The following is a 56,835-nucleotide window of genomic DNA, read 5'->3' on the forward strand; positions in this document are numbered from 1 at the left end:
GCGCTCGTCGTCGGCGTCGAGGTCGACGGGCGAGCCGTCTCCTGCCAGGCCGGCGGCCGAGGCCGCCGCGAGGTACTCCTCCGGGCTGGGCACCCCTTCGCCCTCGTCCAGGTCGTCCGCGCTCTCGTCGCGCTCGACCGAGTCGACCACCCGGGGCACGTACTCGCCGTCGGCCTCGTCGCGGATGATCACGCCCCGCTCGATCTCGACGACGCGCTGGCGCATGCTGTCGACGATGACGTTGTCGTGGGTCGCCATGAGGATCGTCGTGCCGGAGTCGTGGATGCGCTTGAGCAGGCGGACGATGTCGAGGGAGGTGGCCGGGTCGAGGTTGCCCGTCGGCTCGTCGCAGAGCAGCACCGGGGGTCGGTTGACGACGGCCCGGGCGATCGCGACGCGCTGCTGCTCACCGCCGGAGAGCTCGTGGGGGAAGCGCTTGCCCATGCCGTCCAGGCCGACCAGCTCGAGGGTCTCCGGCACCAGCGCGCGGATGGCGCGGCGGGGCCGGCCGATCACCTGGAGGGCGAAGGCGACGTTCTGCTCCACCGTCTTGTTCGGCAGCAGCCGGAAGTCCTGGAAGACCGAGCCGATCTGGCGGCGCAGCTGAGGGACCCGCCGCTGCGGGAGCCGGCGCAGGTCGTGTCCACCGACGAGGATCCGCCCGGAGGTCACCTGCTCCTCGCGGATCGCCAGGCGCAGCAGGGTCGACTTGCCGGACCCGGACGCCCCGACGACGAAGACGAACTCACCGCGCTGGACGTTGAGGTCGACCTCGTGCAGCGCCGGGTGCTGCTGGCGCGCGTAGAGCTTGGTGACGTTCTCGAATCGGATCATCGTGGTGGTAGGCCCTCACGGGTCGGCGTCGGTCTCGGCTGGTCGTGGTCGGCCACACGGCATCCGGTGGTACCGCCAGGTAAGGATAGGTCGCCCGGCTGAGATCTTCGTGACCGCCCCGTGACCTGGCGTGGTGGGGTCGCCGGCTCAGGCGTCGGCGGCCGCCTTGGCCTCCTCGATGCGCCACCGCACGCCGGCCTCGATGAAGGCGTCGATGTCGCCGTCGAAGACCGCGGAGGGGTTGCCGGTCTCGTGGTTGGTCCGCAGGTCCTTGACCATCTGGTACGGGTTGAGCACGTAGGAGCGCATCTGGTCGCCCCAGCTGGCCTTGATGTCGCCGGCGAGCTCCTTGCGCTCGGCGGCCTCCTCGGCCTTCTTGAGCAGGAGCAGGCGGGACTGCATGACGCGCAGGGCGGCCGCGCGGTTCTGGATCTGGGACTTCTCGTTCTGCATCGAGACGACGGTGCCGGTGGGGATGTGGGTCATCCGCACGGCGGAGTCGGTGGTGTTGACGCTCTGCCCGCCGGGGCCGGACGAGCGGAAGACGTCGATCTTCAGGTCGTTCTCGGGGATGTCGATGTGGTCGGTGGACTCGATGACGGGGATGACCTCGACGGCGGCGAAGGAGGTCTGGCGGCGCCCTTGGTTGTCGAAGGGGGAGATCCGCACCAGGCGGTGGGTGCCCCCTTCGACCGAGAGGTTGCCGTAGGCGTAGGGCTCGTTGACCTCGAAGGTCACCGACTTCAGCCCCGCCTCCTCCGCGTAGGAGGTGTCCATGACCTTGGTGGAGTAGCCGTGCCGCTCGGCCCAGCGCAGGTACATCCGCATGAGCATCTCGGCGAAGTCGGCGGCGTCGACGCCGCCGGCTCCGGCGCGGATGGTGACCACGGCCTCGCGGGCGTCGTACTCCCCCGAGAGCATGGTGCGCACCTCGAGCTCGCCGACGGACTTCTTCAGCCGGGTCAGCTCGGCCTCGGCCTCAGCGATGGTCTCCTCGTCGCCCTCCTCGAGGCCCATCTCGGCGAGCACCTCGACGTCGTCGATGCGCGAGTCCATGCTGGTGACCCGCTCGACGTCGGCGCGGGCCCGCTGCATGGCGGAGGTGACCTTCTGCGCGTTGTCCGGGTCGTCCCAGATGGTGGGGTCCGAGGACTGCTCCTCCAGGTCGGCGATCCGGGCGCGCAGCGCGTCGAGGTCGGTGACCTGGCGCACCGAGTCCATCGTCGTGCGCAGCTCTTGGATCTCTTGGGTGAAGTCGACAGCCACGAGGGACAAGCCTACGGCAGGGGGCGAAGGGGGCTGGGGTCGCCGGCGACGCGACCCGCGGGTCGTCGGGCGGAATCCGGACCGAACCCGGGTACCCCCGGGCGGCTCACATCGCGGTGGTCGGGCCGCCCCCCGCGAGGACCTCCCAGTCAGGCGCCGCGAACGCGGGCCACACGTTGACCCCGGCCACCTCGCCGAGAAGGTCGATCATGGTGTCTTCAGCGAGCGTCTCGACTCGATTCTCCTGGGGCAGTGACGCTCCCTCGTCCACCACGCGCTCACCCATCGAGTCGACGAGGTGGCGGCGCGTCCTGTCGACCTCGCACACAGCGAAGGAGTAGGTGTCACTCGTGCTGCCGAAGAGAGCAGCCACGACTCGCCGGTGAAGCGCGCTCGACAGCGTCTCGTCCTCGGCCGCGACGAGCGTCCCCGGCTCGACGAGGACCAGCCATCCGTCGATCTGCCGAGCGACCACCATCTGCGGGTCGGGCGACACCGACGCCTGCTCCGCGCTCGACAGAACTCCCGTCGCTCGTAGTCCCACCGCGGCGAGATCCTCCACCGTCGCGCCCTGAACGAGGGTCATCCCCATGTTCATCCCCATGCCACCAGTATGCCGTCCGCGTCGCCTGCCCCTCGGGAAGTGGGCGAAGGGGGCGACGCCGCTCCCCTCGTGACCAGCCTGGGTGGCGAAGGGGGTCCGTGGGGAATTGCGGACGGGTCCAGTCGTCCTCACGAGTCTCCGCCGAGGGAGGTGAGGATGTCTCCTGAACCGAAGGCCCACGGGTCGATCGGCACCCACTTGTCTGGGTCGGTAGGTGCCTCGAGGTGCGACTGATCCACCGCGCAGGCGGTCGACGCGTCCTCGCTGACTGCAACGATGCGCACGCCACGCGATGCGCAGTACCGCGACAGGACTGATGCAGCGACGGCCGTCTGCTCGAGGGTCCCGTCGCATGACGCCATCTCGGGGAGGTGGAAGCGGAGCCCGAAGAAGGACTCCCCCTTCGGGCTCATCGAGATCCAGGTACCTGTGAGAGGACTCTCGATGACATCCACCGCTCCCTCCGGATACGCAGCCCGCAGGCCAGCGGCGCATCCCTGGACCACGCCATCCGGCAGACCGATCGCATCTCGGTTGAGGAAGAGGATCCCGCCCACGCTGTCTCCGTCCTTGTGCTCGAGTGAGGGCCGTCAGGTCATCGACGCCACAGACCCCCCGTCCTGCGATGCAGGACGGCGGCGGCAGGCCGGGGTCGAAGCAGTGCGCGAAGATCTCCACCGCCTCATCGCGCGTGAAGACCTCACCCAGGCTGACGTGTTGCGCCGTCCGCCCCACTCATGTGGATGACCTCGCTCGTGAGCCGATCCTCACTCCTGGGCGAGAGGTTGTGCTAACGGCCCACCACCGCTTCACCCTCCTCTGTGAAGCGCCAGCTTCCTTCAAGCCGGACCAGCACTTCCCGTGCCCCTGCCTGGCAAGATCGGGTGATGGACCTCACCCGTAGCAGCACCGTGGACGGCATCATCCGGCGCAGCGCCCGGACCTTTGGGGACAGGGTGGCATTGGTGTTCGACGATCGGGAATGGACTTATCGCGAGCTGGACCACGCGGTCACTCGAGGTGCAGCACACCTCCTTGACCGTGGGCTTGTGAAGGGTGACCGAGTCGCGGCCCTCGGGCGCAACAGCGACGCCTACCTCATCGCCTTCCTCTCCTGCGCGCGTGCGGGCCTGGTGCACGTGCCCCTCAACTACAACCTGATCGGCGACGAGCTCGCCTACCTCCTCGAGCAGTCCGGCAGCTCGATCGTCCTGGTCGACCCAGACCTGTCCGGCCGCATTGGCGAGCTCGGACCCAGCTTCGACGATCGACTGGACTCACTACCCCTTCGGGACGTACCCGGCGGTCTACTCGACATCGCCGCTCAGGGAGAAGCCCCTCAGATCGATGTCGATGTCGATGTCGAGGACGGAGACGTCGTCCAGCTGCTCTACACATCCGGCACGACGGCTCGGCCCAAGGGCGCGATGATGACCCACCGGTCTCTCCTCGCCCAGTACGTCAGCTGCCTCGTCGGCCTCGACCTGCGCGCGGACGACAACCCGCTCCACGTCATGCCGCTCTACCACTCGGCGCAGATGCACGTCTTCCTGCTGCCGTGGTTGGCCATCGGTGCACGCAGCACCGTGCTCGAGGTGCCAGACCCCGGGGAGATCCTGCGGAGGATCGAGCAGGATGGCCACCGCGCCTTCTTCGCCGCGCCAACGCTGTGGGTAGCGCTGACCAACCATGCAGACTTCGTCGAGCGCGATCTGAGCGCTCTGACCAAGGCGTACTACGGTGCCTCGATCATGCCCGGCCCGGTTGTGACTCGCCTCATGGAGAAGATGCCGAGCCTGGGTCTCTACAACTGCTTCGGGCAGTCCGAGATGGGGCCGCTGTGCACGGTCCTCCGCCCGGAGGAGCACGCCGAGCGGCCGCACTCTGCCGGACGAGCCGTGCTGATGACAGAGATGCGGGTCGTTGATGACGACGGGAGCGATGTCTCACCGGGAGAGATGGGCGAAGTGATCTATCGCTCACCGCAGCTATGCCTTGGTTACTGGAACAAGCCGGACGAGACGGCGGCCGCCTTCGTCGAGGGTTGGTTTCACTCGGGGGACCTCGTGCAGATCGACGACGACGGCTACATCACCGTCGTCGACCGGATCAAGGACGTCATCAACACAGGCGGGGTGCTCGTCGCGAGCCGCGAGGTGGAGGACGCGCTCTTTACCCACCCGGCGGTGGCCGAGGCGGCTGTCGTCGGCACCGCCGACGAACGCTGGGTCGAGGCGGTCACCGCCGTCGTCGTGCTCAAGGACGGTGAGGACGAGATCGGCACCGACGAGTTGATCCAGCATGCCCGTGCTCGGCTTGCATCCTTCAAGGTTCCCAAGGCCGTCCATATCGTCGAGGAACTACCCAAGAACACCTCCGGCAAGATCCTCAAACGCGAGCTGCGCGATCGTCTCAGCTGACCCATCTTCGGAGCGCAGACCCCCTTCGCCCCACCCTCAGACCGGCTGGTCCGAGGTCCCCGGCTCCGGCGCGGAGGCGATGAACTGGTTGAGCCAGCGGGCCTTGGGGTCGCGGTCGATGAAGACCGACTTGACGAAGAGGGTGAAGGGGATCGCCAGCAGCGCCCCGAGCGCACCGAAGACGTAGCTCCAGAAGATGAGGGAGAGGAACGCGGTGGTGGCGTTGATGCCGACGGCGTCACCGGTGAACTTCGGCTGCAGCACGCTCTGGATGACGAAGTTGACCACGCTGTAGATCACGATCACCCAGATCATCGTGCTCACTCCCCCGTCGAGCAGCGCCAGCAGCGCCGGTGGGATGAGCCCGAGGAAGAAGCCGATGTTGGGGATGTAGTTCGTGACGAAGGCGAGCAGGCCGAAGGTCAGCGCCAGCGGCACGTCGAGGATCATCAGCGCGACGACGTCGATGACGGCCACGATGATGCCGAAGAGGGTCGAGACGACCCAGTACCGGCGCACCCGCAGCCCGAAGTCGGTGAGCGCGTCGGCGACGTCGGGCTTGTCGGAGTGCACCATGCGCAGCCGCTTGGGGAATCCGCCGGCGTCCATGGTGAGGAAGAGCATCACGGTGAGCAGGAAGGCCATCGCCGTGGTGAGCCCGGTCAGGGTGTTCGCGAGCTGCGTCGCCACCCCGGTGAGGTCGCGCAGCTCGAAGTTGTTCACCGCGTCGGTGATCTGCTTCTCGCTGACCCCGAGCCCGATGAGAGTGTCCATGCCGTTGTCGACGAGGGAGTTGAAGGTGTCGGCGTACTTGGGCAGCTCGGTCGCGACCTTGCCGGCGGCCAGGCCGATGGAGCCGCCGACGAGGGCGAGCATGCCGTAGAGGAGCAGCAGCATGACGATCGCTCCGAGTGCTCTGGGTAGCACCTTGGCCATCGCCTGGTAGATCGGGAAGACGGCGATGATGAGGGTGATCGCCAGGAAGGTCGGGGCGATGATCGACCCGACCGACTTCAGCCCGCCGATGGCAACGACTGCCCCGGCGACGCCGAGGAGGACCACCAGGGTCGGCGGCAGCACCGCCCGCACCTCGGGCTGCCTCGGGCTGGGGTGCTCGTGGGTCCGCTCGGGTTGGCGAACCTCGCCGGCGGGGATGGTGTCCTCCCCGGCCAGGGCCCCTTCGACCTTCCCGTCGGTGCGCTGGGTCACCTCGGCGTCGTCCGGCGAAGGGGTGAGGTCGTCACCGTCGCGCTGGGGCTGGGTGTTCTCTGGTGTGCTCGACACGATCTGCCTCGTTTGGGGTGTGGGGTGTGCTTTACAGGCCGGCTTCGTCGACGCCGTGCCGGGCCTGCTCCGGGGTGAAACCTTCGTACTCGAGCTGGTCGATCAGCCCCTGCCGGGAGAAGGGCGAGTACTCGAGGTACTCCTTGGCGGAGCTGGCCGCCTGCTCCATCCAGTCGACGTCGACGGCGTCGACGGCGTAGGTGGCGTCCTGGGTCGAGTAACCCTCGAACTTCAGCTGGTCGATGAGCCCCTGGCGGGAGAAGGACGAGAACTCAAGATAGCTCTCGGCAGAGCGCAGCGCGTTCTGCTGAGAGACGCTGCCCTCACCGCTCTCCTCGTCCTCGCTGCTCTCTTGCGCCGGCTCCTCGCTCGTCTCGCTCGTCTCGCTCGTCTCGCTCGTCTCGCTCGCAGAGCTCGATGACGACGTCGGGGTGGAGGTGCTCGAGGTCGGCTCGGTCGTGGTCTCGCTGGTGCTCTCGCTCGGAGACGTCGTCGAGGCCGACGTGCTGGAGGACGTGGTCTCCGAGCGCCCCTCGCCGCTCTCGTCGCTGCTCGCCACGAGAGCGATGAGCCCGCCGATGAGGCAGAGCGAGAGGAGCAGGCCGACGATGCCGGCGATGATCCACACCGCCTTCGGGATGCCGGACCCCTTCTTCTCCGCCGGCGCGCCATCCTGCTGGGGCATCGGGGTGGTCGGTGCCTCCTGGGTGTGCTCGGTCCAGGCGGTGCCGTCCCACCATCGGGTGATGCCCTCGTAGTCCGGGTACCACCCGGGAGGGGTGTTGCCGTAGCCGTCGCCGCTGCTCGTCATGGGCCGAGCCTATGCGGCTGACTCTGCCAGCTCCGGCGCCGCGCTGAGTGCAGTTCGCCGACGGTCACGGCGTGCCCCCGGGCTGGTCGATGTCGGCTCGCGCCCTGGACTCCACCGAGATGGTCACCGAGCCCCCGAGCTCACGCAGCAGCCCCCCGACGAGGGGCAGGTCGGCCTCACCGGTGAGGGCGACCACCGCCGTCGAGCCGTCGAGAGCACCAGTTCCCGGCGCCACCTGCCACGAGAGCAGCCCTGCGGGACGAGCCCTGGTGGCGAGGGTCTCCTGCGCTGCCGCCGCGACCGCCGCCTCGGTGACGGGAACCGAGCGGCCGATCGCCCCGTCGTAGAGCTCGTCACCCCCTTCGTCGACGGCATCGAGTGCCGCGGCGTCCGCGGCATCGAGCAGGTGCATGCGCGAGATCTGCACCGAGGTCACCGCGACGGCACCCGCCACGAGGGTCATGATGATCACGGCCATGCCGAGCACGAGGAGGGTGAGCTGTCCGTCGTCCGACCGAGCCCGCGCACCGAGAGCCGTGCGGAGACGTCGGGGAGGGCGAAGGCGGCTGCGCGTCATGAGCGGACCTCGTAGCGCGGTACGGTCGAGACCTGGGTGGCCGACACCGGCACCTCCAGCGGGATCACGTCGCGGGCGAAGGCGGGGACGAGGGGCAGTGGGACCGTGACCGTAGCCGTCGACGAGATCGAGGCCTCGGGCGTGAAGCAAGGGGTTGCCGAGCAGCTGATCGACAGCTCTCCCTGCCCACCGAAGCCCTGGTCCTCGAAGGCGATGTCCGCAGCCGCCCGCGCCCGGCCCGGTGCCTCGCCCGCCTGCTGGGCGGTCACGTAGGCACGGCCCGCCTCGCGCGCGGCCTGGGTCACCGCGAAGCTGCCGGCCTGCAGCCGCGCCAGCATCATCACGAGGTAGATCAGCGGCACGAGCAGCAGCACCGCCAGCGCCACGAACTCCACGACCGCGGACCCGTCGTCGGCGCCGGCTCGGCGACGCACGACCACGATCCAGGGAGCGGGTCGCCTCACTGCTCCTCCATGAAGGCTCGGCCGGTCACGTCGAGCTGGCCGTCCGGCCCGAGCGGTCCGACGATCGGGAGCGGCGAGCTGACCCGGACCACGACGACGTGCACGCCCGCTTCCGTCGACTCCACCGATGCTGTGACGTCGTCGGCGTAGGCGCTCGAGATCGACCGGTCGATGAGCGCCCTGGCGCGGTCTGCGCCCTGCTCGGGGCTGGAGCCGACGCGCGCACCGTAGCGCGCTCCCTCTGAGGCGCACGAAACGAGCGTGTTGCGGATGTGCAGGGCCGTGCCGAGCTGCAGGACGGCGACGAAGATCAGCGCGAGCAGCCCGGAGGTCAGTGCGAAGTCCGAGGTCGCCGCCCCAGCGTCGCTGCGCAGGGAGCGACCGGAGCCGATCACGGGCTCTTGCGGCTGACCGAGCTGAGCGCGTCCTGGAACATGGCCTTGAGCTGGTCCTCGGCGATGGTCCACAGACCGATGACAAGGGCTGCGGTCATGATCGTGATGAGCACCCACCCGGGGACGTCGCCGCGCTCGTCGGCGGCCCGGTCGAGCGTGCGGATCAGGCGGGACCTCAGCGCGAGGTGCGCCTTGATCAGGGTGTGGGTCATGCTTCCTCCTTCTTACGGGCCGCCGATGGCGACCCTCGGTGGTTCAGAGTCGGAACTGGAAGAACTCGACGCCGGGGAAGACGGCGAAGACGACGGTGATCGGCAGGACGAAGAAGACGACCGGGACCATCATCGCGATCTCCTTCTTGCCCCCTTCCTCCATCACCTGGCGACGGCCCTCCTCGCGGACGTCCTGGGCCTGCGCTCGGAGCACGTCGGCGAGGGGTGTCCCCCGCTCGACCGCGATGACGATCCCGTCGACGAAACGGGCCAGGCTCTGCAGTCCGGTCCGGTCGGCCAGCCCCTGCAGTGCCTGCGGGAGGTTGGCACCGGCGCGAGCATCGGCCAGGCACTGACGCAGCTCGCGCGTCAGCTCGCCCTCCGAGGTGCGCACCACCCGCTCGAGCGCCCCGACCGCCCCCTCTCCGGCGGCGACGGCGAGCGCAAGAAGCTCGGCGATGGTCGGGAACTCGGCAAGCATCTGCTGCTCGCGTGAGTCGGCGGCGCGGCTGAGCATCGTGTCGCGGGCAAGCACTCCGAAGCAGAATCCCAGGCCGACGAGCAGCACGAGCGAGATCACCGACGACCCCCGGGTCGCCATCGCCACGCTGCCGACCAGACCGCCGAGGACGGCGCCGGCGAAGCCGGCCAGTACCTGCTCGGCGCGGAACTGGTCGACCTCGGGGTCGCGCCCCGCACGGAGCAACCTGCGTCGCACCGAGGGGTTGCCACCGAGGACCCCCTCGACCTGGGTGGCCAAGCCGCCGACGACCGGACGGAGCACTGCTGGCAGCGCTTCGGTGACGCTCAGGGTTCGGGCCGCGAGCAGCCTCGACGGCTTCGGGGCATCGCGCAGGTACGGCGCCAGACGATCGTCCAGCGTCGCCCTCCGGTGCCTCGGCAGGCCCTGGTAGATCAGGACCAGACCGAGTGCGAGCACCGCGCCGAGGACAGCACCGCCTCGGTGCAGCCCGATGTCGTGGACGAGCTCGTTCATCGCAGGACCCGGGTCTCGTCTGGCAGGCGACCGATCCGCATCATGAGCCGGTAGGCGGCGATGGAGAGAGCTGCACCAACGACCAGGACGACGAGCCCCGCCCGGCTGTCGTAGGCGGCGATCGACTGGGGTCGGGTGCACAGCATCGCCAGCACGAGCCAGGGGGCGCCCACGGCCAGCCGCGCGGCGTTGACCGTCCACGACTGGCGGGTCTCGAGCTCGGCACGGGTCCGGGCGTCCTCGCGAAGGAACGAGCTGAGGGTGCGCAGCAGCACGCCGAGGTCGGAGCCGCCGACCTCCCGCGCGATGCGCAACGACTCCACCAGCCGATCCCCCACCGGGTCCGACAGCCGGTGCTTGAGCCGATCGAGGGACTCGGCGAAGCGGCCGCTGGTCCGGTAGTCGGAGGCGAACTCGGCGAAGACCGGCCGCAGCTCCTCGGGGCCGCGGTGCGACAGCTGCGCGAGGGCCTCCGGGAGCGCGAGTCCGGCACGGACCGCCGAGGTGATGTTGTCGACGACGTCCGGCCACACGTCGCGCAGCTTGGCCCGGCGCCGACGCGCCCTCATCCGCACCAGCGCCATCGGCAGCCACCCAGCCATCGCGGCGAAGCAGAAGGCGACGGACGCGACGGTGGTCAGCGCGAAGACTCCGAGGAAGACGAAGAGGGAGCACAGTCCGCTGGCGAGGAACAGCACTCGCGGGGTGATCGTGTGGTGGCCGGCCTGGGCGAGATCGTCCTCGACCCGCACCAGGAGGCGAGGGCGTTCACGGACACGCTCGGTCCTGGGCCAGGTGGACCACCAGATGCAGAACAGCCCGCTACCGAGGAGCAGGCCCACGAGGATCCCGGTCATGCGCCTGCACCTGCCAGCAGACCGGCGAGGTCGTACCCGGCTCGCTCGAAGCGCTCTGGGTGCGGCGGGAAGCCGTCGGCGCGGACCAGCTCACCGCCACGCGTCGTGAACAGCTCTGCGATCTCCACGACGTCGTTCTCCACCCGACCCGGCAGGCCGACGATCTCGCGCACCCGTCGCACGCCGTCCCGCTCCAACGCAGCGTGCACGACGAGGTCGATCGACGAGGCGACGGTGGGGACGACGAATCGCGCGCTGACGTTCTCGCCGGCCAGCAGCGGGAGGGTGCACATCTTCGTCACGGCCTCACGCGCGCTGTTGGCGTGCACGGTGGCCATGCCGGGAAGGCCGGAGTTCAGGGCGATCAGCAGGTCCAGGCTCTCCGACTGCCGGACCTCACCGACGATGATCCGAGAGGGACGCATCCGGAGAGCCTCCTTGACGAGGCGGCGCAGCGGGACCTCCCCGCTGCCCTCGAGGCTGGGCTGGCGGCACTGCATGGCAGCGACGTCGCGCAGCGGGATCTTCAGCTCGAAGACCTCCTCGCAGGTGATCACCCGCTCCCGGGCGGGGATGGCCGAGGACAGGCAGTTCAGCAGGGTGGTCTTGCCTGCCTGGGTGCCGCCCGCCACGAGGATGTTCAGCCCGCTCGCCACCCCAGCGCTCAGGAACCGCGCCGCGTGGGAGGTCAGCGTCCCGAGCCGGACAAGGTCGTCGAGGTGGTCGGCCTTGACGACGAACTTGCGGATGTTGACCAGCCAGTGCTCCCGGCTGATGTCGGGGATGGTCACGTGCAGCCGGGAGCCGTCCGGGAGCACGGCGTCGACGAAGGGGGAGGACAGGTCGACCCGTCGTCCCGAGGACTTCAGCATCCGCTCGACGAGGTCGCGCACCCCGTCCTCGGTGAGGATCGTGCTGGTGAGCTGAGCCACGCCGTCCTTGGCGACGAAGACCTGGGTCGGCGCGTTGATCCAGATCTCTTCGATGGCTGGGTCGTCGAAGTACGGCTGCAGCGGGCCGAAACCCGCCACGGCGTCGAGCACGCGCTTGACCGCGTCCTCGAAGTTGCCGAGCAACGGCATCGCGCCGGACATCGCCCGCTCGTCGTAGTCGGTGACCGCCTCACGCACGAGGTCACTGACCGCGGTCGTGTCTCGCACCGGGTCGACCCCGGAGCGGCGGATCAGCTCCCTGACCTCGCTCTCGACCACCTCGATGGCCTCAGTCGCTGGCACGTGCGTCCCCTCCTGTCTCTGCCGTGCATGCGGGTTGACTCCCCCTGGAGCAACGAAAATAGCGAACGTCGGGCACTTCGTCCTGTCGAGAATCCACAGGTCGGATGTCAACGCCCCCTGCTGTGGAAAACTCCGGCGGCGCAGGAGGGCCTCCGGTCTAGCGTCGAGATGTGCTGATCGATCTCACGGTGTCCACGAGCCGGGGCGGAGCGCGAGAGCTGACCCTCGAGTCCTCCGCACCGGTCGGGGGCGACGTCGTGGCCGGCGCGCTGCGCGAGGCGCTGGACCTCAGCCCCGCTGACCGGCTCGTCGTCGACGGCGTTCCCGTCGACGACGCGCTCCAGCTCGGCTCTCCGCCGCTCATCCAGGGCGCCGCCCTCCTGGTCCGGCCGCCTGCACTCACCGGCGCACGAGCCAGCGCTCGCCCCCCTTCGCCCCTCGTCCTTGCCGTCACCTCCGGACCTGACGCCGGCGGCGAGGTGGCGCTGCGGCACGGGACGACGACCATCGGCCGCGCCGCCAGCGCCGACCTCACCCTCGCCGACGGGGCGCTCTCACGAGTTCATGCCGAGGTGTTGCTCGACACCGGAGGCGCCCGGATCCGCGACCGTGGCACGACCAACGGCACGACCGTCGACGGGACGAGCATCGCCGACGACTGGACCCCGCTCCATCACGGGAGCGCGATCGTGATGGGCCATCACCGGCTCGAGGCACGATCGGCGGTCCCCCACCGCCCGTGCACCACCCAACCCACCGGCGAGGGACACCTGGCGGTGACGACGTCGCCGTCGATCGAGCCAACGCCGCCGCAGGTGACGGTGACCTTCCCGGAGCGGCCCGGCCCGCCGGCGCGCAGGCAGCTGCCGTGGGTGATGATCCTCCTGCCCCTCCCGGTGGCACTGCTGATGGCGGTCCTCATCGGCCCTCGGATGATGGTCTTCGCGCTGATGTCACCGGTGCTGGTGCTCGGTAACCACGTCTCGGACCGGATGTCACGCAGGTCGGAGAGCGCTCGGGCGCTCGAGGAGTGGCGTCGGGAGATGCGAAGGGAGCGTGCCCGCCTCGACCTTGCCCTCGCGGAGGAGCTGCGTTGCCTGCGTCGGGCCCACCCGGACGCCCACGAGGTCGGACAGGTGGCCTCCCTGCCGTCGACCCGGCTGTGGGAGAGACGGCGGGAGCACGGGTGCCACCTCGCGGTCCGCGCAGGGACGGGACAGGTACCCGCTCAGGTGGAGGTGCGTCGCGGACCGGGTGACCGGCCCCGACCCCGGCTGACCGAGGCGCCGGTCGTCATCGACCTCGACGCCGAGCCGGTGGTCGGCGTCACCGGTGACCCCGACGCGGTCACGCGGTGGGTGCGCTGGTACCTCGCTCAGCTCCTCGTGCTGCACCCGCCGAGCGATCTACGCCTCGTCCTCGTCGGGACTCGTCATCGATGCACCGAGCTGGCCTGGGCACCCCACGTCGAGCAGTGGGACGTCGAGGAGCTGGCGGGGCTGGTCGACGAAGGCTCCGCGCCCGACACCGCAGACCCGTCATCGCAGACCACGCTGGTGGTGCTCGACGACCCGGCGAGCGTGCGCGAGGACCCCTCCTGGCGGCGCGTGCTCAGCGAGTGCCAGCGCCGAGGCCTCAGTGTGCTCGTCTCGGCCGACGTCGAGCGCGACCTACCGCACGAGTGCACGACTCTCGTCTCGTTGCGCGACGGCGTCGGCGATCTCGCTGATCGGCGTCGGCGCATCGACTTCGCTCCTGACGGCGTCTCGTCCACCTGGGGCACACGAGTGGGCAGGGCGCTGGCTCCGTTGCGGGACGCCACCCCGACGAACGCCGGTTCAGCTCTGGCGGATCGCGTCGCCCTGCTCGGTGTCCTCGACATCCAGCCCACCCCTGATGCGCTGCGCGAGCAGTGGGAGCAGACGTCGAGCTGGCGGGTGCCGGTGGGAGTGAGTGCTGACGCCACGATGCACCTTGACCTGCTCGGGGACGGTCCGCATGCCCTCGTCGGCGGGACCACCGGGTCGGGCAAGTCCGAGCTGTTGCAGACCTGGATCTGCTCGCTCGCCGCTCGCCTCGGCCCGCGCGACCTCAACCTCGTCCTCGTCGACTACAAGGGTGGCTCGGCCTTCGCATCCTGCGCCCAGCTGCCGCACACGGTCGGGCTGCTGACCGACCTCGACCCGGCGGGTGCACGACGCGCGCTCACCAGTCTCGACGCCGAGCTCCGCCGTCGTGAGCGGCTGCTCGCCGAGCACGGCGCGAGCGACATCGATGCCGTGCACGACCTGGGTATCGACCTGCCCCGACTGGTCATCGCCGTCGACGAGTTCCGCATGCTCGCAGAGGAGCAGCCCGAGGTCCTGCGTGACCTGGTCCGGCTCGCCGCGCTGGGGCGCTCGCTGGGAATCCACCTGATCCTGGCGACCCAGCGGCCTGGTGGTGTGATCACCCCGGAGATCCGGGCCAACGTCAGCCTGCGCATCGCCCTGAGGGTGCGGGACCGCTCCGACAGCGAGGATGTCATCGCCGCACCGGACGCCGCCGCGATCGCCGAAGGTCTGCCAGGACGGGCGTACGTCCGGACAGGGGGTGCTCCGCCGGTGGCCTTCCAGTGCGCCTACGGCGGCGAGCCTCAGTCTGAGGACCCAGGTCTGAGAGTGTTGGCGCGCGACGGATCGGTCCTCCTCACCCAGGAGTGCAGCAACTCCCCCGCGGCGGAGCTGCGAGGACCGACAGACATCGAGGCTGTCGTGGTGGCCGCCCGCGAAGCCTTCGCGGCGAGTGGTCTACCCATGCCTCACCGGCCCTGGTTGCCGCCCCTCCCTGCGATGGTGGAAGAGGGCCTGCTGCTCCCCGCTGCGGGAGAGGTGGTCTGGGGGCTGGCCGACCGTCCACACGACCAACGGCAGGAGTCCTTCGGCTGGACGCCGCAGGACGGGGCGTGGGCCATCGTCGGCGGTCCCGGGTCGGGGCGCACCACCGCGCTGCTATCGCTGCTCACCCGGGCAGACCGTGACCTGGACACCCCCGTGGTCTCGCACCTCGTCACCGCCTCCCCTCTCGTGGCCCGTCGGACGATGGGGCCGCGAGCCTGTGGCTCTGTCGTCGACCTTCACGATGCGCCCGCAGTCCGCCAGCTGGCGGAACGCGCCGAGACAGACGCCGACGAGAGGCGCCTCGCCCTGCACGACAGTGGGTTCCCGACCTACGGGCGGTGGCGAGCAGCCTGGACACGCGGGGATGCCCCGCCGCCGCCCCCGGTGCTCCTCCTGCTCATCGACGGGTGGGCGGAGCTGACCGCCCGGAGCGGCCCGGAGGACGCCGCAGCCGTGGCAGCCCTGACCCGGGTCGCGCGGGACGGCAGCGATCTCGGCATCTGCGCCGTGGTGGCAGGTGGGCGCGAGCTGCTCGTCGGCGGGATCGCCGGCTCGTTCCGTCGGCGTCTCGTGCTCGACCTGCCTGACCGGGCGGACCTGTTGTCCGCCGGGTTGCGATCGCCCGACGCGAGCGCTCCGCGGCCTCCCGGCCGCTGCTTCGTCATGCCGGAGGGCGTGCTCGCGCAGCTTGCGATGCCGGTCAGCGGCGCCGACGCGCCGGACGTGACGTCACGTCAGGTACGGGGACCATGGGGGTGGACCATCGAGCCGCTGCCCCCGCGGGTGAGCCTCGACGCACTTGCCTCCACGAAGGGGGAGGTCGCTGGCCCCGGAGTCGTCCTCCTCGGCCACTCCGGCGAGACCGGCCGCCCCGCCACGGTGGACCTACGCGGGACGGGGAGCCGGTGGACCGTCGTCGGTCCCTCCCGGTCCGGGCGCTCGAGTGCCCTTCGTCTGGCAGGTGCTGCCCTGGCCTCAGCGGGACGACCGCTCATCGTCGTCGCCACCGGCGAGACGGACCCTCTCGTCGGACATGCCACCCATCGCGTGGAGCCGGACGAGCTCGACGCCCTCGTGGACCTCATCCGCGGCGAGGATGCCCCGGTGGTGCTCATCGATGATGTCGAGCGGCTCGAGGGGACCCCCGTCGAGGCTGCCGTCCGAGAGCTTGCGCGGCCAGGAGCAGCGCCGGGTGTCGCCCTGCTCACGAGCACCTCCGCGGTCGCTGCGGGATCCATCCGCGGCCTGTCCGCCGCGCTGTGCCGCTCTCGCCACGGGCTTCTTCTCCAGCCGTGGTCACGTGCGGACGGTGAATGCTTCGGCGTACGGGTCCCGGCCTCACCGCGCCTCCCCGGTCGCGGCTACCTGGTCGCCGACGGCGCGGTCAGCCACGTCCAGGTGGCCTACCCGGAAGTCCCTGCCCTCCTGCCGTCCGCAGCGAGCAGCGGGTAGTCGTCGGTTGCCCGAGATCAGTACACACCCACCATGGCTGAGAGCCTGACCATCGACCCACTCACGGCGTGCTGCCCCGCATTGCGGGTCGCGGGCGCCCTCTGGCAGACCAAAGCCCCGCGGTGCCTAACTGGTGAGAACCAGACAGAGGACAGTTCCCGCGGGGCGGTGTTCCGATGGTACCGGTCATGACCGATGACGCGGCCTCGATTGACGCCTCACACGCGGTGCAGTGGCTGAGCGCGCCGCGCTACCGCCGCTACCTCGAGGTGGCCCGTGGGGATCACACCGTGGCGATGCAGACGTACTTGTGGGACTCCCGAGTCGCGGCCGCCGGAATCGTGGATGTAGGGCACCTGGAGGTCGCGGTACGCAACGCGTATGACCGCGAACTCACCCGACAGTTCCCGGACTGGTCCATCGACCCGCACTCGTCGCTCTTCCACCGTGAGCAGGGCGTCCAACGCGCCCGAGCTCAGCAGCGGATGCGCGACAGAACGAGCCGGGCCCGGATCGCAGACGCCAAGCGGGGACTGAGCTCGACTCCGTCACATGCCGAGGTCGTCGCAGCATTGACCTTCGGATTCTGGTCTGCCCTGACCGTTGGCGAGCGAACACCGACGCTGTGGAACCCGATGCTGCATCGGGCGTTCCCCAAGGAGACCCGGCGAGCGCGGGTGCATGACTTGATGGCCCGCGTGGTGAAGTTCCGCAACAGGCTGGCGCACAACGAGCCCGTGTTCTCCACCCCCTCGTGCCCAATGACAGGGCTCACGACTGCGACGGGGCTGGGACGGAGCGACGGGCCGGTGCCGGATCGGGTCAGTGTGGGCGGACCGGCTAGTAGAGAGCGTCGTCAGACCGGTCCACCGCTGGGGCGAGGGCGGCTGCGGCGATCCCGGCGAGCGCGAGGACCAGCAGCGGCACCGAGACCGCCGCACCGTTGGTGGTATGCAGGGTCCAGATCGCCGGCAGGAGCAGCAGGTTCCACACGATCGTCGGCGTGCGCGGCCACTGCCGCCTCGACCACCATGCCCGGGCCAGGACGAGCAGCAACCCGGCGAAGACGAGCGTCAGCGCCAGGGCCATGCCGGCGATCGACGGTTCGTCGGCAGCACCGGCCATGAGCTCGCGTGCGTAGAGCACAGCGACGGCGCCCAGGCCGAGTCCTTCGACGAGGCAGACGAGCGCGGCGACGGTCGCGGGAGTGCCCCTCTCAGAGGTCTGCGTCGTGCTGCTCACGCCTGAACTGTAGGTGCCCTGCAGATGTAGAAGAATTTTCTCACGAATCCCTAGCGCAACAGCGTCGCCGTCGCTAGCATGGTGGGCTGCCCGCCGTGATGCGCCAAGTCGTGATCCGAACACCACCGGAACACCCTTCGTTCATCATGCGTTCGGCAGGTAAGGCCCCTTCCACGGGGGTCGCTCGACCCGCACCGTCCGTCAACGCCGATCGACAGGAGCAGGGACCACAGCACCACCTGTCCACCCTCGACCGGTAACCCCCGACTGACAAGGAGCACCTCCCCATGGACTGGCGCGATCGCGCAGCCTGCCTCGACGAAGACCCCGAGCTCTTCTTCCCGATCGGCAACACCGGGCCCGCCATCGCCCAGATCGAAGAGGCCAAGAAGGTGTGCCGCCGGTGCGAGGTCATCGACACCTGCCTGAAGTGGGCGCTGGAGTCCGGTCAGGACGCCGGCGTCTGGGGCGGCCTCTCCGAGGACGAGCGCCGCGCCCTGAAGCGGCGCAACGCCCGCGCCCGCCGCGCCGGCTGACCGACCGGCATCGCGCCAGCTGACCGGCGCCGCGAGGGCTAACCCGACCGGCGCTTCAGCCGCGCGGAGAACGAGACCTTCGTCCCGCCCCCTTCGGCGTCCTCCCATCGGATCGAGCCCTTGAGGTCCTCGACCATCGCGGTGACGATCCGTGTCCCCAACCCCGCCCGGCTCGGCCGGAACCCGGCCGGCAGGCCGGCCCCGTCGTCGACGATGCTCACCCGGAGGATGTCCACCGCCCCGTCCGGGCGACGGTCCGCCGTGACGAGGATCGATCCCCCTTCGCCCAGGCCGTGCTCCACGGCGTTCTGCACCAGCTCGGAGACGATGAGCGCGACGGATGTCGCCTCCGAGGGGTCCATCCAGCCGAACGACCCCTCGACCCGAGAGCTCATCTCGTGCTCGGTGCGGGCCACCTCGACGATCGCGCGCAGCCCCCGCAGCGCGACCTGGTCGAAGTCGACCTCCTCGGTGAATCCGGTGCTCAGCGCCTCGTAGACCAGCGCGATGACCCCGATCCGCCGCTCGGCCTCCTTCAGCGCCGTCCGCCCGGCGACGTCCTCGAGCCGGCGGGACTGCATCCGCAGCAGCGCCGCCACCGTCTGCAGGTTGTTCTTCACCCGGTGGTGGATCTCGCGGATCGTCTCGTCCTTGCTCAGCAGTTCGCCCTCGCGGCGGCGCAGCGTCGAGACGTCCCGCACGAGCAGCAGCGCGCCGGTGCGCTGCCCCCGGTGCACCAACGGGACCGCGCGCAGCGTCGTCGTCGCTCCCCCGGCCGAGACCTCGGCGCGCCAGGCGGCCCGGCCCATGGTGACCAGGGCCAGGCCCTCGTCGAGCGGGCCGTCGATCTGCGGCAGGTTGCTCACCACCTGCGCGAGGACCTGACCGACGAGCGGCCCCTCGTGCCCGAGGCGGCGCAGCGCGCTCACCGCGTTGGGGCTGGCGAAGACCACCTCACCGTCCGCGTCGAGACGGATCACCCCGTCCCCGACCCGCGGCGCCCCCCGGCGCTGACCGGTGACGCTGGACCCGCTCGGCCAGTCACCGGTGAGGATCATCCGGCACAGGTCGTCGGCGACGTCGAGGTAGGCCTGCTCAAGCGCGCTCACGTCACGGGTGTCGTCGGGGGAGCGATGCCGAGTCATCACCGCGCTGCCGCCGGCCCCACCGACCGGGACCATGAGCACCCCCGCGGGGCCGGCGAGCGCGTCGCCGGTGATCACTCGCTCGGCGAGCCGGGCGACGTCGAGCGCCTCGGCGGTGTCGCGGTCCGGCCGCGTCCCGACCATGTCGTCGACGAAGGCCATCGGCCCGGTCATCGGCCGCGCATGCGCGGCCGCCACCCAGCCGTCCTCGCCGCGCACCCAGAGCAGGAGGTCGCAGTACCCGAGGTCGGCGAGCAGCTGCCAGTCCTCGACGAGCAGGCGCAGGCGCTCGGCCACCGCGTCACCGAGGGTGGTCGCCGAGGAGAGGATGGGCGAGGTGCTGCTCACGCCGGAGCCTCGACGCCCCGGGGCGGGACCGGTGCGGGTGTCAGCGGGTCACCGACCTCAGGGTGCGCAGCGCGACGGACAGGGCGGCGACCGTCGGCGTGGGTAGCGCCCGGATCCCGGCGAGGGAGTTGCGCACCCTCTGCCAGGACTCGTCGTGCGACTCCAGCCAGGTCGCGAAGCGCTCGTCGGGCTCGGGCGAGTCCAGCTCGCTGCTCGCGTCGAGCACCGAGCGGGTCAGGCTCTGCAGGGTCGCGTAGAGGTCGTCGCGCAGCGCGCCGCGAGCGAGAGAGTCCCACCGCTCGGCGCGCGGCAGCGCCGTCACCCGGTGCAGCAGGTCGTCGATGCGGAACTGCTCAGAGACGAGGTAGTAGACCGCGGCCACCTCGCCGGGCGTCAGCCCGGTGTCGGCGGCGATGTCGGTGATGTCGAGCAGCGAGTACTGGTCGAGGAGCGAGGCGGTCCACACCGCGAGCTCCTCGGGCACCCCGTCCCGCTGCAGCACCCCGGCCTCCTGGCGAAGCCGCTCAGCCTCCGAGCCCTGCAGCAGGTCGACGACCTGCGGGCCGAGCTCCTCGACGACCGGCGCGAACCGCTCGACCTCCCCGCGGATCGCCAGCCGACCCGAGCGGGCCGCGAGGAACCAGCGCACCGAGCGGTCCATCAGTCGGCGGAACTCGAGGTAGAGCCGGGTCTGCACCTCGGTCGGCACCTCGTTGTCGAGCGCCTCCACCGCGCGGACGTAGGGCTGCAGCCGGAAGATGTCGCGGGAGGCGACGAAGGCGCGAGCCACCTGCTCGCTCGTCGCACCGGTCTCGTCGCACGCCCGGTGCACGAAGGTGATCCCGCCCCGGTTGACCACCTCGTTGGCCAGGACGGTCGTGACGATCTCCCGGCGAAGGGGGTGAGCCCGCGCCTGGTCGGGATAGGCCTGGCGCACCTTGTCCGGGAAGTAGTCCAGGAGGAGGCCCTCGAGGGCCTCGTCGTCGGGCGTCGCGCTCTCCAGCAGGTCGTTCTTCAGCGCCAGCTTGGAGTAGGCGAGGAGCACCGAGAGCTCCGGGGAGCTCAGCCCGAGCCCCTCGTGCTCGAGGTGCTCGACCTCAGCCTGGCTGGGCAGGAACTCCAGCTCGCGGTCGAGCTCGCCGCGGGCCACCAGCGCCCGCATGAAGGTCTCGTGGACGGGGAGCATCGACCCGCCCTGCGAGCGGGCGTTGCCGAGCAGCACGTTCTGCTCGTAGTTGTCCCGCAGCACCATCCGCGCGACCTCGTCGGTCATCGAGGCGAGCAGCTCGACCCGGCCGTCCTCGTCGAGCCCGCCGTCGCGCACGACCTCCCCGAGGAGGATCTTGATGTTGACCTCGTGGTCGCTCGTGTCGACGCCGGCCGAGTTGTCGATCGCGTCGGTGTTGATCCGCACGCCGTGGCGGGCGGCCTCGATCCGGCCGCGCTGGGTGGCGCCGAGGTTCCCCCCTTCGCCGACGACCCGCACGCGCAGCTGGTCACCGTTGACCCGGTAGGCGTCACCGGCCCGGTCCCCCACCTCGTCGTGGCTCTCGGACGTGGCCTTGATGTAGGTGCCGATCCCGCCGTTCCACAGCAGGTCGACCGGGGCGCGCAGGATCGCGTGGATCAGCTCGGTCGGGGTCATCGCGGTCGGGCCGTCCAGCCCGAGCGCCCGGGCCGCCTGCTCGCTGACGTCGATCGACTTCGCGGTACGCGGCCACACCCCTCCACCGTCGCTGATCAGGTCGCGATCGTAGTCGTCCCACGAGCTACGGCCGAGGTCGAAGAGACGCCGCCGCTCCGGATAGGAGCTGGCCGCGTCCGGGTCGGGGTCGATGAAGATGTGCCGGTGGTCGAATCCGGCGACCAGCCGGATGTGCTCGGAGAGCAGCATCCCGTTGCCGAAGACATCCCCGGACATGTCGCCGATGCCGACGACGGTGAAGTCCTCAGTCTGGGTGTCGTGACCCATCTCGCGGAAGTGCCGCTTGACCGACTCCCACGCGCCGCGCGCGGTGATGCCCATCCCCTTGTGGTCGTAGCCGATCGACCCGCCGGAGGCGAAGGCGTCGCCGAGCCAGAAGCCGTAGTCCAGCGCCACCGAGTTGGCCAGGTCGGAGAAGGTGGCCGTGCCCTTGTCGGCGGCGACGACGAGGTAGGGGTCGTCGCCGTCGTGACGCACGACGCGCTCCGGCGCGACGATCTCACCGTCGACCCGGTTGTCGGTCACGTCGAGCAGCCCGGAGATGAACTGCACGTACGCCGAGCGGCCGGCCTCCATCCACGCCTCGCGGTCCTCGGCCGGGTCGGGCAGCTGCTTGCCGACGAAGCCACCCTTGGATCCGGTCGGGACGATGACGGCGTTCTTGACCATCTGCGCCTTGACCAGTCCGAGCACCTCGGTGCGGAAGTCGTCCCGCCGGTCGCTCCAGCGCAGCCCGCCTCGGGCGACGAGCCCGAAGCGCAGGTGCACCCCCTCGACCTGCGGGGAGCAGACCCAGATCTCGAAGGCGGGCCACGGCTTGGGCAGGTCGGGCACCTTGGCCGGCTCGAGCTTGAGGCTGATCCGCGGCAGCGGCTCGCCCGCCTCGTCGACCTGGTAGTAGCTGGTGCGCAGGGTCGCGGCGATCACCCCGACGAAGGCGCGGATCACCCGGTCCTGCTCGAGCGAGGCCACGTCGTCCAGCGCGGTCTCGATCCGCTCACGCACCGCCGCCTGAGCCTCGGCCCGGGCCCCCTCGTCGCCCTCGGCGTCCGGGTCGAAGCGCGCGGTGAAGAGCGCGACGAGGTCGGTGGCGATGCCGGGGTTGCTCACGAGCGCCTCGGCGAGGGAGCGCAGGCTCCACGTGGCCCGGGTCTGCTTGAGGTACTTGGCGATGGTGCGCAGCAGCGCCACCTCGCGCCAGGTCAGGCCCGCGCCGACGACGAGCGCGTTGAGCGCGTCGGACTCGGCCCGCCCGCTCCACACGGCCGCGACCACCCCTTCGACGAGGTCGCGCAGCTCCTCGTGGCTGTGCTGCTGCCAGCTCTGGGCGTCGGCGACCTTGAGACCGAAGTCGTACACCCCGATGCGCTCACCGTCGGAGCGGGTGAGGATGTAGGGCTCCTCGTCGATCACCTCGACCCCGAGGTCGCGGAAGACGGGCATGATGTCGGCCAGCGACACCCGGTCGATGCTGAAGAGCTTGAAGCGGCGCACCTGCGGCCCGACGTCGTGCCCGGTCTGCGGGTCGTAGAGCACCCCGGCGTAGCGGTGCTCCTCGTCGATCCGCACGGCGTTCTTCAGGTCGGCCACGGCCTGGGCGGCGGTGAAGGCACCCTGGTAGTCCAGCGGGTAGCCGTCGACGAAGGGGGCGAGCGCCGCCTCCGCGCTCTCCCGGCCGAGCAGCTCGACCGCCTTGGTCTGGAGCATCTCGGTCCAGCTGCGTGAGGCCTCGGCGACGCTGGTGCGCAGCGCCGCGAGCTCGGCGTCGGACGGGACGTGCACGGCTGCGCCGTCCTCGCGTCGCAGGACGTAGGACAGGCGGGCGAGGGAGTCCTCGGAGACCTTGGCGGTGAAGGTCGCCTCGTCGGCGCCGATCGCCTCCGAGAGCACCTCCTCGATGCGCTGGCGCACCGGCGTGGTGTACCGGTCGCGCGGCAGGTAGACCAGCGCCGAGACGAACTGCTGCTGCCCGTCGCCGCGCAGGAAGAGCGCGGTCTGGCGCAGGCCCTCGACCCTGAGCACCTCGTGCACCACCTGCTCGAGGTGCTCGGCCGAGCTCTGGAAGAGCTCGTCGCGCGGGAAGGTCTCGAGCAGCCGCAGCACCCGCGCCCCGCTGTGCGAGTCGCGGCTCCACCCGGCCGACTGGAGGATGTGGTCGATCTTGCGCTGCAGCACCGGGATGCTCAGGACCGGCTCGGTGTAGGCGCTGGAGGTGAAGAGGCCGACGATCCGGGTCTCCTGCACCTGGCCGTCCGGTCCCTGCCAGCGCACCGCGACGTGGTCGGGGTAGGCCACCCGGTGGACGGTGGCGCGCGAGGAGCCCTTGCCGATCCAGACACCGCGCTCGCCGTCGGCCAGGCCGCGCTCGGCGTCGCTCAGCTTGCGCTCGTCGCCGGTGAGCGTCCCCAGGCCCGACCCGGCGACGATCTCCATAGCGTCGCCGTCGACGGTGAAGTCACGCACCCCGAGCAGCAGCATGTGGTCCTGGGCCACCCACCGCAGGAAGTCCGCGCTCTCGGTGGCCCGCTCGTCACCCCCTTCGCCGATCCGCTCGGCCAGCTCCTGGACCCGGGCGCGCATCGGCTGCCAGTCCTGGACCACGATCTCGACCTCGTCGAGGACCGAGCGCACCATGGCCTCGCCGTCGGACTGCTCCAGCCCGGACCCGGCCACCTCGAATCGCATCCACGACTCCGCGACACCAGAGTCGGCCTCGGCGTCCGGGGCGAGGTCGGTGATCTCCTGCAGCCGGCCGTCGGCGTCACGCGCGACGCACAGCTGGGGGTGCACGACCGCGGTGATGCGGTGACCGCGGCCCTCCAGAGCGCCGCGCACGGAGTCGACGAGGAAGGGACGGTCGTCGGTGACGACCCGCAGGGTGCCCCCGTCGATCGCGACGAGGGTCTCCCCCGGCGCGCGCCGGGCGGCGAGCTCACGATGCGCGGTCGCCATGGCGAGCAGCTCCTCGGCGGAGCGGTCGCCGACCTCGGCCTCGACGTGCCGGAGGTATCGGCGGACGAAGGGGGGATCCTCGCCGGCGTCGGCGGCCAGGCGGGCGGCCTGCTCGACGGCGACGCTGTCGCTGCGGTCCTCGGTGGGGTCCTGGGCACTGGTGGAGTCAGCTGAGAGCGGAGCCATGGTCCTGTAAACGTGTCCTCGATCGCGTCGTGACGAGACCGACGTCGTCGTCGGTACTCGTCACACTAGCGCCGTCTGTCACTCACCCAGACGCCGGGCGAGGGCGGCCGCCTCCTCGTCGACCACCTGACCGATCGCCCCGGCGATCTGTCCCTCGAGCGAGCGGCCGATGAGGGGGATGGTGCAGCGCAGATCGCCGTCGATGACGAGCTGGCAGCCAGCGGTGGTGGGACGCAGCGCCGCGCTGCCGGTGAGGTTGATCGGTGCGCCGACGGTGTGCACCCGCAGGTCGGCTTCGCGGGCCCCGTCCGCGGTCGCCTCACCCCACTGCCGCTCGTCGATGACCGTCAGGTGGTCACCGACGACGGAGCGGACCGGGGCGGGCGCGCCGTCGGTGGGCTGCTGGATCTCGATGCGGACCACCGCGGTCTCGCCGCTGCGGCTGACGGCAGCGGTCGAGCCGTGGCCGACCGCGCCGACGCGATCGCGCTGGAAGTCCTCGTCGGTGATGACGGCATAGGCGTCCTCGACGGACGCGGGCAGGTCGTAGGTCTTGGTGAGGTTCACACCGGTCACCGTAGTGACCGCTGCAGGCTCTCGGCGTGATCGACGAGGACCGAGCGGCGGCGCTCGAGGAGGACTCGGCTGCGGGCCAGCGCCCGCTGCAGCCGTTCGATCGTCGCGTCCTGCTCGGCGACGTGGCTCGCGTCGGCCTCGCCGAGGACTCCGGGACGACGCACCACGGCCCCGTCGCGCAGCTCCAGCCCGACGGCGGCGGCCTGCTCCTCGACCCGGCGCAGCTCCCCCTTCGCCTCCGAGAGGGCGTCGGCGTACTCCTCCAGCGCCGATGCCAGCCGGGTCAGCTCGGCCCGGGAGGCGCCCGCCCGGGCGGCGAGGTCGTCCAGGCCGTGACGGTGGCGCACCGCCACCCGGCCGACCCAGCCGTCGGCCGCCTGCTGCTGGGCGCGGGTGAGGTCGTCGGTCGCGCCCGCGAGCGCCCGCTCGTGGCGGCGCAGGGTCGAGACGAGGGAGGCGAGCGACCCGGGGTCTCCCTGCAGGTCGGCGCTCACTGCCGGGCCTGCCCGGCCGAGGTCGATGCCGCCCCCGGCTGCGCGCCTGTCGAGTGCTGCGTGCCGGGCGACTGCTCCTCCGCGAGGCTGCCGAGGGCGAAGGACACCTCGAGCGCGTCGACCTCGATCGCGCGCAGGGCGGCGACGAGGGAGTCGACGGCGTCGTCGACGGCCCGCTGGCTGGCGTGGTCGCCGACGATCGGGAGGGCGTCGAGCAGCTCATCGGCCGCCTCGCCCGCGCAGCGACCGAGCCGGCCACCCGCGGCGCCCACCGCGCGCAGCTGCTCAGGGTCTCGGTGTACTCGCATGATCAGGCCAGCCTAGCGAGATCCGGCCCGGCGCCTCCGGCGTCGCCCACAACCCCCCTTCGACGCCCGCTACCACGCAGTACTGGCTGTGATCACGACCAGTACTGCGTGGTAGCGGGGGCGTCAGGGGGCGAGGTCAGCGGGCGGCGCTGCCCTCGGTGTAGTCGTCGTCGGTCTGCTTCCAGGAGAAGTGGCTGCGCAGCACCTTGCCGGTGGCCTCGATCGGGTGCCCGGCCTCCTGCTCCCGCAGCTGCTGGAACTCGCTCGCCCCGCCGTCCTGGTCGTCGATGAAGCGCTGGGCGAAGGACCCGTCCTGGATCTCGGAGAGGACCTCGCGCATGCGCTCCTTGACCGAGTCGTCGATGATCCGCGGGCCGGAGACGTAGTCGCCGTACTCGGCGGTGTCCGAGATCGACCAGCGCTGCTTGGCGATGCCGCCCTCCCACATGAGGTCGACGATGAGCTTGAGCTCGTGCAGCACCTCGAAGTAGGCGATCTCGGGCTGGTAGCCCGCCTCGGTGAGGGTCTCGAAGCCGGCCTGGACGAGGTGGCTCATCCCGCCGCAGAGCACCGCCTGCTCGCCGAAGAGGTCGGTCTCGGTCTCCTCGGTGAAGGTCGTCTTGATGACCCCGGCGCGGGTGCCGCCGATCCCCTTCGCGTAGGACTTCGCGATCTCCCAGGCCTGGCCCGAGGGGTCCTGCTCGACGGCGATGATGTCGGGGATGCCGCGCCCGGCGACGTACTCGCGGCGCACCGTGTGCCCCGGCGCCTTGGGCGCGACGAGGATGACGTCGACCCCGGCCGGGGGCTGGATGTAGCCGAAGCGGATGTTGAAGCCGTGGCTGAAGACGAGGACGTCGCCGTCGCTGAGCGCCGGCTCGATGTCCTGCGCGTACAGGCTGCGCTGGGCCTGGTCGGGCGCGAGGATGACGACGACGTCGGCCTCCTCCGCCGCCTCGCGCGGGGTGAGCACCCGCAGGCCCTCGTCCTGCGCCTTCGCGCGGCTCGAGCTGCCCTCCTTGAGGCCGACGCGCACGTCGACCCCGGAGTCGCGCAGGTTCAGCGCGTGGGCGTGCCCCTGCGAGCCGTAGCCGATGACCGCGACCTTGCGGCCCTGGATGATCGAGAGGTCGGCGTCGTCGTCATAGTAGATCTCGGCGGCCATGGTTGCGGTGCTCCTTGCTGTCGTGGTCTGCGTGGTCGGTGGTTTGCGGATGAGCGAAGGGGGGTCAGCGGCCGGATCGGTCGGTGATGGAGCGAGGGCCGCGGGCCATCGCCACCATGCCGGACTTGACGATCTCCTTGACCCCGAAGGGCGTGAGGATCTCCAGCAGCGCCTCGTGCTTGCTGGTGTTGCCGGTCGACTCGATGATCATCGCCTCCGGGGTGACGTCGAGGATGCGCGCCTTGAACAGCTGCGCGGTCTCGAGGATCGGGCCCCGCGTCGTCGCGTCGGCGCGCACCTTGACGATGAGCAGCTCGCGCTCGACCGAGGCGAGGGGGTCGAGCTCGACCACCTTGAGCACCTCGACGAGCTTGTTCAGCTGCTTGGTCACCTGCTCCAGCGGGAGGACGTCGACGTCGACGACGACGGTCATCCGCGAGACGTCGGGCTGCTCGGTGGGGCCGACGGCGAGGCTGTCGATGTTGAACCCGCGCCGGGAGAAGAGCGCGGAGATCCGGGCGAGGACGCCGGGCTTGTCCTGGACGAGGACCGAGAGGGTGTGCTTGCTGCTCATGTCGGCTCCTCACGCCTCCTGGTCAGCGGTGTCGGACTGGGTGTCGCTCTGCTCGTCGGTCTGCCCGCCGGTCTCGCTGTGGTCGGCGTCGGTGCCCTGGGCGTAGGCCTCGGACTCCTCGCGGTCCCAGTCCGGCGCGGCGTCGCGGGCGATCTGAATCGCGTCGTTGGACACCCCGGCAGGCACCATCGGCCAGACCATCGCGTCGCGCTCGACGACGAAGTCGATGACGACCGGCCGGTCGGTGATCTCCATCGCCTGCCGGATCGTCGCCTCGACGTCCTCGGGCCGCTCGCAGCGCAGGCCGACGCAGCCGTAGGCCTCGGCCAGCAGGACGAAGTCGGGGATCCGGCTGCCCACGGAGGTGTGCAGGTCGGTGTTGGAGTAGCGCTGGTTGTAGAAGAGCGACTGCCACTGGCGCACCATGCCGAGGCTGGAGTTGTTGATCACCGCGACCTTGATCGGGATGTCGTTGATGACGCAGGTCGCCAGCTCCTGGTTGGTCATCTGGAAGCAGCCGTCGCCGTCGATCGCCCACACGACCCGGTCGGGCTCGCCGACCTTGGCACCCATCGCCGCCGGCACCGAGTAGCCCATCGTCCCGGCCCCGCCGGAGTTCAGCCAGGCGCCGGGGCGCTCGTAGTCGATGAACTGTGCGGCCCACATCTGGTGCTGCCCGACGCCGGCGGCGTAGACCGCCTCCGGGCCCGCGATCTCGCCGATCTTCTCGATGACGTACTGCGGCGAGAGTGCTCCCGGCTCCTCGCTCGGGGTGTAGCCGACCGGGTAGGTCTGCGCCCACCCCTTCGCCCGGCGCACCCAGGCGCTGATGTCCTGACCCGGCTTGCCGCGGACCTCCTCGGTCAGCTCGGCGATGATCTCCTTCGCGTCGCCGACGATCGGGACGTCGGCGGTGCGGTTCTTGCCGATCTCGGCCGGGTCGATGTCGGCGTGGATGACCTTGGCGAAGGGGGCGAAGGAGCTCAGCTGGCCCGTCACCCGGTCGTCGAAGCGGGCACCGAGGGCGATGATGAGGTCGCTGCGCTGCAGCGCCGTCACCGCCGCGACCGACCCGTGCATCCCGGGCATGCCGAGGTGCAGCGGGTGGGTGTCGGGGAAGGCACCGCGCGCCATGAGGGTGGTGACGACGGGGATGCCGGTGGCCTCGACGAGGGCCCGTAGCTCCTCGTGGGCGCCGGAGCGGATCACGCCGCCGCCGACGTAGAGCACCGGCTCTCGGCTGGCCGCGATGAGGCGCGCGGCCTCGCGGATCTGCTTTTGGTGCGGCTTGACCGTCGGGCGGTAGCCGGGCAGGTCGATCTGCGGGGGCCAGGAGAAGGTGGTGCCGGCCTGCAGCGCGTCCTTGGAGATGTCGACGAGGACCGGGCCGGGCCGGCCGGTGCTCGCGACGTGGAATGCCTCGGCGATCACCCGGGGGATGTCGGCGGGGTCGGTCACGAGGTAGTTGTGCTTGGTGATCGGCATCGTGATGCCGCGGATGTCGGCCTCCTGGAAGGCATCCGTGCCGATCGCCGCGGAGCTGACCTGGCCGGTGATCGCAACCATCGGGACCGAGTCCATGTAGGCGTCGGCGATGGCGGTGACGAGGTTGGTCGCCCCCGGCCCGGACGTCGCCATGCACACCCCGACCTTGCCGGTGGCGCTGGCGTAGCCCTCGGCGGCGTGGCCGGCGCCCTGCTCGTGACGCACGAGGATGTGGCGGACCGAGGTGGAGTCCATGAGCGGGTCGTAGGCCGGCAGGATCGCGCCGCCCGGGATCCCGAAGACGACCTCGGCGCCGACCGACTCCAGCGCGAGGACGAGACTCTCGGCCCCGGTGGCCTCGCGGGCCTGGGCCGGGCGGGTCTCCTGCACCTGCTTCGCCACGGAGGCGGGGCTGGGGAAGGCCGTGCGGGGCTGCTCCGTCACGCTCTCACTCACGTGCTCTCTCCACTTCGTCTCGGGTCGTGACCGGGCCGTCACCATTGTCTTCTGCCATGAAAAAGCCCTTCAGTCCGGGTGGGGACGTGAAGGGCGCGCGCTGCGGCGAGGCTGGTGTGCCTCAGGCAGCGCGCCGGTGAAGTACGAGGACCGCGGTCATGGGCCTCACTGTCGTCTCAGCCCCCGCCCGTGTCAAACTCCGAGACAGAACCGTCCACGATACGGACGAGAGGAGTCGCCGCCCCGTCGCCAAGCGCGGAGCTGTCAGCGGGCCCGTCGGCGGAGACTCCTACGGCGTGCGGAAGGTCTCGAGGACCGCCGAGCCGTAGGACAGGTCGCTCCAGTGCCCCTGGTAGCGCAGCACTGCCGCAGCGCCCGGTGGGAACCCGTGACTGAGCGCCTCGTGCGCGTCGTCCTCACCCTCCCCGTCGGCGAGCAGGCTGACCACCTGCGGGACCGTCGGGGCGTGCCCGACGAGCAGGACCATGTCGGCGTCGACGGTGGACTCGCGCAGCACCCGCAGCACGTCGTCGGCGTCGGCCTGGTAGAGCACCTGCTCGACCTGGACCTCGGCCTCGGAGCACCCGCCGCAGGCCACCTCGTCGACGGTCTGCATCGCCCGGGTGGCCGGTGAGGTGATCACCTCGTCGCAGCCGAGGCCCTGGTCGTGCAGCCAGCGCCCCAGCGCCTGCGCCTGGAGCTGACCGGCCTCGGTCAGCTCTCGCTCCCGGTCCGCCCCGCCGGGCGGCGCAGCCGCCGCCTCCGCATGCCGGACCAGCACCAACGTCCTTCCCTCGGCTGCACGTGTCATACCGCTCAGTCTCCACCCGGCACGCCCCCCTTCGCTGGTCTTTCGCGATGGTGTCCGCCTCTCCCCTTCGCGCAATCCGCATCGGGGCCGCGCACCGCGGGGTAGCGTCTCGACCTGAGCGACGCGCCCGGCCGGGCGCGTCCGCCACCGTCTGCCACGAGGAGATGCCGATGTCCGAGATCGATGACCTCATCAGCCAGCTGCCGACCCAGCGCCTCGCCGAGCAGCTCGACGAGGACCCCGAGGCGGTCGACCAGGCCGCCCGCGCCGCCCTTCCCGCCCTGCTCGGCGGGCTGCAGGCCAACGCGATGGACCCCGGCGGCGAGGCCTCGATCCGGCGCGCGCTGCAGGACCACGACCCCTCGCTGGCGCAGGGCGAGATCGACGTCGACCGGGTCGACACCGCCGACGGGCAGGCGATCTCGAGCAACATCTTCGGCCCGCAGGAGGACGAGGTCGTCTCTCGCCTCGGCGGGGTCGGTGGTCAGGTCAGCTCAGGCCTGATCAAGAAGCTCATCCCGATCCTCGCCCCGATCGTGCTGTCCTACCTCATGGGCAAGCTACAGCAGGGCGGTGCAGGCGGGTCGACACCTCAAGCCAGCCAGGGGCCGGGTCAGGGCGCGCGCGAAGGGGGTGTGCTGCCTGGGCCCGACGGACCGCGCGGCCAGGGCAGCCCCGCCGACGACGGCGGCCTCGCCGACATCCTCGGCTCGATCCTCAGCGAGCGGCAGAGCGACCCGCAGCGCAGCGAGCCGCGCCAGGTCCCCAGCGGCGGGGACATCATCGGCGACATCCTCGGCGGCCTGCTCGGCGGCGGCCGCCGCTGACCCGCCGCCCCGCCACTTCTGCCCTCAGGGCACGAATCGCGGGGAACTCGTCCGACACGCCCGCCATTCGTGCCACGAGGGCACGAGTGGCGGGCGTCGCTCAGACGAGGTGGAGCGGCCCCTCGCCCCGGCCGAGACGGGTGAGCTGCTCGCGAAGCAGGGCCAGGGCGCGGGGGCGGAAGGCCTGACTCGCGCCGCCCACGTGCGGGGTGATGAGCACACCGGGCGCGCTCCACAGCGGATGCTCCGGCGGAAGCGGCTCGGGATCGGTGACGTCCAGCGCGAAGCGCAGCCGGCCCGCGTGACGGAGGGCCGCGTCGGTGTCGAGCACCGGACCACGGCCGACGTTGACCACCAGCGCATCATCGGGCAGCGCGGCGAGGGTCTCGTCGTCGACGAGGTGGCGAGTGTGCTCGGTCAACGGCGTGACGACGACGAGGATCTCGGTGCCGGGCAGCAGGTCGGGCAGCTCGTCGATGCCGTGGACCTGATCGACGAGGTCGTCGCCGTCGCGAGCTCGCGAGGCGACCGCGGTGACGTCGGCCTCGCAGGCGAGCAGACGGCGGACCACCGCCGCTCCGACCGAGCCGTAGCCGACGAGGGTCACCTGGCGGTCGGCCAGGCCGGGAGCGAAGGTGAGGTCGGCCCACTCCCCCGTCGCCTGGTGGCGGACCGCATCGTCGATCCGGCGCTGGGCGGCGATGATCAGACCGAGAGCCAGCTCCGCGGTCGCCGTGTCGTGCAGGCCGCGGGCGTTGGCGAGCGCGACCCCCTCGGGCACCCGGCCGGCGACGCTGTCGTACCCGGCGGTGAGCAGCTGCAGCAGCCGGACGGACGGCTTCTCGGCAAGCGCCGCAGCGGCCTGACCCTCGTCGAGGTACGGCGCGACCATCACCTCGATGTCGTCGTCCGGCGGATCCTCGCGCGGGTCCCAGACGAGCATCTCGACACCGTCGATCGGGCCGAGGTCGTCGATCCAGCTCTGGTCCGGCAGCGAGACGAGCACCATCACCCCGACGGTACCCGGCACCCCCTTCGCAGATCCCCGGGGAACCTCAGACGAACAGTCACCGGCCCCCTTCGCAGATCCCCGGGGAACCTCAGACGAACGGCCACCCGACCCCTTCGCAGATCCCCGGGGAACCTCAGACGAACGGTCACCCTCGCCCTTCGTAGACTTGCCGGGAACCGCCGGATCGCGACCTGAAGGAGCCACCGTGGAGTCGCTGAGCATCACCGCCGTCGCCGACGAGCTGAGCGGGGAGGCCGCCAGTGCCTCGGCCGGACGCTCAACCCGGGTGATCACCAAGAGCCCCGGCGGCCTGCGCCAGATGCTCCTCGCGCTGGCCGCCGGCCGCGGGCTGAGCGAGCACCAGAACCCCGGCCAGGCCACCCTGCAGGTGCTCCGCGGCGCGGTCCGCCTCACCGCAGGCGAGGAGTCCTGGGACGGCAGTGCAGGCGACTACCTCGTCATCCCCGAGCGCACCCACGACCTGCAGGCGAGCGAAGACTCCGTCGTCCTGCTCACCTTCGTCACCGGCTGAGCGACGGGTCAGGCGGCCCCGAGCTTGGCGAGGATCATCTCCCGGGCCTTGCCTGCGTCGGCCTGACCCTTCATCTCCTTCATCACCTGGCCGATGAGGGCGCCGGCAGCCTGGACCTTGCCGCCGCGGATCTTCTCGGCGATGTCGGGGTTGTCCGCGATGACCTTCTCGACCGCGCCCTCCAGGGCACTGTCGTCCTGGACCAGCTCCAGCCCGCGAGCGTCGGCGACCTGGGTCGGTCCCCCTTCGCCGTCGAGGACGCCCTCGAGCACCTGACGGGCCATCTTGTCGTTGAGCCGGCCGGCGACCACCATCGACTCCAGCTCGGCCACCTGCGAAGGGGTGAGCCCCACCTGGTCGGCGTACGTCACCAGGTCGGTGGCCTGGGTGTTGGCCCGGCGGGCGGGCTCACCGAGCCACCACTTGCGGGCGGCCTGCGGCGTCGCCCCGGCCGCGACCGTCTCCTCGATCAGCTCGACGGCGCCGGCGTTGAGCACGTCGCGCATCTCCAGGTCGGAGTAGCCCCACTCCCCCTGCAGCCGCTTGCGGCGCTGGGCCGGCGGCTCGGGCAGGGTCGCGCGCAGCTCCTCGACCCAGGCCGCGTCCGGCGCCACCGGGACGAGGTCGGGCTCGGGGAAGTAGCGGTAGTCCTCGGCGTCGGACTTCTCTCGGCCGCTCGTGGTGATCCCGGTGTCCTCGTGCCAGTGCCGGGTCTCCTGGAGGATCGACCCACCGGAGGTGAGCACGGCTGCGTGCCGGCACACCTCGAAGCGCACTGCGCCCTCGACCGAGCGGAGGCTGTTGACGTTCTTGGTCTCGGTGCGGGTGCCCATCGGCACGGCCAGCTGGGCGTCCGACGTCGGGTCCTCGCCGGCCTTGGGGCGAAGGGAGAGGTTGACGTCGCAGCGCATCGAGCCCTGCTCCATCTTGACGTCGGAGACGTCGAGGGCCCGCAGCAGGTCGCGCAGCGCCGAGACGTAGGCCTTGGCCACCTCCGGTGCCCGGTGCCCCGCGCCGACGAGCGGCTTGGTGACGATCTCGATGAGCGGTATACCGGCGCGGTTGTAGTCGACGAGGGAGAACTCGGCACCCTGGATGCGTCCGGTCGAGCCGCCGACGTGCAGGCTCTTGCCGGTGTCCTCCTCCATGTGCGCGCGCTCGATCTCGACCCGATAGGTCTCGGTGCCCTCGCCGGACTCGGCAGGGATCTCGACGTCGAGGTAGCCGTCGAAGGCGATCGGCTCGTCGTACTGGCTGGTCTGGAAGTTCTTCGGCATGTCCGGGTAGAAGTAGTTCTTCCGCGCGAAGCGGCACCAGTCGGCGATCTGGCAGTTCAGCGCCAACCCGATGCGGATGGCCGACTCCACCCCCTTCGCGTTGACCACCGGCAGGGCCCCCGGCAGGCCGAGGCAGACCGGGCAGACCTGGGTGTTGGGCTCGGCGCCGAAGGTCGTGGCGCAGCCGCAGAACATCTTCGTCGCCGTGCCGAGCTCGACGTGGACCTCGAGGCCCATCACCGGGTCGAACTGCGCGAGCGCCTCGTCGTAGCCGAGGACGGCGTCGTCTCGGGTCGTCGTCATCGCTCAGGCTCCCTCGGTCTGACGGGCGGTGGTGAGGTCGGGCGCACGGTCGAGCAGCGGACCGCCCCACTTCTCGAGAAGTCGCTGCTCCAGAGCGGCCCCGACGGTGTAGAGCCGGTCGTCGGCCATGGCGGGCGCGAGGATCTGGAAGCCGGCCGGCAGCCCGTCCTCGTCCGCCAGGCCGCTCGGCAGCGACATGCCCGGGATCCCCGCAAGGTTCGCCGGGATGGTCGCGATGTCACCGCGGTACATCGCCATCGGGTCGTCGGTCTTCTCCCCGAAGCGGAACGCCGTCGTCGGCGCGGTCGGGCTGACGAGGACATCGGCCTGGCCGAAGGCGGCGGCGAAGTCGTCGGCGATGAGGCGGCGGACCTTCTGCGCGCTGCCGTAGTAGGCGTCGTAGTAGCCCGAGGAGAGGGCGTAGGTGCCGAGGATGATCCGGCGCTTGACCTCGTCACCGAAGCCGGCGTCGCGGCTGGCCGCCATGACCTGCTCGGCGCTCGGCGCGGCGACGCCGTCGGGCCCGACGCGCAGGCCGTAGCGCATGGCGTCGAACCTCGCGAGGTTGCTGCTGGCCTCGCTCGGGAGGATGAGGTAGTAGGCCGCCAGGGCGTACTCGAAGCTCGGGCAGGACACCTCGACGACCTCAGCGCCGGCATCGACGAGGTGCTGCACGGCCTCGTCGAAGCGGGTCTGCACCCCGGGCTGGAAGCCCTCTCCGGTGAGCTCGCGGACGACCCCGATCCGCATGCCGGCGACGTCGGCGCGCTCCGCGGCCGCCACCACGTCGGGGACGGGAGCGTCGATCGAGGTCGAGTCCATCGGGTCGTGCCCGGCCATCACCTCGTGCAGCAGGGCGGTGTCCATGACCGTGCGCGCGCACGGGCCAGCCTGGTCGAGGCTGCTCGCGAGGGCGACGAGGCCGTAGCGCGAGACCCCGCCGTAGGTGGGCTTGACCCCGACGCTGCCGGTCACGGCGGCAGGCTGCCGGATCGAGCCACCGGTGTCGGTGCCGGTGGCCAGGGGCGCCTGGAAGGACGCGACGACCGCGCTCGACCCGCCTCCCGAGCCGCCGGGGATCCGGTCGAGGTCCCACGGGTTGGCGGTGTTGCCGTACGCGGAGTGCTCAGTGGAGGAGCCCATGGCGAACTCGTCCATGTTGGTCTTGCCGAGGATCGGCAGGCCCGCGGCCTTGAGCCGGCTCACGACGGTCGCGTCGTACGGCGGCACCCAGCCCTGGAGCATCTTCGACCCGCAGGTCGTCGGCATCCCGGTCGTCGTCATGACGTCCTTGACCGCGATCGGGACGCCCGCGAGGCGGTGCAGACTCTCCCCCTTCGCCCGTCGGCCGTCGATCTCACGGGCGGCGGACAGGGCCGACTCGCCGGCCACATGCAGGTAGGCGTGAACTGCCCCGTCGACGGCCTCGGTGCGGTCGAGGTGGGCCTGGGTCACCTCGAGCGAGGTCAGCTCGCCGGAGGCGAGCGAGGAGGCCAGATCGGCCGCAGAGAGGCGGGTGATGTCGCTCATGCTCACTCCTCGTCCAGGATGCGCGGGACGGAGAACCGCTGCTCCTCGGCGAGCGGGGCGCCGGCGAGCGCCTGCTCGGGCGTGAGCGAGGGGCGCACCTCGTCAGGCCGGGTGACGTTGACCAGCGGCATCGGGTGGCTCATCGGCTCGACATCCTCGATCGGCGCCTCCTGCACCTGGGCGACCGCCCCGAGCACCTGGTCGAGCTCGCCGACGAGGCGGTCCAGCTCCTGCGGCTCGAGGTCGATCCGGGCCAACGAGGCGAGGTGAGCGACGTCGTCGCGGCTGAGATCAGGCATGCGGGCCAGTCTATGGGCCCGCCGAGGACCCACCTGACCCCTCTCCTCGTCCAGGGGGCAGGCGGGGTCGGACCCGCGTACCGTGAGCCGCGTGACCGACCTGGATGCCACCGAGCAGCGACTCCTCGCGCTCCTGGAGCCCTACCGGGAGGGGTTGGTCGAGGGCACGATCTACGGGATGCCGAGCCTGGCGTGGCCCGGCGCGGCCAAGCAGGACTACCTCGTCGCGTGGAAGCAGGCGAGCCGCCAGGTGAGCCTCTACCTCCTCCCGGTCCTCGCCCACCCGGACGTCCTCGAGGCGGCAGGCGAAGGGGTACGAGCCGCCCAGACCGGCAAGGTCACCTTCGGATTTCGGGAGGTCGACGAGGAGCTGGCCGGGCAGCTCAGCGACTTCCTGGGAGTTCTCGCGCGGCGCTACCGCGCCGACCACACCGGGTGAGATCAGGGCGCGAGCGGCTTCGGCGTCGGTTAGGCCCCACCGGGGGTACCGCGCCAGCTGGCAGAGCGGCATGCTGGGTCCATGGCAACCACCGCACTGCAAGGCACCCCCGTCACCACCTCCGGCGAGCTCCCCACCGTCGGCTCGAAGGCACCCGCCTTCGACCTCGTCGGCTCGGACCTCTCCCCGCTGCGCTCGGCTGACGTCGACAGCCGGGTCGTGCTCTCGATCTTCCCCAGTGTCGACACCGGGGTGTGCGCGCAGAGCGTGCGCACGTTCAACGAGCGCGCAGCCGAGCTCGACGGCACCACCGTGGTCAACGTCAGCGCCGACCTCCCCTTCGCCCAGGCCCGGTTCTGCGGCGCGGAAGGGATCGACCGGGTGCAGATGGGCTCGTCCTTCCGGTCCTCCTTCGGCGAGGACTACGGCGTGCTCATCACCGACGGACCGATGGCCGGGCTCCTCGCCCGCGCGGTGGTCGTCCTCGACGAGGACGGCACCGTGCTGCACAGCCAGCTCGTCGAGGAGATCGGCACCGAGCCCGACTACGACGCTGCGATCGACGCCCTGAGCTGACGCTTCTAGGGTTGGCCCATGGCCACCCTCTTCAGCAAGATCATCGCCGGGGAGATCCCCGGACGGTTCGTCTGGGCCGACGACGTGTGCGTCGCCTTCCTGACCATCGAGCCGATCACCGACGGACACGTCCTGGTCGTCCCCCGCGCGGAGATCGAGCAGTGGACCGACGCCGATGAGCAGACCTGGACCCATCTGCAGCGGGTGGCGCGGATCATCGGCCGCGCGCAGCAGGCGGAGTGGGGCACCCCGCGGATCGGCATGCTCCTCGAGGGATTCCTCGTCGACCACCTGCACATCCACACCTGGCCGGCCCGCGGACCGCAGGACTTCGACCCGCACGCGACGATGAGCGACGTCGAGGACGAGCGGTTCGAGGACGCAGCCCGGCGGCTCCGTGAGCGCCTGACCGCCGACGGGCACGAGGAGCACGTCGCCGGCCCGGGCCCGCTCTGATGGCGAGCCGTCCGATCCAGAGCCGCGGGGGCAAGATCGCCGGCTTCGTCGTGCTCCTGCTGGTGTTCGGGGCGATGCTCGTGCTCGGGACCTGGGGCATCGCCGCCGACGGCGACACCGGCTTCGCTCTCGCCTGGGCGGCCATCCTTATCCCCGTCGTCGCGATCCTCCTCTACGGCCTGGTCGGCACGATCCGCGAGGGACGCCCGGCGGCACTTGAGGACTTGCGCCCGGTCGACGGCACAATCGGCACAGAGCCGCCCCCTGGCGACGGCTCCTCCCCGTGGAGCCTGGGGCAAGTGGCCGCAGGGATCGCCCGACGCCTGGACGGAGCGCCGTACCGGGTGCTCGCCGACGACGACACCATCGTGGTGACGGCCGACCTCGCCGACGCCAGGTGGCGCCACCTGCTCACAGCCCGCGGCCTGAAGGACACGATGACCGTCGTGCTCCGGCACACCGGCGGCAGGTCCCTGCGCCGGACCGACGAGACCCGGCAGATCGAGTGGCACGCCGGAGTACCCAGCATCGGGGCGAGCGCGAAGGTGAGCAGCGGTCGCCAGTGGGGCTATCGGCGCCAGATCAACTTCGCGGTGACCGAACGCGGGGTGAGCAAGCCGGTCGACTACGAGTTCTCCACCGCAGATCTCAACGGCCCGATCCGCGAGACGATGCAGGCAGCCGGGTGGAAGACGGCGCTGAGCGCCGACGCCAAGGGTGGCCTTGCCATGGCGGCCTTCGTCGGGGTGTCCCTGGCCGTGATGGGGGTCTTCGCGCTCGTCACCCAGCTCTGAGCGGCATCGGCGTCGCCCGAGCCGGCGGCGGGGAAGTCCGCAGGAGCATCAAGGGGACCGGAGGGCGCCCAGCGCCCGAGGACCTCAGCTCCAAGGGCGGCCCCGCCGCCGGCGTGACCGCGCGGGGAGCAAGCGGCTACAGCTCTTCCCCTTCGCCGTCGTCGAACCCGGCCACCGTGCCGGTCTCGAGCAGCTCCCGGAACTGGTCCTCGTCGAGCATCCGCAGGCCGAGCTCCTCGGCCTTGGCCGCCTTGGACCCGGCGTTGTCGCCCACGACGACCCAGTCGGTCTTCTTGCTCACCGACCCGGCGGCCTTGCCGCCGCGCACGACGATCGCCTCCTTGGTCTCGTCCCGGCTGAACCCGGAAAGCGACCCGGTGACGACGACCGTCACCCCCTCGAGGGTCCGCGCGATGGACTCGTCCCGCTCGTCCTCCATCCGCACGCCGGCCGCGGCCCACCGGTCGACTATCTGGCGGTGCCAGGCGTTGTCCTCGCCGTCGAACCACTCGCGCACCGAGGCCGCGATGGTCGGCCCGACCCCGTCGACCGCGGCGAGCTGCTCCTCGGTCGCGGTCCGGACCCCCTCCATCGACCCGAAGTGCTGCGCCAGCGCCCGCGCCGCGGTCGGGCCGACGTGCCGGATGGAGAGCGCGACGAGCACCCGCCACAGGTCCGCCCCCTTCGCCTGCTCAAGGTTCTCCACGAGCTTGGCGCCGTTGGCCGAGAGCACCCGGCCGTCGACGACCGCAGCCTCGGGGTCGCTCTTCTTGGCCATCCGCGTGTACAGCGGCACCCGGGCGATGTCCTCGGCGGTGAGTTCGAAGAGGGTGGATTCGTCGGTGAGCACCCCGGCCTCGAGCAGCTCCCCCGCCCCCTCCCAGCCGAGCGCCTCGATGTCGAAGGCTCCGCGCCCGGCGAGGGAGAAGAGCCGCTCGCGCAGCTGGCTGGGGCAGGTGCGCGCGTTGGGGCAGCGGATGTCCTTGTCGCCCTCCTTCTGCGGGGCGAGCTCGGTGCCGCACGACGGGCAGTGCGTCGGCATCGTGAACTCGGTCCGGGCCCGCCCGTCGGTCTCCCGCAGCTCGACGACCGGCCCGAGGATCTCGGGGATGACGTCACCGGCCTTGCGCAGCACGACCATGTCGCCGATGAGCACGCCCTTGCGGCGCACCTCGTGGGCGTTGTGCAGGGTCGCCATCGAGACGGTCGACCCGGCGACGGTGACCGGCTCCATCACCCCGAAGGGCGTGACCCGACCGGTCCGCCCGACGTTGACCTGGATGTCGAGCAGGCGGGTGTTGACCTCCTCGGGCGGGTACTTGTACGCGATCGCCCACCGAGGAGCGCGCGAGGTCGACCCGAGGCGCCGCTGGGTGGCGATGTCGTCGACCTTGACCACGACGCCGTCGATCTCGTGCTCGTAGTCGTGCCGCCGCTTCTCGACCTGGGTGATGAAGCGCTTGACCTTGCTGATCGAGTCGAAGACCCGGTAGTGCGGTGATGTCGGCAGCCCCCACTCGTGCAGGAGCTCGTAGCCATGGCTCTGGCTGTCGATGTCGAAGCCCTCGCGCCGACCGGTGCCGTGGACGAGCATGTGCAGCGGCCGGGTGGCGGTGACCTTGGGGTCCTTCTGCCGCAGCGAGCCGGCGGCGGAGTTGCGCGGGTTGGCGAAGGGGGGTTTGCCCGCCTCGACGAGGCGGGCGTTGAGCTCGGCGAAGCCTTCGAGCGGGAAGAAGACCTCGCCGCGGACCTCGACGAGGTCCGGCACAGGCTCCCCCGTCGCCGCGAGCCGCTCGGGGACGTCCTCGATCGTCCGGACGTTCATCGTCACGTCCTCGCCGGTGCGCCCGTCGCCTCGGGTCAGCGCGCGGGTGAGGCGTCCCCCTTCGTAGAGCAGGTTGACCGCCAGCCCGTCGATCTTCAGCTCGCACAGGTACCGCAAGCCCGTGCCGACCTCGCGCTCGACGCGGGCGGCCCACTCGTCCATCTCCGCGGGGCTGAAGGCGTTGTCCAGGCTGAGCATCCGCTCGAGGTGGTCGACGGCGGCGAAGTCGGTGGCGAAGGGGGCGGCGCCCACCTTCTGGGTCGGCGAGTCCGGCGTCGCGAGCGAGGGATGGGCCTGCTCGACCTCCTCGAGCCGGCGCATGAGCCGGTCGTACTCGCCGTCGCTGATCGTCGGGGCGTCCTTGACGTGGTAGGCGAACTGGGCGGCGCCCAGCTGGTCGGCGAGCTCGGCCCACTCCTCGCGGACGGGCTCGGGCACCTGGTCGGGCGTCTCCGGCTCCGGCGCATCCGGGTCGGCCTGCGGGATCGCGTCGTCTGCGGTGCTCACCCGGCTCATCCTGCCGCACGGCGCCGACAACGCCGGGGGGTCCAGGGTGCACCGCACCGGCCCCGTCGGCCAGCCCAGGCACTCCAGACACGCCAGCCGGCGCGACCGGTCACTGCAGCCTGATCCCGAAGAGGGCGCGGTTGCGCGTGGCGACGACGAGCATGTCGTCGTACACCGCAGGGGTCGCCTCGACCGTGCCGCCCAGCTCGATGCTGCTGAGGTCCTCCCCCGTGGCCGGGTCGATCATCCGCAGCGTGCCCGCCGCGTCGGCGAGCACGACGACGCTCGCGCCGTCGGAGCCGGTGACCTGCGTCGGGGTGCTCCACGAGAGGTGCTCGAGGTCCTTGACCCACCGCTGCTCGCCCGTGGCGGTGTCGAGCGCGACGAGCCGGCCGGTCTCCCCGTCAGGGGCGCGGGAGACGTTGAAGAGGACGAGCCCGGCCAGGTCGTCCCGGCCGAGCATCGGGGAGGCGAGCACTCCGCCGTTGGACCCGGCGTTGTACTCGGTCGGCACCTCGTGCTCCCAGAGCACCTCTCCGGTGAGGGCGTCGATCTTGCGCAGCTGGGCGGGGTGCTGGGAGCCGCCGGCCGCGCCGCGGTGGTCGATCTCGTTGCCGTGGTAGAGGTACAGACCCTGGTCGGTCACCTCCAGCGGCATCGTCGCGTCGGAGTCGTCGCCGACGTCGCGGGCCCAGACGACCTGCATCGTCGCGACGTCGACGCACAGCAGGTTGCCGTCGTTGTCGGAGAACCACACGAGGTTGCGGTAGGCCACCGGCGAGCTCTCGATGCCCACCTTGTCCGTCGCCGGTGTCTCGAAGGTGAGCCTTGTGATCTGCGGCTCGACGGTCACGGTCCCACCGTCGTACGTCGAGTTCAGCTCGACTCGGTAGATGATGCCGTTCTCGCCCGCGGCGACGAGGATGTCGTGCTCGGCGTCGACGAGGGACGATGAGTCGAAGGCCTGCCAGCGACGCTGGCTGAGCGGGTCTTTGGTGATGCTCGCCTCGACGTCACCCTCGATGAGGTCCAGGACGGCGAAGCGCATGTCGTACTTCTCCGGGTCGAGGGCAGACGGCAGCCCCTGCCCCGCGTAGAGCAGCGGGTACCCGCGCGGGTCGAGCGACCCGGTGCCCTTGAAGCCCTGACCGGTGGCGATCCCGTCCTTGGTGGGCTGCCCAGTCGCGAGGTCGACCCGATGGACGACCCCGTCGAACGCGGGCTGGAGCACCTCGACGGTGCCCGGCTCGATCCCCATCTCACGGGCCGTGTCGTCGGGCCAGCGGACGATGATCGGCTGCCCGGTCCACCCGGCGCCGTCCCACGTGCCGCCGAGCGCGGACAGCTCGCCGAGGGGCGCCTGCCAGGCCACCTCCATCGTCCGCTCGGTGAGCGATCGCTCGCCGAAGGTGCCACCGGTCCGCCACGGGCCGCCGCGCCAGGCCACGACCCCGTCGAGCTCGGTGTATTGCTCCTGGTCGGGGAAGGACACCGTCGCCTTCGCGTCGTCCGCGCTCAGGGGCTGGCCGTCCGGGCCCACCACCCGCCAGGTGATCTCGCCGGCGCCGTCGAGCATCGGCATCGACCATGAGCCGGGCGAGGTCTCGCTCGCTCGCGGCAGGTCCTCGGACTTCTCGGTCGAGACCGCCTCGCGCAGCTCCTCCGGCTCGATGACCTCGCCGCTGCCCACGTGCGGCACCCGTGGCTCGCCGTCCCCGAGGAAGACCTTGGCGACCCGCGCCACCGCGACGACCAGCAGTCCGATGACGACAAGGACGACCAGCCGGCGGCGCCAGTAGGTGCGTCTCGAGGTGGGCATGGGGCCGATCCAATCAAATGCGACCGACAACGAGCCGTCGACAGGCCGATCCGAGCGCGAAGGGGGGGAAAACCTGGCCGCCGCTCGAGCCTCGCGACGATTCCCCTGGACACCCCCTTCCCTGCGCCTCCCCCTTCGCGACAAGATGTCACCCCACCCTCCCTGACACAGGAGTCGATGATGACCAACCTGGCGAGCAACCTCGTCTCGACCGCCCAGCGCGACCCCGACGGCGTCGCCATCAAGCTCGACGACGCCGAGCTGACCTGGAGCCAGCTGCACGGCCTGGCCGCCAAGGCCGCAGGCGCGATGAAGAAGGCCGGGCTCGAGCCGGGCGACCGGGTCGCGCTGATCCTGCCGAACGTGCCCGCCTTCCCCGTGCTTCTCTACGGGGCGCTGCTCGCCGGCGGGACCGTCGTCCCGATGAACCCGCTGCTCAAGGCCGGGGAGATCGAGTACTTCTTCTCCGACTCCGGCGCCAAGCTCGCCTTCGTGTGGGGTGACTTCGTGAGCGAGGCCGTCGCCGGCGCCGAGTCGCTCGACACCAAGGTCATCCAGTCCGGCCCCGTCGGCCCGTCCGACGAGGATCTCCCGCCCGGCGAGGCGATCGCCACCCCGGTCGAGCGCGCCGCCGACGACACCGCCGTCATCCTCTACACCTCGGGCACCACCGGCCGGCCCAAGGGTGCCGAGCTGACCCACCAGAACCTCGACCTCAACGCCCAGCGCTCGAGCCAGGACATCATGGAGATGTCCTCGGACGACGTGATCATGGGCTGCCTGCCGCTCTTCCACGTCTTCGGTCTGACCTGCGGCCTCAACGCCGCCGTCCGGGTGGGCGCGACGCTGACGCTCATCCCCCGCTTCGACCCCGCGAAGGCGCTCCAGGTCGTCGAGCGCGACAAGGTGACGATCTTCCAGGGCGTGCCGACGATGTACGGCGCGATGCTCGGCCACCCCGACGCCGACAGCACCGACGTCTCCAGCCTGCGCACCTGCGTCTCCGGCGGCTCGGCGCTGCCGGAAGACACGCTGCGCCGCTTCGAGGAGAAGTTCGGCACCCAGATCCTCGAGGGCTACGGCCTCTCGGAGACGTCTCCTGTCGCCTCCTTCAACATGCCCGACAAGCCGACCAAGCCGGGCACCATCGGTCGCGCGATCCCCGGCTGCGAGATGAAGCTCATCGACGCCGACGGCAACGACGTGCCCCCCGGCGACGGCGTGGGCGAGATCGCGATCCGCGGCGACAACGTCATGAAGGGGTACTGGAACAAGCCCGAGGCGACCGCCGAGTCGATCCCGGACGGCTGGTTCCGCACCGGCGACCTGGCCACCGTCGACGAGGACGGGTACTACACCATCGTCGACCGCAAGAAGGACCTCATCATCCGCGGCGGGATGAACGTCTACCCGCGGGAGGTCGAAGAGGTGCTCTACAGCCACCCGGACGTGGTGGAGTGCGCCGTCGTCGGCGTGCCGGACGATGCCATGGGCGAGGAGATCGGCGCCGCGGTGTCGCTCGCACCGGACTCCGACACCTCGCTCGACGAGATCCAGGCCTACGTCAAGGACCGGATCGCGGCGTACAAGTACCCGCGCAAGATCTGGGCCATGGACGAGCTGCCCAAGGGCCCGACGGGCAAGATCCTCCGCCGCGAGGTCAGCGTCCCCGCCGACGCCTGATCGCACCCTGCTACCACGCAGTAGTGGTCGTGATCATGACCACTACTGCGTGGTAGCGCGGGTCAGCCCGGGTACTCGGTCAGCGAGCGGGCGACCTCGACAGCGAGGCGTTGGGAGCCGACGGCCGCCGAAGGGGGGAGCCCGGCCAGTCCGCATGAAGGGGTGACCCGCACCTGGGCGAGTCGGTCCTCGCCCAGACCGATCCGTCGCCAGGGGTCGACGACGCGGCGTCGGGCGGCCTGCCAGGTCGGCGTCTCGTTCCCCTGGCTGGGAACGACGCCGGCCCACAGCTCGCGCCCGCTCTCGACGAGAGCGGCGACCTCGTCCCAGGCCCGGGCGTCGAGCAGCGTGAGGTCGAGCGCGAGGGCGCCCACGCCGGTCTCCCCGATCAGGCCCACCGGCACGTCCGGGGCGCAGGAGTGGACCGCCGCCGCCACCCCGTCGGCCCGGTCGAGCACGCTCCGCAGGCCGGAGCGCACCTCCGACCGGTCGACGGCTCGGAGCCGGCCGTACCCGGACTGGGTGGGCAGCCGGCCCTCGAGGACCGCGGGGAGAGCCGGCTCGTCGAGCTGAAGCGTGAGCTGCGCTCCCGGCACCAGCCGGCGCAGATCGGCGAGGTGAGCGGCTACCCCTTCGCCGAGAGACTCCACGAGGTCACGGCGGGCGCCCGGGTCGCTCACCGCCCGCTCCCCCCGCGTCAGCTCGAGGGTCGCCGCGAGCGTCCACGGCCCGCACACCTGGACCTTGAGCGGACCGGACCAGCCGTCGTAGGCCTCGGCCAGCTCGTCCAGGTCCTGGCGCAGGTAGGCGGCGGCCCTCCCTTCGTCTGCGCCGGGGCGGTCGACCAGCCGCCAGCCGTACGGCTGGGTCTCCACGTGCAACCCCTCGAGCAGGGCGCCCGCGCGGCCGATCATGTCGGCGCCCGGGCCGCGTCCGGGCAGCTCGGGCAGGTAGGGCAGGTCGTCGACGAGCAGGTCGCGCACGGCCCTGATCGCCTCGCGCGGCTCCGTCCCGGGCCAGCTGCCGATGCCGGAGGCGACGATCTGCACGGGGTCTCCTGATGAGCGAGTTGGTCGGCCCGAGGACGCGGCGATACCGTGACCGGGCGCTGTGACGCGCCGCTGCATCGTCGCACACCCGGTCCCCCGCCGCCGCCACCCGACGCCGCCGGGCCGGACCGCACCACTCCCCCCTTCGCCGAAAGGCCCCGTCATGTCTGCCGACCTGCTTGAGCTGCCCGAGCCGCAGCTGCACCCGCACGAGCTCACCGTGCGGCGCGCGCTGCGCACGCCGCGGCTGCTGCGCACCGAGGTCCTCGCCGGGCTCGTGGTGGCGCTGGCGCTCATCCCCGAGGCGATCTCCTTCTCGATCATCGCCGGGGTGGACCCGCGGGTCGGGCTCTTCTCCTCCTTCGTCATGGCGGTGACGATCGCCTTCGTCGGTGGACGCCCCGCGATGATCACCGCAGCCACCGGGGCCGTCGCGCTCGTCATCGCCCCGGTCGCCCGGGACCACGGCTTCGACTACTTCGTCGCGACGGTGCTCCTCGCCGGGGTGATGCAGATCGTGCTCGCCCTGCTCGGCGTCGCCCGGCTCATGCGCTTCATCCCCCGCTCGGTCATGGTCGGATTCGTCAACGCCCTGGCGATCCTCATCTTCACCGCGCAGCTACCGCACCTGGTCGACGTCGGCCCGGCGGTGTACGCGCTCATGGCCGTCGGGCTGGTCATCGTCTTTGCGCTGCCCCGGGTCACGACGGCCGTGCCTGCGCCGCTCGTGGCGATCGTCGCGCTCACCGCGTATGTGTGGGTCACCGGCACCGACGTGCCGGACGTGCGCGACATGGGCGAGCTGCCGGACTCCCTCCCGGCACTCTTCGTCCCCGACGTCCCGCTGACGCTCGAGACGCTGCGGATCATCGCGCCCTACGCCCTCGCCATGGCCCTCGTCGGGCTCATGGAGTCGCTCATGACCGCCAAGCTCGTCGACGACATCACCGACCTGCACACCGACAAGACGGTGGAGGCGCGCGGCCAGGGCATCGCCAACATCGCCTCGGGGCTCTTCGGTGGCATGGGTGGCTGCGCGATGATCGGCCAGACGATGATCAACGTCAAGGCATCGCGCGCCCGGACGCGGATCTCGACCTTCGTCGCCGGCGTGCTCCTGCTCGTCCTCGTCGTCGGGCTCGGCGACATCGTCGGCCGGATCCCGATGGCGGCGCTCGTCGCGGTGATGATCCTCGTCTCGGTCGCCACCTTCGACTGGCACAGCGTGCAGCCCTCGACCCTGCGCCGGATGCCCCGCTCGGAGACCCTCGTGATGCTCACCACCGTCGTCTCGGTCGTCCTGACCCACAACCTCGCGATCGGCGTCGTCCTCGGTGTCGTCACCGCGACGGTCCTCTTCGCCCGCCGGGTCGCCCACCTCGCCGGGGTCGAGCGCGAGCTGGTCGAGGACGCTGACGGCAGCGTGCACGCGCGGTACACCGTGACCGGCGAGCTGTTCTTCGCCTCCAGCAACGACCTGTACAGCCAGTTCCACCCCAGCGACGACCCGGACCGGATCGTCGTCGACGTCAGCGGCTCGCACCTGTGGGACGCCTCGACGATCGCGGCGCTGGACGCGATCGAGGCGAAGTACCACTCCCGCGGCAAGTCGGTCGAGATCGTCGGGCTGAACGAGGCGAGCACCGCGATGCACCAGCGGCTCTCGGGCACCCTGCCCTCGCACTGAGCCGCGGGCGGCTACCAAAGCCGACCTGGCGGCTACCGCCGAGCCGCGACGAACTCCTCGACGGAGCGGGGAGGGCTGGCGCTCACCCCGTCGGTCGGCTGCGGCTCGCCGGCGACGAGGCGAAGGGGGACCACCCCGGTCCACACGTCGGCCTCCTCGGGAGCATCCGTGCCGCCACCTCGGCACTTGAGCGTGGCCAGCGTGCCGGTCAGCACCTCATCAAGGAGGGCGTCGAGCTCAGCGCGCTCGGAGCTGCCCCGCTCGGGGTAGCGGGTGAGGGAGTCAAGAGCCATGCCGGCGATCCTGCCAGCAGCGACCGTGACGGCGAAGGGGGTCAGCGCGCGGTTGTCGCGATGGTCGCCGACCCGACGACCCGGGTGCCGTCGTAGAGGACGACCGACTGCCCCGGGGCGACCCCCCGGACCGGCTCGTCAAGGTCGACGACAAGGCGCGACTCTCCCCCTTGGCCCTCTCCCCCGTCGCACGCCTCGACGCGGGCGGTGGCGGGGATCTCCTCCCCGTGCGCACGCAGCTGCGCACCGACCCGCACCTCTCCGCTCGGCGCGGGGCCGCACCAGCGGGCGGACTGCCCGACCACGTGGCGGACCCCGAGCAGGTCCGAGGTGCCGATGAAGACCCGGTTGTCCCGCGCGTCGACGCCGGTGACGAAGCGCGGCGACCCGTCCAGGGAGGAGCGCTCCAGCCCGAGCCCGCGTCGCTGCCCCACGGTGAACCCGTACGAGCCCTGGTGCGCGCCGACGACCTCGCCGCTGACCTCGTCGACGATCTCTCCGGGCCGCTCGCCGAGCCGCTCGGTGAGCCAGCCGCGGGTGTTGCCGTCGGCGATGAAGCAGATGTCGTGGCTGTCCGGCTTCTTCGCCACGGCGAAGCCGCGCGCGGCCGCTTCCTCGCGGATCTGCGGCTTGGTCGTGTCCCCGAGGGGGAAGAAGGAGCGGGCGAGCTGGTCGGCATCCAGCACCCCGAGCACGTAGGACTGGTCCTTGCCCTCGTCCACCGCGCGGTGCAGCTCGCGCCCTGCCGTCCCCTCGACGACCTGGGCGTAGTGCCCGGTCGCGACGGCGTCGAAGCCGAGGGCGAGCGCCTTGTCGAGGAGGGCGGCGAACTTGATCTTCTCGTTGCACCGCAGGCAGGGGTTCGGGGTGCGCCCGGCCTCGTACTCGGCGACGAAGTCGTCGATGACGTCCCGCTGGAAGGCACCGGCCATGTCCCAGACGTAGAACGGGATGCCGAGCCGGTCGGCGACCCGGCGGGCGTCCCCGGCGTCCTCGATGGTGCAGCAGCCGCGCGCTCCCTCCCGCAGGGTCTTCGCGCTCCGGGACAGCGCGAGGTGCACGCCGACGACCTCGTGACCCGCGTCGAGCATCCGGGCAGCGGCGACGGCGGAGTCGACTCCGCCGCTCATCGCGGCGACGACCCGCAGCCCGCCTCTTCCTTGCGCTGCCACTGCTCAGGCGGCGCCGCTCGCGCGGCGGGCTCGGTCGATGGCGTCGGGCAGGGCGGCCAGGGCGGCGTCAACGTCGGCCTCGGTGGAGGTCCAGCCCAGACTCAGGCGAAGGGAGCCGCGCGCCTCCTCCTCGGTCCGGCCCATCGCGAGGACGACATGGCTCGGCTGCGGGACACCGGCCTGGCACGCCGAGCCGGTGGAGCACTCGATCCCCGCCGCGTCCAGCAGGTAGAGGAGGGAATCGCCCTCGCAGCCGGGGATGGTGATGTGCGCGTTGCCCGGGAGGCGGGTCGTGACGTCCCCGGGCTCCCAGCAGCCGGAGATCCGCACGCCCAGGCCCAGCTCCTGGGTTCCGGCGAGCAGGCGGTCCCGTAGCGCGGCGACCCGGCGCGCCTCGGCGTCACGGTCCGCGACGGACTCGGTGAGGGCCGCTGCCAGGCCGGCGATGCCGGGGGCGTTGAGCGTGCCGCTACGGATCGAGCGCTCCTGCCCGCCGCCGTGGCTCGTCGGAGCCAGCACCGCGTCGCGGCGGGCGAGCATGGCCCCGACGCCCACCGGGCCGCCGAGCTTGTGCCCGCTCAGGGCGAGGGTCTCGGCCCCGGAGGCAGCGAAGTCGACCGGCAGGTGGCCGCAGGCCTGGACCGCGTCGGTGTGCAGCGGGATGCCGTGCTCGGCGCAGACCTGCGCGATCGCCGGGACGTCCTGGATCGTGCCGACCTCGTTGTTGGCCCACATCACCGCGACGAGGGCAACCGAGTCAGGGTCCTCCTCGATGACCGCCGCCACGTCCTGCGGGCGCACGGTGCCGCACTCCCCCGGCTCGACGAAGCTGATCGGGGCCCCCTGGGTCTGCGCCAGGTGCATGGCCGGGTCGAGCACGGCGTGGTGCTCCACGCCGGAGACGACGATCCGGGTGCGGGAGGGGTCCGCGGCTCGACGCGCCTCGTAGGAGCCGAGGACGGCGATGTTGTCGGACTCGGTGCCACCGCTGGTGAAGATCACCTCTGACGGTCGCGCACCGAGCGCCTCGGCGACCTGCTCGCGGGACTCCTCGACGACCCTGCGGGCGCGCCGCCCGGCACCGTGCAGGCTCGAGGGGTTGCCCACGAGGTGCATCTGCTCACAGACCGCCTCGAGCGCTGCCGCGCGCATGGGCGTGGTCGCCGCGTGGTCGAGGTAGGTGCTCATCGGATCGAGTCTAGGGAACCGCGATCGCTCGAGGGTGCGAGGCCGCCCGCGGCCGAGCCTCGAGACGATCCCCCTTCGCTCTCGTCCTAGGCCTGGAGCACGCCGGTGGCCAGCAGCGCGAAGATCACCAGCGCCAGGACGATCCGGTAGATGACGAAGGGCTTGAAGGTGTGGGTCGAGATGTACCGCAGCAGCCAGGCGATGACCGCGTAGCCGATGACGAAGGAGATGAGCGTCGCCACCGCGATCGGGCCCCAGGCCGGCTCGACCGGGTCGTCGGCGATGTCGAAGAGCTGCTGGAAGCCCGAGAGCAGGACCGCCGGGATCGCGAGGAGGAAGGAGTACCGGGCCGCGGCCTCGCGGGTGTAGCCCATGAAGAGACCACCGGCGATCGTGCCGCCGGAGCGGGAGACGCCGGGGATGAGCGCCAGGGCCTGCCACAGGCCGTAGAGCAGGCCGTGCCGCACGGTGAGCCGGTCCAGCTCGCGCTCCTGCTTGGCCCGCAGGTCGGCGTAGCCGATGACGAGTGCGAAGACGAGGAGCATCGTCGCCGTGAGCCAGAGGTTGCGCGCCGGCCCGGTGATGACGTCCTTGAAGGCCAGGCCGAGCACACCGATCGGGATCGAGCCGAGGATGACCATCCAGCCCAGGCGCGCGTCGGGGTCGCTGTGCGGCAGCTTGCCGACGACCGCGAGGCACCACGACCTGATGATCGTGACGATGTCCTTGCGGAAGTAGACGAGCACGGCGGCCTCGGTGCCCAGCTGGGTGATCGCGGTGAAGGCAGACCCGGGGTCATCGCCGAAGAACCGGCCGACGATCGACTGGTGGGCGCTGGAGCTGATCGGCAGGAACTCGGTCAGCCCCTGGACGATGCCCAGCACGATGGCCTGCAGCCAGTCCACGGTCGGTCCTCTCAGGTTCGGTGACGAGGTCGGTCAGTCCTACGACTGTCGGCGAGGGCATCGGGCGCCGCAGGGCCGCGCCGACAGTCGGAGGACTGTCGGCGCGGAGGCGGGCGAAGGGGGGGTCAGCTCACCGAGACGTGGACGTGGTCGTAGTGGTTGGCCGTCGCGCTGCCCCGGTCGGACATCTGCCGCCAGTCGCGGCCGGGCATCCAGATGCGCTGCTTCCAGATGATGTAGGTGATGTTGAGGCGGCTCGCGTTGGCCTGGAGGTAGGCCGCGACGGCGTCACCGTCGGCCGAACCGCACATCACGTCGACCGCTCGGCCCGAGCCGTGGTCGCCACCGTCACCGGCGCGGTAGCCGCCGATGTTGGTCAGGTGGGGGAACTGCGAGCGGACCGCGGAGTAGACGCCCGAGGCGTTGGGCCCGAGCCCGAGGCCGCTGGCCTGGGACTGGTAGGCGCCGGTGTTCACCGACGAGCTGGCCGAGGACTGGCCCGACGAGCCCGAGGAGGAGCTCGACGACGAGCCGGACGAAGAGCTCGACGACGAGGACGAGCTCGACGACGAGGACGAGCCCGAGGAACCGGACGAAGCGTTCGACGAGGAGCCCGAGGAGCTGGACGAGGACCCGCCGGTGCTCGACTGCCCCGAGCCCTGCCCGCTGCTCGAGGAGTCGGCTGCCGACGACGACGTGCTCTGCGCAGAGTCAGTCTCGACCTCGGGGGCCGGCTTCGGTTCGGGCTTGGGCTTCGGCTTGGGCTTCTCCACCGCGGAGATCCCGAGGTCGCCCGCCGCCTGGGCGCCATCGCGAAGGGGGGCGGGCAGCGAGGTCGGCGCCTGCAGCGAGGTCCGGGCCGCGCTGCGGTGGGCGGTGGCCGCGCCGCGGTCGGCGAGCAGCGCCTGGGCGCTGGCGGAGGCCTGCGCCGACGGCTCGGCCGAGGTGTCGGTGCTCGCGGCGGGTGCGGCGATGAGCGCGCTGGCCCCGAGCACGAGGCCGAGGCCGGTGCTGGACTTCAGGGCTGCGCCCTTGGAGCGGGTGAGAGCGGCGGCGGCGCTGCGAGCGCTACGGGCAGCGCGGCGTCGACCGACGTACTGATCGGGCTGGGTCACGGAGAGACCTTCAGGGTGCGGGGACATCAGGGGCTGCCCGGCCGCCGGGACACGGCGGCGTTGAGCAGGGCGTTCTCCAGGGTAGCGAGCGTTCGCCGGCAAGTCACATTTCGGTAACGCGGCGTGGTACGCGTCACGCCCCCGACCGGATGGACGGGGGCGTGACGACGGCGACAGGAGCGGGCGTCAGCCCTTCTTGCCCTGGACCGCCTCGGTGGCCTGCGGGAGCACCTGGAAGAGGTCGCCGACGACGCCGAAGTCGACCAGCTCGAAGATGGGCGCCTCCTCGTCCTTGTTCACGGCGACGATCGTCTTGCTCGTCTGCATCCCGGCGCGGTGCTGGATCGCACCGGAGATCCCGGCCGCGACGTACAGCTGCGGGCTGACCTGCTTGCCGGTCTGGCCCACCTGGCTGGAGTGCGGGTACCACCCGGCGTCGACCGCGGCGCGCGAGGCACCGACCGCGGCACCGAGGGTGTCGGCGAAGCCTTCGACCGGGCTGAAGTCGCCGCCGGTCCCCCGGCCACCGGAGACGACGATCGCCGCCTCGGTGAGCTCGGGACGCCCGGACTGCTTCTTCGGCTCAGACGCGGTGACCTTCGCGGCCTTGGCCTGCTCGGAGATCTCGGGGGTGAACTCCTCGAGCTCGCCCGCACCCTGAGCCTGCTCGGGCGTCGCGGAGTTGGGCTTGACGCAGATGATCGCGGCGCCCTTGGTGACCGAGGAACGGACCGTCCAGCTGCCCGCGAAGACCGACTGGGTGGTCTCCGGGCCGGACTCGCCCGCCTGCACGTCGACGGCGTCGGTGATCAGACCGGACTCGGTCTTGACCGCGAGCCGGGCGGCGATCTCCTTGCCGGCGGAGTTGCTCGGGATGAGCACCACCGAGGCGCCGGTCTTCTCGACCAGCTGGGCGAGGATCTCGGCCTGCGGGGCGACGAGGTGCTCGGTCGCCGCGGGGTCGGAGACGGAGATGATCTTCTCCGCGCCGTAGCGGCCGAGGAGGTCCTTGGCGGTCTCGGCGCCGGGGCCGATGAAGACCGCGGTCGGGGTGCCCAGACGGCGGGCGATGGTGAGCATCTCCGCGGCCGGCTTCTTCACCTCACCGTTGATCTGGTCGACGAGGACGAGGACGTCAGTCATGTTCTTTTCTCTCTCCTTCTCGCGCCGGCTCAGACGAACTTCTGCGCGGCGAGGAACTCCGCGAGCTTGGTCCCGCCGTCACCCTCGTCGGCGACGACCTCACCCTGCTCGCGCGGGGGACGCTTGGTGGTCTCGAGGACTGCGGTCCACGCGTTGGCCTGACCGACCTGACCGGCGTCGACCCCGAGGTCGGACAGGCCCCAGGTCTCGACCGGCTTCTTCTTCGCCGCCATGATCCCCTTGAAGGAGGGGTAGCGCGGCTCGTTGATCTGGTCGGTGACCGAGACCAGCGCCGGAAGCGAGGACTCGATCGTCTCGGTCGAGGAGTCGCCGTCGCGGCGGATCTTCACGCCCTCGCCCTCGACGGTGAGCTCGGAGGCGAAGGTCACCTGCGGCAGACCGAGCCGCTCGGCGAGCATCGCCGGGACGACCGACATCGTGCCGTCGGTCGAGGCCATGCCGGTGAGCACGAGGTCCGGGCTCCCGATCTTCTTGATCGCCTCGGCGAGCACGAGCGAGGTCGCGGGGGCGTCGGACCCGGCGATCGCCTCGTCGAGGATGTGCACGCCCTTGTCGGCGCCCATCTGCAGCGCCTTCTTGACCGCCTCGGCGGCGTCGTCGGGGCCGACGGTGAGGACGGTGACCTCACCCTCGCCGGCCTCGGCGATCTTCAGCGCCTCCTCGATGGCGTACTCGTCGAGCTCGGAGAGCAGCCCGTCGACACCCTCACGGTCGGTCGTGTTGTCCTCGGTGAACGCGCGCTCGGACTGTGCGTCCGGCACGTACTTGACGCAGACGACGATGTTCATCGCAGGCTCGTCCTCTTCCCTCTCATAGGTCCTGTGGCTCGTCGGTGCCTCGACGCGGTGGATTCCACGCGTCACGGCTCCCGAACACCCTCGACGGTATCGGCCGAGGGCGGATCTCCCCATCCTGGGGGGCCATGATGCTCACCACATCATCTCTCGACACTCAGCCCTGGGCCTGCCCCGACTGACCCGGCTGCGGGTCGGCCGACCCGTCCTGGCCACCCTGAGCCGACTCCTCGCCCTCCTCACCCGGCACCTGCCCGGTGGCGCGCTGGTGCCACACCTGGACGCCCTGCAGCACGAGTGGCACGGCGATGCCGAGCAGGCCACGCACGTCGGCGTTGCGCGGCAGGATGTGCTCGCTCGTGACCAGCAGGGTGTCGTTGGCGACCGCGGTCTTGACGAGGTTGAAGGCGACGTTGACGTCGTTGCAGATGCTCAGCCGCTCGACGTCGTCGGTCGGCACCGGCTCCTCGAGCCGCCACTGGCCGAAGACGCGCATGACGTTGGTGCCGTCGTCGGTGCGCACGAAGAGCTGCTGCTCCTCGAAGGTGAAGGCCACGTCGCCGTCGTCGTCGGTGCTCGCCTCGAGACCGAGGCTGGTCAGCGCCTCCTGTACCCGCTGGCCCAGGGGCTCCTCGGCGGGCTGCTCGGCGCCGTCTCCGCCGGCTGGAGCGGCTCCACCCTGGCCGGAGGTGGGGGTGAGGTTCGGCAGTGCGGTGGGATCACTCATGTCCCCCAACGTACCCACTCCCTAGAGTTGCGGCCATGTCGCCCGCCCCCTCATCCCGCGTCGACGACCCCGCCACCTCGCTCCCCCGGATGCCCGACCCGGGCGCGCGGCTGCGCGACGGCGGGATCGACGTGGCCGTCTTCGCCCCCTTCGCCACGCAGGTACGGCTCTGCCTCTTCGGCCCGGAGGGAGACCCCGCTGCCGAGCGCCACGTGCCGCTGACGGGACGGGCGAAGGGGTGGTGGTACGGCCGGGTCGACGGCGTCGGCGCCGGCGAGCGCTACGGCTACCGGGTCGACGGGCCGTGGGAGCCTGCGGCCGGGCACCGGCACAACCCGCACAAGGTGCTGCTCGATCCGTACGCGCGGATGGTCGACCGCGTTCTCACCGACTACCCGCCCCACCTCTACGGGCACGTGGTCGACGACGAGGGCGGGCACGACGTCATGGTGCGCAGCGAGCTCGACTCCGCCGGCCACGCCCCGCTGGGCGTGGTCGTCGAGGAGACCTTCGACTGGGGCGAGCACGAGCGGCCGCACCACGACCCGGCGCGGGCGGTGGTGTACGAGGTGCACGTCAAGGAGCTCACCGCGGCCCTGCCGGGGGTACCCGCCGAGCTGCGCGGCACCTACGCCGGGATGGCCCACCCGGCGGCGATCGAGCACCTGCAGCGCCTGGGTGTCACCGCGGTCGAGCTGCTGCCGGTGCACCACTTCGTCACCGAGCCCGAGGTGCTGCAGCGCGGGCTGGTCAACCACTGGGGGTACAACACCCTCGGCTTCTTCGCCCCGCACCTGACCTATGCCGCCGCGCAGGACCCCCAGGGCGCGCTCGACGAGTTCAAGGGCATGGTCAAGCTGCTGCACGCCGCCGGCATCGAGGTCTATCTCGACGTGGTCTACAACCACACCGCCGAGCAGTCCGTGCAGGGCGCCACCCTCTCCTGGCGAGGGCTCGCCGCGCAGACCTACTACCGCCTCGACGAGCGCGGTCACGACGTCGACGTCACCGGCTGCGGCAACACCGTCGACCTGCGCGAGCCGACGGTGGCGCGGATGGTGCTGGACTCGCTGCGCTACTGGGTCAGCGAGTGCGGCATCGACGGGTTCCGCTTCGACCTCGCGGTCGCCCTGGCGCGGGACCGGCACGACGACTTCGACCCGCAGCACTTCTTCCTCGCGGCGATCGAGGCTGACCCGGTCCTCTCCCAGGTCCACCTCGTCGCCGAACCCTGGGACCTGGGGCCGCACGGCTGGCGGACCGGGCAGTTCCCCTCCCCCTTCGCCGAGTGGAACGACCGCTTCCGGGACGCGGCGCGTGAGTTCTGGCTCACCGACCTCGCCGTCGCCCGCGGTGCGCGTCAGGGAGCCAGCACGCACGGCGTGCGGGAGATCGCCACGCGGGTCGCCGGCTCGGAGGACCTCTTCGACGACCCGGGGCGCGGGCCGCAGAGCTCGATCAACTTCGTCACCGCGCACGACGGCTTCACGATGTGGGACCTCACCGCGTATGACCGCAAGCACAACGAGGCCAACCTCGAGGACAACCGCGACGGGTCGTCGCGCAACCTCAGCTGGAACCACGGCGTCGAGGGCGAGACCGACGACGCCGCGATCCATGGCCTTCGGCGGCGCTCGCACCGCAACCTCCTCGCGACCCTGCTGCTGAGCACCGGCGTGCCGATGCTCGCCTCCGGCGACGAGATCGGGCGCAGCACCGAGGGCAACAACAACCCGTACTGCCAGGACGGCCCGCTGACCTGGCTCGACTGGGACCTCGAGGGGTGGCAGGAGGACCTGCTCGCGACCGCCCGGGCCCTCATCCGGTGGCGCAGCGAGCACCCGGCGCTGGGACGGCGCACCTTCTTCACGGGAGCGCCGCGCGACGGGCACGCCGCCCCCGACCTCGCTTGGTTCGACGAGCACGGCGAGCCCATGGGCGAGCAGTGGGGCGACTCCTCGCGCCGGACGGTGCAGATGTACCTCGCCGCACCCGAGCCCGGGCGCTCACCGGTGCTGGCGGTGCTGCACGGCGCCGGGTGGGACGGGCAGGTCACCCTGCCCTCGCCTCCAGGGGTCACCGGCTACCGGCTGCTGTGGGACTCGTCCTGGGAGCGCCCCGCCGCCGAGGATGCGCCGGCCCACCGCGTCGGCATGGACGATCGCACGGTGCTGGCCAAGGCCGCGACGGTCCAGCTCTACCTCGCCGACGACCCGAGCTGACCCCCTTCGCAGATCCCCGGGGAACCTCAGACGAACGGCCCCCTCCCCCCTTCACAGATCCCCGGGGAACCTCAGACGAACGGCCCCCTCCCCCCTTCGCAGATCCCCGGGGAACCTCAGACGAACGGTCCCGTCCCCCGCGCCGATAGGTCAGGCGTTGGCGACCAGGCCCATCGAGGACGGGAACTCCAGCAGCTCGTGGCGGGGCAGGACGCGCACGGTGTACCCGAACTGGCCGGTCCGCCCGATCTGGACCTGCCCGGAGTAGCGCGACTTGCCGTCCGAGTAGGACTCGACGAAGTCCAGGGAGTGCGCGGACCAGTCCGAGATGTCGTCGCTGTCGATGGCCGCGGTCCCGGTGACGACCTGC

52 protein-coding genes (2 of these 52 running past the window's edge) are annotated in these 56,835 nt (G+C 71.2%); 13 read left to right on the forward strand and 39 right to left on the reverse strand.

Annotated elements, in window-relative coordinates:
- From ftsE to FB557_RS12140, 4 genes are all read right to left on the reverse strand, one after another.
- Positions 1–834, reverse strand: partial view of a cell division ATP-binding protein FtsE gene (gene ftsE, locus FB557_RS12125; RefSeq protein WP_144857872.1) — the 5' portion only. The gene continues 153 nt to the left of window position 1, outside the view; only the first 834 of its 987 coding nucleotides appear in the window; it begins with the start codon at positions 832–834; the stop codon falls past the left edge of the window.
- Between the two features lie 147 nt (positions 835–981).
- Positions 982–2,100, reverse strand: coding sequence for a peptide chain release factor 2 (gene prfB, locus FB557_RS12130; RefSeq protein ID WP_144857873.1), 1,119 nt, complete (start codon positions 2,098–2,100; stop codon positions 982–984).
- A gap of 106 nt (positions 2,101–2,206) precedes the next feature.
- Complete coding sequence (locus tag FB557_RS12135) at positions 2,207–2,704, reverse strand: hypothetical protein (RefSeq protein ID WP_144857874.1); 498 nt, start codon at positions 2,702–2,704, stop codon at positions 2,207–2,209.
- 128 nt (positions 2,705–2,832) lie between these two features.
- A complete protein-coding gene (locus FB557_RS12140; protein ID WP_144857875.1) occupies positions 2,833–3,117 on the reverse strand; it encodes a hypothetical protein in 285 nt (94 codons plus the stop codon).
- A gap of 474 nt (positions 3,118–3,591) precedes the next feature.
- On the opposite strand from FB557_RS12140, the gene FB557_RS12145 reads away from it, so the two are divergent.
- Positions 3,592–5,124, forward strand: coding sequence for a fatty acyl-CoA synthetase (locus tag FB557_RS12145; RefSeq protein ID WP_144857876.1), 1,533 nt, complete (start codon positions 3,592–3,594; stop codon positions 5,122–5,124).
- A gap of 36 nt (positions 5,125–5,160) precedes the next feature.
- Here FB557_RS12145 and FB557_RS12150 read toward each other — a convergent pair whose 3' ends face one another.
- The 9 genes from FB557_RS12150 to FB557_RS12190 form a co-directional block, all read right to left on the reverse strand.
- Positions 5,161–6,408, reverse strand: coding sequence for an AI-2E family transporter (locus FB557_RS12150; RefSeq protein ID WP_170236292.1), 1,248 nt, complete (start codon positions 6,406–6,408; stop codon positions 5,161–5,163).
- A 31-nt stretch (positions 6,409–6,439) separates the two neighbouring features.
- Positions 6,440–7,219: an Ltp family lipoprotein gene (locus FB557_RS12155; RefSeq protein WP_144857878.1), complete on the reverse strand. Its 780-nt coding sequence runs from the start codon at positions 7,217–7,219 to the stop codon at positions 6,440–6,442.
- Positions 7,220–7,283: 64 nt separating this feature from the next.
- Positions 7,284–7,796 carry a pilus assembly protein TadG-related protein gene (locus FB557_RS12160; protein ID WP_144857879.1) on the reverse strand — a complete coding sequence of 171 codons (513 nt, stop codon included), beginning with the start codon at positions 7,794–7,796 and terminating at the stop codon, positions 7,284–7,286.
- Complete coding sequence (locus tag FB557_RS12165) at positions 7,793–8,260, reverse strand: pilus assembly protein (protein ID WP_144857880.1); 468 nt, start codon at positions 8,258–8,260, stop codon at positions 7,793–7,795. Before FB557_RS12165 ends, FB557_RS12160 begins: the two co-directional genes overlap by 4 nt.
- Positions 8,257–8,655, reverse strand: coding sequence for a TadE/TadG family type IV pilus assembly protein (locus FB557_RS12170; RefSeq protein ID WP_246074768.1), 399 nt, complete (start codon positions 8,653–8,655; stop codon positions 8,257–8,259). Before FB557_RS12170 ends, FB557_RS12165 begins: the two co-directional genes overlap by 4 nt.
- A complete protein-coding gene (locus FB557_RS12175; protein ID WP_144857881.1) occupies positions 8,652–8,867 on the reverse strand; it encodes a hypothetical protein in 216 nt (71 codons plus the stop codon). Before FB557_RS12175 ends, FB557_RS12170 begins: the two co-directional genes overlap by 4 nt.
- A gap of 43 nt (positions 8,868–8,910) precedes the next feature.
- Positions 8,911–9,864 (reverse strand): type II secretion system F family protein, encoded by a 954-nt coding sequence (locus tag FB557_RS12180; RefSeq protein WP_144857882.1) that lies wholly within the window; start codon positions 9,862–9,864, stop codon positions 8,911–8,913.
- On the reverse strand, positions 9,861–10,721 hold the full coding sequence (locus FB557_RS12185; protein ID WP_144857883.1) for a type II secretion system F family protein: 861 nt from the start codon (positions 10,719–10,721) through the stop codon (positions 9,861–9,863). Before FB557_RS12185 ends, FB557_RS12180 begins: the two co-directional genes overlap by 4 nt.
- Entirely contained in the window at positions 10,718–11,956 is a 1,239-nt protein-coding gene (locus tag FB557_RS12190) for a TadA family conjugal transfer-associated ATPase (RefSeq protein WP_246074770.1), read from the reverse strand. Before FB557_RS12190 ends, FB557_RS12185 begins: the two co-directional genes overlap by 4 nt.
- A gap of 170 nt (positions 11,957–12,126) precedes the next feature.
- Between FB557_RS12190 and FB557_RS12195 the strand changes: the two genes are divergently transcribed.
- Positions 12,127–16,287: an FtsK/SpoIIIE domain-containing protein gene (locus FB557_RS12195; protein WP_144857884.1), complete on the forward strand. Its 4,161-nt coding sequence runs from the start codon at positions 12,127–12,129 to the stop codon at positions 16,285–16,287.
- Between the two features lie 840 nt (positions 16,288–17,127).
- Here the strand turns inward: FB557_RS12195 and FB557_RS12200 are convergent.
- On the reverse strand, positions 17,128–17,529 hold the full coding sequence (locus tag FB557_RS12200) for a hypothetical protein (RefSeq protein ID WP_144857885.1): 402 nt from the start codon (positions 17,527–17,529) through the stop codon (positions 17,128–17,130).
- A gap of 287 nt (positions 17,530–17,816) precedes the next feature.
- On the opposite strand from FB557_RS12200, the gene FB557_RS12205 reads away from it, so the two are divergent.
- Positions 17,817–18,065 (forward strand): WhiB family transcriptional regulator, encoded by a 249-nt coding sequence (locus tag FB557_RS12205; RefSeq protein ID WP_144857886.1) that lies wholly within the window; start codon positions 17,817–17,819, stop codon positions 18,063–18,065.
- Between the two features lie 38 nt (positions 18,066–18,103).
- Here the strand turns inward: FB557_RS12205 and FB557_RS12210 are convergent, their stop codons facing one another.
- From FB557_RS12210 to FB557_RS12250, 9 genes are all read right to left on the reverse strand, one after another.
- On the reverse strand, positions 18,104–19,558 hold the full coding sequence (locus FB557_RS12210; protein ID WP_144857887.1) for a sensor histidine kinase: 1,455 nt from the start codon (positions 19,556–19,558) through the stop codon (positions 18,104–18,106).
- A 40-nt stretch (positions 19,559–19,598) separates the two neighbouring features.
- Entirely contained in the window at positions 19,599–24,401 is a 4,803-nt protein-coding gene (locus FB557_RS12215) for an NAD-glutamate dehydrogenase (RefSeq protein ID WP_144857888.1), read from the reverse strand.
- Between the two features lie 78 nt (positions 24,402–24,479).
- A complete protein-coding gene (locus FB557_RS12220) occupies positions 24,480–24,968 on the reverse strand; it encodes a DUF2505 domain-containing protein (RefSeq protein ID WP_170236293.1) in 489 nt (162 codons plus the stop codon).
- A 5-nt stretch (positions 24,969–24,973) separates the two neighbouring features.
- On the reverse strand, positions 24,974–25,471 hold the full coding sequence (locus FB557_RS12225) for a hypothetical protein (RefSeq protein ID WP_144857890.1): 498 nt from the start codon (positions 25,469–25,471) through the stop codon (positions 24,974–24,976).
- The gene (locus FB557_RS12230) at positions 25,468–25,779 is read right to left on the reverse strand and encodes a hypothetical protein (protein ID WP_144857891.1); all 312 of its coding nucleotides are present in this window, start codon (positions 25,777–25,779) and stop codon (positions 25,468–25,470) included. Before FB557_RS12230 ends, FB557_RS12225 begins: the two co-directional genes overlap by 4 nt.
- Positions 25,780–25,915: 136 nt before the next feature.
- Positions 25,916–26,944 (reverse strand): ketol-acid reductoisomerase, encoded by a 1,029-nt coding sequence (gene ilvC / locus FB557_RS12235; protein ID WP_144857892.1) that lies wholly within the window; start codon positions 26,942–26,944, stop codon positions 25,916–25,918.
- Between the two features lie 64 nt (positions 26,945–27,008).
- Complete coding sequence (gene ilvN, locus FB557_RS12240) at positions 27,009–27,518, reverse strand: acetolactate synthase small subunit (RefSeq protein WP_144857893.1); 510 nt, start codon at positions 27,516–27,518, stop codon at positions 27,009–27,011.
- A 9-nt stretch (positions 27,519–27,527) separates the two neighbouring features.
- Positions 27,528–29,393, reverse strand: coding sequence for an acetolactate synthase large subunit (locus tag FB557_RS12245; RefSeq protein ID WP_425462988.1), 1,866 nt, complete (start codon positions 29,391–29,393; stop codon positions 27,528–27,530).
- A gap of 355 nt (positions 29,394–29,748) precedes the next feature.
- On the reverse strand, positions 29,749–30,270 hold the full coding sequence (locus FB557_RS12250; RefSeq protein WP_144857895.1) for a SixA phosphatase family protein: 522 nt from the start codon (positions 30,268–30,270) through the stop codon (positions 29,749–29,751).
- 170 nt (positions 30,271–30,440) lie between these two features.
- Between FB557_RS12250 and FB557_RS12255 the strand changes: the two genes are divergently transcribed.
- Entirely contained in the window at positions 30,441–31,097 is a 657-nt protein-coding gene (locus FB557_RS12255; RefSeq protein WP_144857896.1) for a DUF937 domain-containing protein, read from the forward strand.
- Positions 31,098–31,197: 100 nt separating this feature from the next.
- On the opposite strand, the gene FB557_RS12260 is transcribed toward FB557_RS12255, so the two are convergent.
- Positions 31,198–32,106: an NAD(P)-dependent oxidoreductase gene (locus FB557_RS12260; protein WP_144857897.1), complete on the reverse strand. Its 909-nt coding sequence runs from the start codon at positions 32,104–32,106 to the stop codon at positions 31,198–31,200.
- Between the two features lie 208 nt (positions 32,107–32,314).
- Between FB557_RS12260 and FB557_RS12265 the strand changes: the two genes are divergently transcribed.
- Positions 32,315–32,641 (forward strand): cupin domain-containing protein, encoded by a 327-nt coding sequence (locus FB557_RS12265; protein ID WP_144857898.1) that lies wholly within the window; start codon positions 32,315–32,317, stop codon positions 32,639–32,641.
- An 8-nt stretch (positions 32,642–32,649) separates the two neighbouring features.
- On the opposite strand, the gene gatB is transcribed toward FB557_RS12265, so the two are convergent.
- The 3 genes from gatB to gatC are packed head-to-tail and all read right to left on the reverse strand — an operon-like array spanning position 32,650 to position 36,050.
- A complete protein-coding gene (gene gatB / locus FB557_RS12270) occupies positions 32,650–34,221 on the reverse strand; it encodes an Asp-tRNA(Asn)/Glu-tRNA(Gln) amidotransferase subunit GatB (protein ID WP_144857899.1) in 1,572 nt (523 codons plus the stop codon).
- A gap of 3 nt (positions 34,222–34,224) precedes the next feature.
- Positions 34,225–35,751 carry an Asp-tRNA(Asn)/Glu-tRNA(Gln) amidotransferase subunit GatA gene (gene gatA, locus FB557_RS12275; RefSeq protein ID WP_144857900.1) on the reverse strand — a complete coding sequence of 509 codons (1,527 nt, stop codon included), beginning with the start codon at positions 35,749–35,751 and terminating at the stop codon, positions 34,225–34,227.
- 2 nt (positions 35,752–35,753) lie between these two features.
- Positions 35,754–36,050, reverse strand: a complete 297-nt coding sequence (gene gatC / locus FB557_RS12280) for an Asp-tRNA(Asn)/Glu-tRNA(Gln) amidotransferase subunit GatC (RefSeq protein ID WP_144857901.1) — start codon at positions 36,048–36,050, stop codon at positions 35,754–35,756.
- A gap of 91 nt (positions 36,051–36,141) precedes the next feature.
- Between gatC and FB557_RS12285 the strand changes: the two genes are divergently transcribed.
- From FB557_RS12285 to FB557_RS12300, 4 genes are all read left to right on the forward strand, one after another.
- The gene (locus FB557_RS12285; RefSeq protein WP_144857902.1) at positions 36,142–36,489 is read left to right on the forward strand and encodes a hypothetical protein; all 348 of its coding nucleotides are present in this window, start codon (positions 36,142–36,144) and stop codon (positions 36,487–36,489) included.
- A gap of 81 nt (positions 36,490–36,570) precedes the next feature.
- Positions 36,571–37,065 (forward strand): thiol peroxidase, encoded by a 495-nt coding sequence (tpx, locus tag FB557_RS12290; protein WP_144857903.1) that lies wholly within the window; start codon positions 36,571–36,573, stop codon positions 37,063–37,065.
- Positions 37,066–37,083: 18 nt separating this feature from the next.
- Complete coding sequence (locus tag FB557_RS12295) at positions 37,084–37,521, forward strand: HIT family protein (RefSeq protein WP_144857904.1); 438 nt, start codon at positions 37,084–37,086, stop codon at positions 37,519–37,521.
- Entirely contained in the window at positions 37,521–38,315 is a 795-nt protein-coding gene (locus tag FB557_RS12300; RefSeq protein ID WP_144857905.1) for a hypothetical protein, read from the forward strand. The genes FB557_RS12295 and FB557_RS12300 overlap by 1 nt, the downstream gene beginning before the upstream one ends.
- A 136-nt stretch (positions 38,316–38,451) precedes the next feature.
- Here FB557_RS12300 and ligA read toward each other — a convergent pair whose 3' ends face one another.
- Together ligA and FB557_RS12310 are read right to left on the reverse strand one after the other, a co-directional pair.
- On the reverse strand, positions 38,452–40,656 hold the full coding sequence (gene ligA, locus FB557_RS12305) for an NAD-dependent DNA ligase LigA (protein ID WP_144857906.1): 2,205 nt from the start codon (positions 40,654–40,656) through the stop codon (positions 38,452–38,454).
- Between the two features lie 100 nt (positions 40,657–40,756).
- A complete protein-coding gene (locus tag FB557_RS12310) occupies positions 40,757–42,466 on the reverse strand; it encodes an outer membrane protein assembly factor BamB family protein (RefSeq protein WP_144857907.1) in 1,710 nt (569 codons plus the stop codon).
- Between the two features lie 180 nt (positions 42,467–42,646).
- Here FB557_RS12310 and FB557_RS12315 point away from each other — a divergent pair, with 180 nt between their 5' ends.
- Positions 42,647–44,149, forward strand: a complete 1,503-nt coding sequence (locus tag FB557_RS12315; protein ID WP_144857908.1) for a long-chain-fatty-acid--CoA ligase — start codon at positions 42,647–42,649, stop codon at positions 44,147–44,149.
- Between the two features lie 62 nt (positions 44,150–44,211).
- On the opposite strand, the gene FB557_RS12320 is transcribed toward FB557_RS12315, so the two are convergent.
- Positions 44,212–45,198: a uroporphyrinogen decarboxylase/cobalamine-independent methonine synthase family protein gene (locus FB557_RS12320; RefSeq protein ID WP_246074771.1), complete on the reverse strand. Its 987-nt coding sequence runs from the start codon at positions 45,196–45,198 to the stop codon at positions 44,212–44,214.
- A 163-nt stretch (positions 45,199–45,361) separates the two neighbouring features.
- Here FB557_RS12320 and FB557_RS12325 point away from each other — a divergent pair, with 163 nt between their 5' ends.
- Entirely contained in the window at positions 45,362–46,885 is a 1,524-nt protein-coding gene (locus tag FB557_RS12325; protein ID WP_144857909.1) for a SulP family inorganic anion transporter, read from the forward strand.
- Between the two features lie 32 nt (positions 46,886–46,917).
- Here the strand turns inward: FB557_RS12325 and FB557_RS12330 are convergent, their stop codons facing one another.
- The 5 genes from FB557_RS12330 to FB557_RS14630 all read right to left on the reverse strand — a co-directional run bounded on the left by FB557_RS12330 (position 46,918) and on the right by FB557_RS14630 (position 50,919).
- Positions 46,918–47,178 (reverse strand): hypothetical protein, encoded by a 261-nt coding sequence (locus tag FB557_RS12330; RefSeq protein WP_144857910.1) that lies wholly within the window; start codon positions 47,176–47,178, stop codon positions 46,918–46,920.
- A gap of 41 nt (positions 47,179–47,219) precedes the next feature.
- Positions 47,220–48,326 (reverse strand): tRNA 2-thiouridine(34) synthase MnmA, encoded by a 1,107-nt coding sequence (gene mnmA / locus FB557_RS12335; RefSeq protein ID WP_144858012.1) that lies wholly within the window; start codon positions 48,324–48,326, stop codon positions 47,220–47,222.
- 27 nt (positions 48,327–48,353) lie between these two features.
- Positions 48,354–49,538, reverse strand: a complete 1,185-nt coding sequence (locus FB557_RS12340; protein ID WP_144857911.1) for a cysteine desulfurase family protein — start codon at positions 49,536–49,538, stop codon at positions 48,354–48,356.
- An 86-nt stretch (positions 49,539–49,624) separates the two neighbouring features.
- Complete coding sequence (locus FB557_RS12345) at positions 49,625–50,443, reverse strand: undecaprenyl-diphosphate phosphatase (RefSeq protein ID WP_144857912.1); 819 nt, start codon at positions 50,441–50,443, stop codon at positions 49,625–49,627.
- Between the two features lie 125 nt (positions 50,444–50,568).
- Positions 50,569–50,919, reverse strand: a complete 351-nt coding sequence (locus FB557_RS14630; protein ID WP_144857913.1) for a VldE C-terminal domain-containing protein — start codon at positions 50,917–50,919, stop codon at positions 50,569–50,571.
- On the opposite strand from FB557_RS14630, the gene FB557_RS12355 reads away from it, so the two are divergent.
- Entirely contained in the window at positions 50,912–51,544 is a 633-nt protein-coding gene (locus FB557_RS12355) for a hypothetical protein (protein WP_144857914.1), read from the forward strand. The two genes, FB557_RS14630 and FB557_RS12355, sit on opposite strands and share 8 nt — an antisense overlap.
- A 200-nt stretch (positions 51,545–51,744) precedes the next feature.
- Here FB557_RS12355 and FB557_RS12360 read toward each other — a convergent pair whose 3' ends face one another.
- The 3 genes from FB557_RS12360 to FB557_RS12370 all read right to left on the reverse strand — a co-directional run bounded on the left by FB557_RS12360 (position 51,745) and on the right by FB557_RS12370 (position 54,243).
- Positions 51,745–52,701 carry an electron transfer flavoprotein subunit alpha/FixB family protein gene (locus tag FB557_RS12360; RefSeq protein WP_144857915.1) on the reverse strand — a complete coding sequence of 319 codons (957 nt, stop codon included), beginning with the start codon at positions 52,699–52,701 and terminating at the stop codon, positions 51,745–51,747.
- Between the two features lie 29 nt (positions 52,702–52,730).
- On the reverse strand, positions 52,731–53,510 hold the full coding sequence (locus tag FB557_RS12365) for an electron transfer flavoprotein subunit beta/FixA family protein (RefSeq protein ID WP_144857916.1): 780 nt from the start codon (positions 53,508–53,510) through the stop codon (positions 52,731–52,733).
- A 163-nt stretch (positions 53,511–53,673) separates the two neighbouring features.
- A complete protein-coding gene (locus tag FB557_RS12370; RefSeq protein WP_144857917.1) occupies positions 53,674–54,243 on the reverse strand; it encodes a T3SS (YopN, CesT) and YbjN peptide-binding chaperone 1 in 570 nt (189 codons plus the stop codon).
- A 35-nt stretch (positions 54,244–54,278) separates the two neighbouring features.
- Here FB557_RS12370 and glgX point away from each other — a divergent pair, with 35 nt between their 5' ends.
- Entirely contained in the window at positions 54,279–56,465 is a 2,187-nt protein-coding gene (glgX, locus tag FB557_RS12375; protein WP_144857918.1) for a glycogen debranching protein GlgX, read from the forward strand.
- 150 nt (positions 56,466–56,615) lie between these two features.
- Here glgX and glgP read toward each other — a convergent pair whose 3' ends face one another.
- Positions 56,616–56,835: the end of an alpha-glucan family phosphorylase gene (gene glgP, locus FB557_RS12380; RefSeq protein ID WP_144857919.1), read on the reverse strand. Its footprint extends 2,357 nt past the window's final position; 220 of the gene's 2,577 nt are visible here — the last part of the coding sequence; the start codon falls outside the window, past its right edge; the stop codon is at positions 56,616–56,618.

Origin of the sequence: Marihabitans asiaticum, from assembly GCF_007828725.1 — a bacterium.
GTDB lineage: Bacteria > Actinomycetota > Actinomycetes > Actinomycetales > Dermatophilaceae > Marihabitans > Marihabitans asiaticum.

Bases quoted from the DNA above. Each gene is read 5' to 3' on its own strand.
- FB557_RS12135 (WP_144857874.1), bottom strand. From the start codon at position 2,704: ATGGGGATGAACATGGGGATGACCCTCGTTCAGGGCGCGACGGTGGAG.
- FB557_RS12140 (WP_144857875.1), bottom strand. From the start codon at position 3,117: ATGAGCCCGAAGGGGGAGTCCTTCTTCGGGCTCCGCTTCCACCTCCCC.
- FB557_RS12145 (WP_144857876.1), top strand. From the start codon at position 3,592: ATGGACCTCACCCGTAGCAGCACCGTGGACGGCATCATCCGGCGCAGC.
- FB557_RS12155 (WP_144857878.1), bottom strand. From the start codon at position 7,219: ATGACGAGCAGCGGCGACGGCTACGGCAACACCCCTCCCGGGTGGTAC.
- FB557_RS12160 (WP_144857879.1), bottom strand. From the start codon at position 7,796: ATGACGCGCAGCCGCCTTCGCCCTCCCCGACGTCTCCGCACGGCTCTC.
- FB557_RS12175 (WP_144857881.1), bottom strand. From the start codon at position 8,867: ATGACCCACACCCTGATCAAGGCGCACCTCGCGCTGAGGTCCCGCCTG.
- FB557_RS12180 (WP_144857882.1), bottom strand. From the start codon at position 9,864: ATGAACGAGCTCGTCCACGACATCGGGCTGCACCGAGGCGGTGCTGTC.
- FB557_RS12185 (WP_144857883.1), bottom strand. From the start codon at position 10,721: ATGACCGGGATCCTCGTGGGCCTGCTCCTCGGTAGCGGGCTGTTCTGC.
- FB557_RS12205 (WP_144857886.1), top strand. From the start codon at position 17,817: ATGGACTGGCGCGATCGCGCAGCCTGCCTCGACGAAGACCCCGAGCTC.
- FB557_RS12215 (WP_144857888.1), bottom strand. From the start codon at position 24,401: ATGGCTCCGCTCTCAGCTGACTCCACCAGTGCCCAGGACCCCACCGAG.
- FB557_RS12230 (WP_144857891.1), bottom strand. From the start codon at position 25,779: ATGCGAGTACACCGAGACCCTGAGCAGCTGCGCGCGGTGGGCGCCGCG.
- ilvC (WP_144857892.1), bottom strand. From the start codon at position 26,944: ATGGCCGCCGAGATCTACTATGACGACGACGCCGACCTCTCGATCATC.
- ilvN (WP_144857893.1), bottom strand. From the start codon at position 27,518: ATGAGCAGCAAGCACACCCTCTCGGTCCTCGTCCAGGACAAGCCCGGC.
- FB557_RS12250 (WP_144857895.1), bottom strand. From the start codon at position 30,270: ATGACACGTGCAGCCGAGGGAAGGACGTTGGTGCTGGTCCGGCATGCG.
- FB557_RS12255 (WP_144857896.1), top strand. From the start codon at position 30,441: ATGTCCGAGATCGATGACCTCATCAGCCAGCTGCCGACCCAGCGCCTC.
- FB557_RS12260 (WP_144857897.1), bottom strand. From the start codon at position 32,106: ATGGTGCTCGTCTCGCTGCCGGACCAGAGCTGGATCGACGACCTCGGC.
- gatB (WP_144857899.1), bottom strand. From the start codon at position 34,221: ATGACGACGACCCGAGACGACGCCGTCCTCGGCTACGACGAGGCGCTC.
- gatA (WP_144857900.1), bottom strand. From the start codon at position 35,751: ATGAGCGACATCACCCGCCTCTCTGCGGCCGATCTGGCCTCCTCGCTC.
- gatC (WP_144857901.1), bottom strand. From the start codon at position 36,050: ATGCCTGATCTCAGCCGCGACGACGTCGCTCACCTCGCCTCGTTGGCC.
- tpx (WP_144857903.1), top strand. From the start codon at position 36,571: ATGGCAACCACCGCACTGCAAGGCACCCCCGTCACCACCTCCGGCGAG.
- FB557_RS12295 (WP_144857904.1), top strand. From the start codon at position 37,084: ATGGCCACCCTCTTCAGCAAGATCATCGCCGGGGAGATCCCCGGACGG.
- FB557_RS12300 (WP_144857905.1), top strand. From the start codon at position 37,521: ATGGCGAGCCGTCCGATCCAGAGCCGCGGGGGCAAGATCGCCGGCTTC.
- ligA (WP_144857906.1), bottom strand. From the start codon at position 40,656: ATGAGCCGGGTGAGCACCGCAGACGACGCGATCCCGCAGGCCGACCCG.
- FB557_RS12310 (WP_144857907.1), bottom strand. From the start codon at position 42,466: ATGCCCACCTCGAGACGCACCTACTGGCGCCGCCGGCTGGTCGTCCTT.
- FB557_RS12315 (WP_144857908.1), top strand. From the start codon at position 42,647: ATGACCAACCTGGCGAGCAACCTCGTCTCGACCGCCCAGCGCGACCCC.
- FB557_RS12325 (WP_144857909.1), top strand. From the start codon at position 45,362: ATGTCTGCCGACCTGCTTGAGCTGCCCGAGCCGCAGCTGCACCCGCAC.
- FB557_RS12330 (WP_144857910.1), bottom strand. From the start codon at position 47,178: ATGGCTCTTGACTCCCTCACCCGCTACCCCGAGCGGGGCAGCTCCGAG.
- FB557_RS12340 (WP_144857911.1), bottom strand. From the start codon at position 49,538: ATGAGCACCTACCTCGACCACGCGGCGACCACGCCCATGCGCGCGGCA.
- FB557_RS12360 (WP_144857915.1), bottom strand. From the start codon at position 52,701: ATGACTGACGTCCTCGTCCTCGTCGACCAGATCAACGGTGAGGTGAAG.
- FB557_RS12365 (WP_144857916.1), bottom strand. From the start codon at position 53,510: ATGAACATCGTCGTCTGCGTCAAGTACGTGCCGGACGCACAGTCCGAG.
- FB557_RS12370 (WP_144857917.1), bottom strand. From the start codon at position 54,243: ATGAGTGATCCCACCGCACTGCCGAACCTCACCCCCACCTCCGGCCAG.
- glgX (WP_144857918.1), top strand. From the start codon at position 54,279: ATGTCGCCCGCCCCCTCATCCCGCGTCGACGACCCCGCCACCTCGCTC.